General features: G+C 52.8%; 54 protein-coding genes and 1 other RNA gene (1 of these 55 running past the window's edge). 29 read left to right on the top strand and 26 right to left on the bottom strand.

Translation table 11 applies throughout. From position 1 onward, the window contains the following. Both KO503_RS17165 and nudC read right to left on the bottom strand, forming a co-directional pair. On the bottom strand, nucleotides 1-308 hold the 5' portion of the coding sequence (locus KO503_RS17165; protein WP_215992776.1) for an SRPBCC family protein. 166 nt of this gene lie to the left of the window's left edge; the window shows 308 of its 474 coding nt (coding positions 1-308); the start codon lies at nucleotides 306-308; its stop codon lies off the left edge, out of view. A gap of 45 nt (nucleotides 309-353) precedes the next feature. Next, entirely contained in the window at nucleotides 354-1292 is a 939-nt protein-coding gene (nudC, locus tag KO503_RS17160; RefSeq protein ID WP_215992775.1) for an NAD(+) diphosphatase, read from the bottom strand. A gap of 292 nt (nucleotides 1293-1584) precedes the next feature. On the opposite strand from nudC, the gene KO503_RS17155 reads away from it, so the two are divergent. The 6 genes from KO503_RS17155 to recR all read left to right on the top strand — a co-directional run bounded on the left by KO503_RS17155 (nucleotide 1585) and on the right by recR (nucleotide 7801). Beyond that, nucleotides 1585-3495: a bifunctional 2',3'-cyclic-nucleotide 2'-phosphodiesterase/3'-nucleotidase gene (locus KO503_RS17155; RefSeq protein WP_215992774.1), complete on the top strand. Its 1911-nt coding sequence runs from the start codon at nucleotides 1585-1587 to the stop codon at nucleotides 3493-3495. Nucleotides 3496-3573: 78 nt separating this feature from the next. Continuing rightward, nucleotides 3574-3670: signal recognition particle sRNA small type (ffs, locus tag KO503_RS17150), an RNA gene on the top strand. A 163-nt stretch (nucleotides 3671-3833) separates the two neighbouring features. Further along, on the top strand, nucleotides 3834-4880 hold the full coding sequence (gene rsgA, locus KO503_RS17145) for a ribosome small subunit-dependent GTPase A (RefSeq protein WP_215992773.1): 1047 nt from the start codon (nucleotides 3834-3836) through the stop codon (nucleotides 4878-4880). A gap of 96 nt (nucleotides 4881-4976) precedes the next feature. After that, on the top strand, nucleotides 4977-6764 hold the full coding sequence (locus KO503_RS17140; RefSeq protein WP_215992772.1) for a DNA polymerase III subunit gamma/tau: 1788 nt from the start codon (nucleotides 4977-4979) through the stop codon (nucleotides 6762-6764). Nucleotides 6765-6850: 86 nt separating this feature from the next. Beyond that, on the top strand, nucleotides 6851-7195 hold the full coding sequence (locus KO503_RS17135) for a YbaB/EbfC family nucleoid-associated protein (protein WP_215944839.1): 345 nt from the start codon (nucleotides 6851-6853) through the stop codon (nucleotides 7193-7195). A 9-nt stretch (nucleotides 7196-7204) separates the two neighbouring features. Further along, the gene (recR, locus tag KO503_RS17130) at nucleotides 7205-7801 is read left to right on the top strand and encodes a recombination mediator RecR (RefSeq protein WP_215992771.1); all 597 of its coding nucleotides are present in this window, start codon (nucleotides 7205-7207) and stop codon (nucleotides 7799-7801) included. Between the two features lie 491 nt (nucleotides 7802-8292). Here the strand turns inward: recR and KO503_RS17125 are convergent, their stop codons facing one another. Continuing rightward, nucleotides 8293-9027 (bottom strand): DUF1013 domain-containing protein, encoded by a 735-nt coding sequence (locus KO503_RS17125; protein ID WP_215992770.1) that lies wholly within the window; start codon nucleotides 9025-9027, stop codon nucleotides 8293-8295. 148 nt (nucleotides 9028-9175) lie between these two features. Here KO503_RS17125 and KO503_RS17120 point away from each other — a divergent pair, with 148 nt between their 5' ends. Then, a complete protein-coding gene (locus KO503_RS17120) occupies nucleotides 9176-9817 on the top strand; it encodes a ribonuclease T2 family protein (protein ID WP_215992769.1) in 642 nt (213 codons plus the stop codon). Here KO503_RS17120 and KO503_RS17115 read toward each other — a convergent pair. The 3 genes from KO503_RS17115 to KO503_RS17105 all read right to left on the bottom strand — a co-directional run bounded on the left by KO503_RS17115 (nucleotide 9814) and on the right by KO503_RS17105 (nucleotide 12376). Beyond that, nucleotides 9814-10527: an alpha/beta fold hydrolase gene (locus tag KO503_RS17115; RefSeq protein WP_215992768.1), complete on the bottom strand. Its 714-nt coding sequence runs from the start codon at nucleotides 10525-10527 to the stop codon at nucleotides 9814-9816. The genes KO503_RS17120 and KO503_RS17115 overlap by 4 nt on opposite strands. Before the next feature lie 128 nt (nucleotides 10528-10655). Beyond that, nucleotides 10656-11645, bottom strand: a complete 990-nt coding sequence (locus KO503_RS17110; protein ID WP_215992831.1) for an NAD(P)H-quinone oxidoreductase — start codon at nucleotides 11643-11645, stop codon at nucleotides 10656-10658. Between the two features lie 17 nt (nucleotides 11646-11662). Then, a complete protein-coding gene (locus tag KO503_RS17105; protein WP_215992767.1) occupies nucleotides 11663-12376 on the bottom strand; it encodes a COQ9 family protein in 714 nt (237 codons plus the stop codon). A gap of 110 nt (nucleotides 12377-12486) precedes the next feature. Here KO503_RS17105 and rpsU point away from each other — a divergent pair, with 110 nt between their 5' ends. Then, nucleotides 12487-12693, top strand: a complete 207-nt coding sequence (gene rpsU / locus KO503_RS17100; protein ID WP_058263026.1) for a 30S ribosomal protein S21 — start codon at nucleotides 12487-12489, stop codon at nucleotides 12691-12693. A 104-nt stretch (nucleotides 12694-12797) separates the two neighbouring features. Here rpsU and KO503_RS17095 read toward each other — a convergent pair whose 3' ends face one another. The 7 genes from KO503_RS17095 to KO503_RS17065 all read right to left on the bottom strand — a co-directional run bounded on the left by KO503_RS17095 (nucleotide 12798) and on the right by KO503_RS17065 (nucleotide 19809). Beyond that, the gene (locus KO503_RS17095; protein WP_215992766.1) at nucleotides 12798-13598 is read right to left on the bottom strand and encodes an aspartate dehydrogenase; all 801 of its coding nucleotides are present in this window, start codon (nucleotides 13596-13598) and stop codon (nucleotides 12798-12800) included. Nucleotides 13599-13655: 57 nt separating this feature from the next. Further along, the gene (locus KO503_RS17090; protein WP_215992765.1) at nucleotides 13656-14837 is read right to left on the bottom strand and encodes an aminotransferase class V-fold PLP-dependent enzyme; all 1182 of its coding nucleotides are present in this window, start codon (nucleotides 14835-14837) and stop codon (nucleotides 13656-13658) included. 30 nt (nucleotides 14838-14867) lie between these two features. Beyond that, nucleotides 14868-15620, bottom strand: a complete 753-nt coding sequence (locus KO503_RS17085) for an amino acid ABC transporter ATP-binding protein (protein WP_215944602.1) — start codon at nucleotides 15618-15620, stop codon at nucleotides 14868-14870. Beyond that, nucleotides 15617-16738, bottom strand: coding sequence for an amino acid ABC transporter permease (locus KO503_RS17080; protein WP_215992764.1), 1122 nt, complete (start codon nucleotides 16736-16738; stop codon nucleotides 15617-15619). Before KO503_RS17080 ends, KO503_RS17085 begins: the two co-directional genes overlap by 4 nt. 2 nt (nucleotides 16739-16740) lie before the next feature. Next, nucleotides 16741-17964, bottom strand: a complete 1224-nt coding sequence (locus KO503_RS17075) for an amino acid ABC transporter permease (RefSeq protein ID WP_215992763.1) — start codon at nucleotides 17962-17964, stop codon at nucleotides 16741-16743. Nucleotides 17965-17985: 21 nt separating this feature from the next. Next, nucleotides 17986-19038, bottom strand: coding sequence for an amino acid ABC transporter substrate-binding protein (locus KO503_RS17070; protein ID WP_252731159.1), 1053 nt, complete (start codon nucleotides 19036-19038; stop codon nucleotides 17986-17988). 75 nt (nucleotides 19039-19113) lie between these two features. After that, nucleotides 19114-19809 (bottom strand): GntR family transcriptional regulator, encoded by a 696-nt coding sequence (locus KO503_RS17065; RefSeq protein WP_215992762.1) that lies wholly within the window; start codon nucleotides 19807-19809, stop codon nucleotides 19114-19116. A gap of 428 nt (nucleotides 19810-20237) precedes the next feature. Here KO503_RS17065 and KO503_RS17060 point away from each other — a divergent pair, with 428 nt between their 5' ends. Then, nucleotides 20238-21506 carry an MFS transporter gene (locus tag KO503_RS17060; protein WP_215992761.1) on the top strand — a complete coding sequence of 423 codons (1269 nt, stop codon included), beginning with the start codon at nucleotides 20238-20240 and terminating at the stop codon, nucleotides 21504-21506. Nucleotides 21507-21552: 46 nt separating this feature from the next. Here KO503_RS17060 and KO503_RS17055 read toward each other — a convergent pair whose 3' ends face one another. Beyond that, on the bottom strand, nucleotides 21553-22428 hold the full coding sequence (locus tag KO503_RS17055) for a LysR substrate-binding domain-containing protein (RefSeq protein WP_215992760.1): 876 nt from the start codon (nucleotides 22426-22428) through the stop codon (nucleotides 21553-21555). Between the two features lie 178 nt (nucleotides 22429-22606). On the opposite strand from KO503_RS17055, the gene dctP reads away from it, so the two are divergent. The 8 genes from dctP to KO503_RS17015 all read left to right on the top strand — a co-directional run bounded on the left by dctP (nucleotide 22607) and on the right by KO503_RS17015 (nucleotide 29220). After that, nucleotides 22607-23620 carry a TRAP transporter substrate-binding protein DctP gene (gene dctP, locus KO503_RS17050; protein ID WP_215992759.1) on the top strand — a complete coding sequence of 338 codons (1014 nt, stop codon included), beginning with the start codon at nucleotides 22607-22609 and terminating at the stop codon, nucleotides 23618-23620. A 70-nt stretch (nucleotides 23621-23690) separates the two neighbouring features. Further along, on the top strand, nucleotides 23691-24176 hold the full coding sequence (locus KO503_RS17045) for a TRAP transporter small permease subunit (protein WP_215992758.1): 486 nt from the start codon (nucleotides 23691-23693) through the stop codon (nucleotides 24174-24176). Nucleotide 24177: 1 nt separating this feature from the next. Beyond that, nucleotides 24178-25476, top strand: coding sequence for a TRAP transporter large permease (locus KO503_RS17040; protein WP_215992757.1), 1299 nt, complete (start codon nucleotides 24178-24180; stop codon nucleotides 25474-25476). Between the two features lie 7 nt (nucleotides 25477-25483). After that, nucleotides 25484-26110, top strand: a complete 627-nt coding sequence (locus KO503_RS17035) for an isochorismatase family protein (protein ID WP_215992756.1) — start codon at nucleotides 25484-25486, stop codon at nucleotides 26108-26110. A gap of 67 nt (nucleotides 26111-26177) precedes the next feature. Continuing rightward, a complete protein-coding gene (locus tag KO503_RS17030) occupies nucleotides 26178-26702 on the top strand; it encodes a redoxin family protein (RefSeq protein WP_215992755.1) in 525 nt (174 codons plus the stop codon). 56 nt (nucleotides 26703-26758) lie between these two features. Then, nucleotides 26759-27748 (top strand): ABC transporter substrate-binding protein, encoded by a 990-nt coding sequence (locus KO503_RS17025; RefSeq protein ID WP_252731158.1) that lies wholly within the window; start codon nucleotides 26759-26761, stop codon nucleotides 27746-27748. Between the two features lie 177 nt (nucleotides 27749-27925). Beyond that, nucleotides 27926-28555, top strand: a complete 630-nt coding sequence (locus KO503_RS17020; RefSeq protein WP_215992754.1) for a glutathione S-transferase family protein — start codon at nucleotides 27926-27928, stop codon at nucleotides 28553-28555. 44 nt (nucleotides 28556-28599) lie between these two features. After that, nucleotides 28600-29220, top strand: a complete 621-nt coding sequence (locus KO503_RS17015; protein WP_215992753.1) for a glutathione S-transferase family protein — start codon at nucleotides 28600-28602, stop codon at nucleotides 29218-29220. 134 nt (nucleotides 29221-29354) lie between these two features. On the opposite strand, the gene KO503_RS17010 is transcribed toward KO503_RS17015, so the two are convergent. The 12 genes from KO503_RS17010 to KO503_RS16955 all read right to left on the bottom strand — a co-directional run bounded on the left by KO503_RS17010 (nucleotide 29355) and on the right by KO503_RS16955 (nucleotide 38940). Further along, nucleotides 29355-30230 (bottom strand): TonB family protein, encoded by an 876-nt coding sequence (locus KO503_RS17010; protein ID WP_215992752.1) that lies wholly within the window; start codon nucleotides 30228-30230, stop codon nucleotides 29355-29357. Beyond that, nucleotides 30227-30634 carry an ExbD/TolR family protein gene (locus KO503_RS17005; protein ID WP_215992751.1) on the bottom strand — a complete coding sequence of 136 codons (408 nt, stop codon included), beginning with the start codon at nucleotides 30632-30634 and terminating at the stop codon, nucleotides 30227-30229. The genes KO503_RS17010 and KO503_RS17005 overlap by 4 nt, the downstream gene beginning before the upstream one ends. A gap of 2 nt (nucleotides 30635-30636) precedes the next feature. Next, complete coding sequence (locus KO503_RS17000; RefSeq protein ID WP_215992750.1) at nucleotides 30637-31020, bottom strand: biopolymer transporter ExbD; 384 nt, start codon at nucleotides 31018-31020, stop codon at nucleotides 30637-30639. Continuing rightward, nucleotides 31007-31621 (bottom strand): MotA/TolQ/ExbB proton channel family protein, encoded by a 615-nt coding sequence (locus tag KO503_RS16995; RefSeq protein ID WP_215992749.1) that lies wholly within the window; start codon nucleotides 31619-31621, stop codon nucleotides 31007-31009. The genes KO503_RS17000 and KO503_RS16995 overlap by 14 nt, the downstream gene beginning before the upstream one ends. Then, the gene (locus KO503_RS16990; RefSeq protein WP_215992748.1) at nucleotides 31618-32031 is read right to left on the bottom strand and encodes a hypothetical protein; all 414 of its coding nucleotides are present in this window, start codon (nucleotides 32029-32031) and stop codon (nucleotides 31618-31620) included. The genes KO503_RS16995 and KO503_RS16990 overlap by 4 nt, the downstream gene beginning before the upstream one ends. Nucleotides 32032-32041: 10 nt before the next feature. Then, nucleotides 32042-32443: a bleomycin resistance protein gene (locus KO503_RS16985; protein ID WP_215992747.1), complete on the bottom strand. Its 402-nt coding sequence runs from the start codon at nucleotides 32441-32443 to the stop codon at nucleotides 32042-32044. A 22-nt stretch (nucleotides 32444-32465) separates the two neighbouring features. Beyond that, entirely contained in the window at nucleotides 32466-33275 is an 810-nt protein-coding gene (locus KO503_RS16980) for a heme ABC transporter ATP-binding protein (RefSeq protein WP_215992746.1), read from the bottom strand. A 2-nt stretch (nucleotides 33276-33277) separates the two neighbouring features. Further along, the gene (locus tag KO503_RS16975; RefSeq protein WP_215992745.1) at nucleotides 33278-34381 is read right to left on the bottom strand and encodes a FecCD family ABC transporter permease; all 1104 of its coding nucleotides are present in this window, start codon (nucleotides 34379-34381) and stop codon (nucleotides 33278-33280) included. A gap of 4 nt (nucleotides 34382-34385) precedes the next feature. After that, on the bottom strand, nucleotides 34386-35246 hold the full coding sequence (locus tag KO503_RS16970) for a heme/hemin ABC transporter substrate-binding protein (RefSeq protein WP_215992744.1): 861 nt from the start codon (nucleotides 35244-35246) through the stop codon (nucleotides 34386-34388). Then, a complete protein-coding gene (locus tag KO503_RS16965; RefSeq protein ID WP_215992743.1) occupies nucleotides 35243-36298 on the bottom strand; it encodes a hemin-degrading factor in 1056 nt (351 codons plus the stop codon). The genes KO503_RS16970 and KO503_RS16965 overlap by 4 nt, the downstream gene beginning before the upstream one ends. A 94-nt stretch (nucleotides 36299-36392) precedes the next feature. Then, nucleotides 36393-38402, bottom strand: a complete 2010-nt coding sequence (locus KO503_RS16960) for a TonB-dependent receptor domain-containing protein (RefSeq protein ID WP_215992742.1) — start codon at nucleotides 38400-38402, stop codon at nucleotides 36393-36395. A gap of 373 nt (nucleotides 38403-38775) precedes the next feature. Then, entirely contained in the window at nucleotides 38776-38940 is a 165-nt protein-coding gene (locus tag KO503_RS16955) for a hemin uptake protein HemP (RefSeq protein ID WP_215992741.1), read from the bottom strand. A gap of 695 nt (nucleotides 38941-39635) precedes the next feature. Between KO503_RS16955 and KO503_RS16950 the strand changes: the two genes are divergently transcribed. The 12 genes from KO503_RS16950 (at nucleotide 39636) to KO503_RS16895 (ending at nucleotide 57606) form a co-directional block, all read left to right on the top strand. Next, nucleotides 39636-40790, top strand: a complete 1155-nt coding sequence (locus KO503_RS16950; protein ID WP_215992740.1) for an amidohydrolase family protein — start codon at nucleotides 39636-39638, stop codon at nucleotides 40788-40790. Then, nucleotides 40791-42014 carry a cytochrome P450 gene (locus KO503_RS16945; RefSeq protein WP_215992739.1) on the top strand — a complete coding sequence of 408 codons (1224 nt, stop codon included), beginning with the start codon at nucleotides 40791-40793 and terminating at the stop codon, nucleotides 42012-42014. Next, nucleotides 42011-44815, top strand: coding sequence for an AMP-binding protein (locus tag KO503_RS16940; RefSeq protein WP_215992738.1), 2805 nt, complete (start codon nucleotides 42011-42013; stop codon nucleotides 44813-44815). The genes KO503_RS16945 and KO503_RS16940 overlap by 4 nt, the downstream gene beginning before the upstream one ends. A gap of 535 nt (nucleotides 44816-45350) precedes the next feature. Beyond that, on the top strand, nucleotides 45351-46700 hold the full coding sequence (locus KO503_RS16935; RefSeq protein WP_215992737.1) for a sigma-54-dependent transcriptional regulator: 1350 nt from the start codon (nucleotides 45351-45353) through the stop codon (nucleotides 46698-46700). Nucleotides 46701-46703: 3 nt separating this feature from the next. Continuing rightward, nucleotides 46704-48650, top strand: coding sequence for a sensor histidine kinase (locus KO503_RS16930; RefSeq protein WP_215992736.1), 1947 nt, complete (start codon nucleotides 46704-46706; stop codon nucleotides 48648-48650). A 255-nt stretch (nucleotides 48651-48905) separates the two neighbouring features. Next, complete coding sequence (locus KO503_RS16925) at nucleotides 48906-50627, top strand: OFA family MFS transporter (RefSeq protein ID WP_215992735.1); 1722 nt, start codon at nucleotides 48906-48908, stop codon at nucleotides 50625-50627. A gap of 97 nt (nucleotides 50628-50724) precedes the next feature. Then, entirely contained in the window at nucleotides 50725-51612 is an 888-nt protein-coding gene (locus KO503_RS16920; RefSeq protein WP_215992734.1) for a LysR family transcriptional regulator, read from the top strand. 87 nt (nucleotides 51613-51699) lie between these two features. Next, entirely contained in the window at nucleotides 51700-52176 is a 477-nt protein-coding gene (locus tag KO503_RS16915) for a formate dehydrogenase subunit gamma (RefSeq protein ID WP_215992733.1), read from the top strand. Beyond that, entirely contained in the window at nucleotides 52173-53693 is a 1521-nt protein-coding gene (locus KO503_RS16910; RefSeq protein ID WP_215992732.1) for a formate dehydrogenase beta subunit, read from the top strand. The genes KO503_RS16915 and KO503_RS16910 overlap by 4 nt, the downstream gene beginning before the upstream one ends. After that, nucleotides 53690-56584, top strand: a complete 2895-nt coding sequence (gene fdhF / locus KO503_RS16905; protein WP_215992731.1) for a formate dehydrogenase subunit alpha — start codon at nucleotides 53690-53692, stop codon at nucleotides 56582-56584. The genes KO503_RS16910 and fdhF overlap by 4 nt, the downstream gene beginning before the upstream one ends. 4 nt (nucleotides 56585-56588) lie before the next feature. Further along, nucleotides 56589-57410: a formate dehydrogenase accessory sulfurtransferase FdhD gene (gene fdhD, locus KO503_RS16900; protein ID WP_215992730.1), complete on the top strand. Its 822-nt coding sequence runs from the start codon at nucleotides 56589-56591 to the stop codon at nucleotides 57408-57410. Further along, nucleotides 57400-57606 carry a formate dehydrogenase subunit delta gene (locus tag KO503_RS16895; protein WP_215992729.1) on the top strand — a complete coding sequence of 69 codons (207 nt, stop codon included), beginning with the start codon at nucleotides 57400-57402 and terminating at the stop codon, nucleotides 57604-57606. The genes fdhD and KO503_RS16895 overlap by 11 nt, the downstream gene beginning before the upstream one ends. Nucleotides 57607-57671 lie beyond the last annotated feature (65 nt).

Here is a 57671-nt window from a genome sequence, read left to right as displayed (position 1 = left end):
GTGCGCTTGGACGACAAAGGCACCAGTTCGACATTCAAGGTCATATCAAGCCCGCCAGATTTGGCATCGGCAACAAAAGAGTTGGGCGAATCAAATTCGGACACATGCGCATCGACATCGCGCAATTTGCCGCGAAACGGCGCCTGCACAGTCCAAGCCGCACCAACCCCGCGCGGTTGCATGGGATTTTTACGTCGCACATCAATGCCGCGTCGCATGGCCTGCCGTTCGAGCCCATCAAAATCAGTGATTTGATCAAAAACATAATCTGCTGGTGCTTCAATGTCTTGTCGGGTCGAAAATTTCATGCCGGTCCACCTGTCTCGCTCTATTCAAGTGTTATCGGCCCAAATCTATTCATCCGCAAGCCACTTAGTCAGTAGAAAGTGCGCTATAGCGCCTTCTCGGGCTGGCAAAATATCTGGATGGGTGCCCGCCATGACATTTGCGCAGTCTTCTTTGGTCAGCCAAAGCGCATCTTCCAGCTCATTTTCGTCAATTGTAATGTCACGCGACAATGCTGTACCGCGACATCCGATCATTAATGACGCGGGAAAAGGCCAAGGTTGACTGGCCATGTAAGACACATCTCCAACAGGAATACCGGCTTCTTCCATCACTTCGCGGCGTACAGCGGCCTCAATCGGCTCGCCTGGCTCAACAAACCCAGCCAAAAGCGAATACATGCCTTCGGGAAATTGCGGGCTGCGCCCCAAAAGCACAGAGTTGCCATGAGTGATCAGCATGATCACGACAGGATCGGTGCGTGGAAAATGCGGCGTACCGCAAGCGCCGCAGTTGCGTTGCCAGCCGCCAATCGCAATCTCACTTTGCACCCCACAGGCTGCACAAAATTTATGCGATTTATGCCAACCAAGAATCGCCCGCGCAGTCGAAGCAATTTCAGCCTCAAGCGGACTTAAATCCGTCATCACCGTTTTTAGATCCCGAAAGCTGGCGTGGGGCAGGCTGTCGTGGCGCTGCTCAGATATGTCGAACAGTCCCTCCTGTGTCATTGCGCAGTCCATCATCTCTGCCGTGGACACATCAACCGCAAACAAAGGCGCGCCTGAATCATCGAGCCCCAAGAACACTGTGACGCCCGCAAATGTGAGCAAAGGATGCCCTTGCGGCACCATCAAAAGCCCCCCCGCGTCATCGACCAAAGGTTTAAAAGTCCAAAGCGGCAAAAAACGCGCTTTAGGGGATGCTTGCAAGACATCTGCGGTTTTCCGAAGGTCATCTCTGCGGTGCAAAAGCCCAGCTGAAAAGGTCACTGTGTCGATCATCATTATTTTCGCCTTTATGGTTCACCACAGCAATTTGGCTGCATTTCAATACCTTACGGACATCAATAGTTGCGCATAGGTAACACTTGAAACGCAACACAACCAAAAGTTGCATTTCAAACCCACTATTTAACCCAGAAGCATTGGAAGTGTTCAAAACATAGTTAGTATCCAACTCGTTACAAGTTGTCGCGCTCGTCAGTCGCTATAGTCTTAAATCCAAATATGATCGAGAGCGCAAAACCCTAATAGACCATTTCAGGGATTTTTATCCCAACCATTTGCAGGCTTCGCATTGATCGCACTCCACCCCTTTTCTGCTCGCGCCAGCGTTGACCAAGCTCATCTGCGCATTATGGAAACGACGGATTTACATGTCCATGTTTTCCCTTACGACTACTACGCAGATCGCCCCAGCGACAGCGTTGGCTTGGCGCGCACTGCGGCACATATCAATGCGATCCGCGCTGAGGCCAACAACGCGATTTTGGTTGATAATGGAGACCTTTTGCAAGGCAACCCTATGGGCGACTACATCGCTTATGAACGCGGGATGCAAGACGGCGACATGCACCCGATCATCACAGCGATGAACACGCTTGGCTATGATGCGGCGACCTTGGGCAATCACGAATTCAACTACGGGATCGATTTCTTGCTCAAGTCTTTGCAGGGCGCTGATTTTCCTGTGGTCTCGGCAAATGTGATCAAAAAGATGGGCAGCACCGCACGCAAAGACATAACTTTGGTCAAACCCTATGTGATATTGGATCGTTATGTCATCGACGGCTCGGGTCAAAAACACCCTATTAAGGTCGGCCTCATTGGCTTTGTGCCCCCTCAAATCATGACTTGGGACCGCCGCCACCTGGAAGGCAATGTCGTGGTGCGCGATATCGTTGACACCGCCCGCGCCTATATTCCCGAGATGAAAGAAAAGGGCGCGGATCTGATCATCGCGCTCAATCACTCTGGCATCGGATCTGCCAAACACGTTGAGGGCATGGAAAACGCGTCTGTGCCTTTGGCCGAACTGGACGGGATCGACGCCATGGTCACGGGTCATTCGCATCTGGTGTTTCCGTCGCCCGACTTTGACGGGCTTGCGGGCGTGGACGCCAAGAACGGTCTTGTTCACGGCAAACCAACGGTCATGGGCGGATTTTGGGGCTCACACCTTGGCCTGATCGACCTAATGATTGAACGCAGCGGCAATGCATGGCGCGTGATCACCTCGTCCGTCGAAACGCGCCCCATCGCGGCACGCGGGACTGATCGCAAAATCGCATCTTTGGTGGACAGTCACCAAAACGTTCTGCACTCTGTCGCAGCCGTGCATGACGAGACCTTGCAATACATCCGCCGCGCTGTCGGCAAAACGGCCACGTCTTTGCATTCCTATTTCGCATTGGTTGCAGATGATCCAAGCGTGCAGATCGTCGCAAACGCCCAGCTTTGGTATCTCAAGGACATGTTCAAAGGCACCGAACATGACGGATTGCCGATCCTATCAGCCGCCGCGCCGTTCAAAGCGGGTGGACGCGCAGGCCCTGAACATTACACAGATGTCGCCCCTGGAAACTTGGCAATCAAAAACATCGCCGATCTCTATTTTTATCCCAACACCATTCGCGCAGTTCGCATCACTGGCGCAGAACTTAAAGGCTGGCTTGATCGCTCTGCAGGTATGTTTTTGCAAATCAAAGCTGGTCGCAAAGATCAACTGTTGTTGAACCCAGAGTTCCCGCCTTACAATTTCGATGTGATCGATGGCGTGACCTATAAGATCGATCTTACCCAGCCCTCGCGCTTCACTGCCAAGGGCGAACTTCTGAACGCGAATGCCACGCGCATCGTTGATCTTGCCTATCAGGGCAAGCCTGTGACCGACGATATGGAATTCATCGTCGCCACCAACAATTATCGCGCAGGCGGCGGTGGCGCGTTTCCGGGCGCGGACGGGACAACGATTATTTTTGAAGGCCCCGATACAAACCGCGATATCATCGTGCGCTATATTGTCGAGCAAGGCACAGTCGACCCTAAAGCGGACAACAACTGGACCTTCGCCCCCCTGCCCGACACATCGGTGATTTTCGAGACAGGCCCCAAAGCCCGCGACCATTTGACGGACCTGACATCTATACAGGTCACTCCTGCGGGCGATGGGGCCAATGGGTTCTCGCGCTTTCGCATTGCGTTATAAGCACAGAATTTCATAAAGGCGTTACAGATTTTGCACCACCCTCTTGCGAATCCGCCTCATGTCACTTATGTGGGCCTTGAGAGGTTGGCGCGGGCGAGCGCCTCGCCAACCCGGTCAGATCCGGAAGGAAGCAGCCGCAACGAGTCCCGTTTGGGTCGCTGTCCAGCCTCTCACCTCTCCCTCCCAAATTTAAAACCCCAATCAACGAAAGCCGATACGCGCAGATATGCCACGCGTGCGATGCCTTTGAGCACACGCGGTTGTTATCGCTTGCTGTGCCCGCCCCCTTGGGCATTATACGCTCATGTTTAAAGGCTTCTCAGAATGACACTGCTACAATGACCCCGTTTTTCACAGCTCTCGGCTGGTCCGACCATTTCGCCGATCAAGTCAGCGCCAATGAGGCGACCGGCCTATCGCCAGTGCGCTTAACCGAAGTGCGCCGCAATCGTGTGATCGGGCTCAATCCCCAAAACGAACGGATCGATTTGGCCCTGTCTGGCGACAATGTGGCGACCGATATGGCTGTCGGAGATTTCGTACTGAGCGATGGCCAACGCCTTGTCCGCGTCTTGCCCCGAAAATCGGTCATCTCGCGCAAAGCTGCTGGGCACACTTCGCAAGCGCAGTTGATCGCGGCCAATATCGACACACTGTTCATCGTCACATCGTGTAATGCCGACTTTAATGAGGCCCGCCTTGAGCGCTATGTCGCCTTGGCCATTGAGGCAGAAACCAAGCCCGTGATCGTGATGACCAAGGCCGATACGCCTTTGGGCGTCCCGCAATCTTATGTGGACCGCGCTCTTGCCATTTCCAACCGCGTCGACGCGCTGGCTTTGAATTCCAAAGACGCAGATGATGTGGCGAAAATGAATAAATGGTGCGGCGCGGGTCAAACCGTGGCCCTTGTCGGATCGTCTGGCGTGGGCAAATCCACCATCGGACGTACGCTGACGGGGGAAAATCTGCTGACGGCTGACATCCGCGAAGATGATGCCAAAGGGCGACACACCACCACGGCGCGCTCGATGCATTTGATGCACGCGGGCGGCTGGATGATCGACACACCGGGGATGCGCGAACTGGCTTTGCATGACGCTGCCGCGGGTATCAATACTTTGTTTGAAGATATCACCGATTTGGTGACTGAGTGTAAATTTTCCGACTGTAAACACACGACAGAACCAGGCTGCGCCATTCTTGCGGCTGTGGAATCGGGTGATTTAACTCAAGAGCGTGTTGAGCGCTGGAAAAAACTGCGCGATGAAGATGCCGAGAACACAGGCACCATCGCCACGTCCAAAGAACGCGGGCGCAAGTTTAGCAAGCTCAAACGCACGGCCTTTAAGGCCAAGCGCGTGCGGCGCGGCGAAATCGAATAAACAGCTAAGGCCTGACATGCTATACAGATCGCAACTTGGGTTGCGACTTGGCCTCTGCGCGCATACCTTAACCCCAAGAGTTTAAGGGATCACAACATGACCGAGACGGACACAGGCTATCAGGTTCTGGCGCGCAAATACCGCCCCGAAACCTTTGCCGACCTTGTTGGCCAAGATGCCATGGTGCGCACGCTAAAGAATGCCTTTGATGCGGACCGCATCGCGCAGGCTTTTATCATGACCGGCATTCGCGGCACGGGAAAAACCACCACGGCACGTATTATCGCCAAGGGTCTGAACTGTATCGGAGAAGATGGCACTGGCGGCCCAACCACATCCCCTTGTGGGAAATGCAAACCCTGTAGGGGCATCTCTGAGGGGCGGTTTTTCGATGTGCTTGAAATCGATGCTGCATCGTCTACCGGCGTTGACAACATACGCGAGCTAAATTCGATGGCGCGCACGCGGCCCGCCGAAGGGCGCTACAAAATCTTCATCATCGATGAGGTTCACATGCTGTCGACAGCCGCGTTCAACGCGCTGCTGAAAACGCTTGAAGAACCGATGGCCCACACGAAATTTATCATGGCGACCACGGAAATTCGCAAAGTGCCGGTGACGGTTCTGTCGCGCTGCCAACGCTTTGATTTGCGTCGTATTGAACCCGAAGTGATGATCGCCTTGCTGCGCAAAATCGCCACGGCTGAAAACGCGGAAATCACCGACGATGCGCTGGCGCTGATCACCCGCGCCGCAGAAGGCTCGGCCCGTGACGCGCAATCGTTGCTAGACCAAGCCATTTCGCACGGCGCAGGCGAGACAACAGCCGACCAAGTGCGCGCGATGCTTGGCCTTGCAGATCGTGGCCGCGTTTTAGACCTGTTCGATATGATCATGATGGGCGATGCAGCAGCCGCGCTGGAAGAGATCGGCGGGCAATATGCCGATGGCGCTGATCCTTTGGCGGTGATGCGCGATTTGGCTGACATTACCCATTGGGTCTCTGTCATCAAGATCACGCCAAACGCCGCTGATGATCCCACTATCGGACCAGATGAACGCAGTCGCGGGCTGACCATGTCAGAGAAAATCCCCATGCGCGTCTTGTCCCGGATGTGGCAAATGCTGTTGAAATCTTTAGAAGAAATCGCTGCCGCGCCCAATGCGATGATGGCAGCTGAAATGGCTGTGATCCGTTTGACGCATGTCGCTGATCTGCCGATGCCCGACGATCTGGTGCGCAAACTGAACGAACAAAATCCCCCGCCCCGTCCACCTTCTGGTGGTGGCGGCGGGTCACATGCTGGTGGCGAATCGGTTACAGCCTCTAGTCAACCTATGTCTGGCGGCGGGTCTGCTAGTGGGGCAAGTGGGCAAATCACGCATGCGCCGAGCATGTCCGGCGGGGCGGCCACCGCTTTAGCAACAGCACCTGAGGCCTCACTTGCGCGTTACGGCAGCTTTGAGGATGTGATCGAATTGGTTCGCCATCACCGCGATGCCAAGCTTTTGATCGAGATGGAAAACTACATCCGTTTGGCAAAATATGCCCCTGGGCGGATCGAATTTGAGCCCAGCGATGACGCCCCTCAAGATTTGGCTGCGCGCCTGGCCAGCCGCTTGAATGCCTTTACCGGTGTGCGTTGGGCCGTGACAATTTCACGCGCGCCTGAGGGCACCAAAACGATTTACGAGGTTAAGAACGCCAAAGAGCTTGCCCTACGCGCCCAAGCCCGTGCGCATCCGATTGTCGCCAAGGTGTTTGAGTTGTTCCCCAGTGCGAAAATCGCGAAAATCCGCACGCCCGAGGCCATTGCTTTGGAAGCGGCCGTTGAGGCGCTGCCAGAGGTCGAAGACGAATGGGATCCGTTTGAAGAAGACTAGCGTCTCGCATACACATAGGTTGAATTCCCTGCCCTGATCCATAATTGGATCATAACTGGCGCAGGACATAAGATAAGGAAAGCAACATGCTTAAAGGACTTGGCGGGCTTGGCGATATGGCCGGCATGATGAAAAAAGCGCAACAAATGCAACAAGATATGGCTGACATGCAAGAGCAGTTGGAAAATGTCACCGTTGTGGGCGAAAGTGGTGCAGGTCTGGTGAAAGCCACAGCAAACGCCAAAGGCACGTTGACGGCGCTTGATATTGATCCGTCTATTTTTCACCCCGATGAAAAAGAAGTGGTCGAAGATTTGATCTTGGCCGCGATCAAAGATGCGCAAGGCAAAGCCACTGCCAAAGCACAGTCCGAAATGGCGAAACTCACCGAAGGTCTTGGGCTTCCGGCTGATTTCAAAATGCCGTTTTAAGCCGACACAATGGACGCGGGCCGTAAAGACATTGATGCACTGATTGATCTGATGGCCAAGCTGCCGGGTCTCGGCCCGCGTTCGGCACGACGTGCGGTATTGCACCTGATCAAAAAACGTGGACGCCTCATGTCGCCCTTGGCCGATGCGATGAAAGCCGTATCCGAAAACGCCCGAGAATGCGTGAAATGCGGCAATATCGGCACGGGCACGATCTGCGATATTTGTGCTTCTGAAAAACGCGCCACGGGCGAAATTTGCGTTGTAGAAGATGTGGCCGATCTATGGGCGATGGAACGCGCCGCAGTGTTTCGCGGGCGATATCATGTGCTGGGCGGCACCCTGTCGGCACTGGACGCCATTGGCCCAGAAGAATTGCGTATTCCATTGCTGATGAGCCGCGTACGCGATGAGGGCATCACCGAGATCATTCTCGCGCTCAACGCCACCATCGACGGACAAACCACCGCGCATTACATCGCCGACGAGCTGGCGGGAGTCTGTACCGTGACCTCGCTGGCCCAAGGCGTGCCAATTGGCGGCGAGCTGGATTATCTGGACGACGGGACGATCACTGCCGCATTACGGGCGCGCAAAGGATTTTAGGACGTCATCAATCATCAAGATCGGCGTCGTCAGGTGTGGTGTTTAGGTAAACTCGCCCGATCTTCTTGACAACAGGGATGCTTAGAAAAACGACTATACCTGCGGCAATAAGCAGCCTGTTGAAAAGACTGACCGGCATCGGACCACTGTCATCTGCATACAGATAAATAACCACAGTAATCACGACGAACCAAATGCATAACAATTGAAGCTTGCGCAGAATGTACTGCCTAGAAATTGCCGACACGTTCCGCCCTCAATATATACTGGTCATCGTGCAATCACTATTCACAGGTCATCACAATCCGCAAGGTAAATAGGAAATGGCGATGTCCCGCTTGATGGCCACTACAGGCTGATTTTCACTGTCACTGTGCAACTTTTTGCCATCATTGAGCTCAGTAGGCGCCACCTCGCCTCACTGCAACATCGCTTAAAACGCAAAAGGCCCACCAATTTGGCGGGCCTTGCTCATCAATTGATCAAAGCGCTTAGTCTTTGTCGTCGTCATCCGGCAAGTTAAAGAAGCTATCTGCGTCTGGCAGCGGCGCTTCTGCTTCGTCCTCGGAATTTTCACCCAAAGTGAAGGCCTCCAAGCCAGAAATAGCTGTTGGAATGCGTGGTTCTGCATCCATGCCCAAAGTCTGTTCAGTGGACAGCAACTTGCGGCGCTCATCATCAGACATCGCATTGCCTTCGGCAGCGCGTTTGGCGGCGGCTTTTTGCACCGCTGCGTCCAATTCAGTTTGTTTACACAGGCCCAAAGCAACCGGATCGATCGGCTGCATGTTGTTGATGTTCCAGTGCGTCCGCTCGCGGATCGCTTGGATCGTTGGCTTGGTTGTGCCGACGAGTTTGGTGATCTGCGCGTCAGCCAATTCAGGGTGGAATTTCACCAACCACAAGATTGAATTCGGGCGATCCTGGCGCTTTGACAAAGGCGTGTAACGTGGGCCGCGGCGTTTTTCTTCGCCTTCAGAGGCCGGATTGTGCTTCAGCTTGAGACGCGCCATTGGGTCGGCCTCGGCAACTGAGATCTCGTCTTGCGTCAACTGATTGTTTGCAATCGGATCAAAGCCTTTCACGCCCGTCGCCACATCGCCGTCAGCGATGCCTTGGACTTCCAGTTCATGCAGACCACAAAAGGCTGCAATTTGAACAAAGCTCAGCGTTGTGTTGTCGACGAGCCAAACAGCTGTGGCTTTCGCCATAATAGGTTTTGCCATGGATACTCTCCTTGAATACCTTGAATACGATAGGCCCCAGATACAACTTCTCCGTCGCCTGAAAAGGGCTTTCCCGAAAGGGACGGTTCACATTGTGGGGGGAACTTAAGGCCTGTATACTGCGGATCGATGTGAGAGGGAAGAGAAAATGCGTAAAGCAATTGTTACTGGTCTAGCGCTTGCTGGCTTTATGAGCACCACAGCCGCTTTTTCTGAGGGCGAACAGGCTGGCGATTTTGACTATTACGTCTTGGCTTTGTCATGGTCGCCGACGTGGTGCGCGCTGGAAGGCGATGACAGAGAGTCCCCGCAATGCGACCGCCAGCTTGGTTGGGTGATGCACGGGCTTTGGCCGCAATATGAACGCGGCTGGCCGTCTTACTGCAACACATCGATGCGCGATCCAAGCAGGCGTCAAACCGCTGCGATGGAAGACATCATGGGCACAGATGGCGCTGCTTGGTATCAGTGGAAAAAACACGGGCGTTGCGCGGGCCTGCCAGCACAAGAGTATCTGGACACCGCGCGCGAGGCATATGAATCTGTCACCCGCCCCGCTGCGTTTCAGAGCTTAACCAAAGACGTGCTTCTGCCCGCGTCCGTGATTGAGCAAGCCTTTATGCAAGCCAATGCAGGCCTGCATAAAGATGAGATCACAGTGACCTGCAAAGACCAACGCATCCAAGAGGTGCGCATTTGTCTGTCGAAAGACCTAGAGCCTCGGTCATGTGGCCAAGACACCATCCGCGATTGCACCTTGGACAAAGCGCGCTTGGATCACATCGACTAGCTGCTGACGGATTTTTCGACTTTGAGCGGATCGCCCTGATGCGGCAAAAGCACCGCGCCCGCCTTGTTTTTCAACAGTAGTCTCTGTTTACGTGGACGATCATCGATGGAGTATTGAATGACCTCTCCAAGGCAATTCATGCTCTTCAACCGCTGCGGCACATTATGCTTGGTTTTCGGCATAATGTAATGGCGTAGGTTTGCCATTTTGGGAAAGATGTCACGTTGCGGGGCCTCGCAGCTGTGACGCCCATGGATCACCGTATAAGCGGTATCCTTATTAAAATGATCGCCAGCGGATATAATTCTGAACCGCGTAATTTTTTCACGGTACCCCATCCAGCGTGTCTCGTTTGGCACGACCTTGGGATGGATTGAAATCTGCGGAGCAAAGGCCAGAACAGAATCGACATGCGTGATCGCAGGCGCGACCAAAGCGCAAAAGCCCCCCATAGAGTGGCCCATAGCAATCACGCGCGTCACATCACAACTGGCTTTGAAGGCCGCAATCTCATTTGCTATTTGCTCCAAAAGATCAGGAGCATTTAACCAAGTGCGGTTTGGGTCCGCAATGAACAGAGCATTGTGCTGTCCATTACCAGTTGCCTTTGCTGCAAATTCATAGCGCGGACAGGCGTTTGGGTTGTTTCCTATGCCGGAAAAACACAGGACCAGTTTATCACTCGTACCGCGGTGCGACCATGTGGCCAAAGTTTCATTTGCAACACGCGGAACAATTACAAGCCCTTTGAAGGATGCGGATGAAATAGAAATTTCTAAATTCCTTATACATTCAAAATCTTACCTCCCTAACAACAAGTATACCCACCACCTTTTCTTTACAAGTCCTTAACCTTTAAAACAATTTTGCCGATATGTGCGTTGGTTTCCATCAAACGATGTGCTTCGGCGGCGTTTTCAAGTGCGAAGTCGGAATGCATGACAGGGGCCACCTGCCCTGCTTCAATCAAAGGCCAGACGCGACTTAACAGCTCGTCTGCAATCCGCGCTTTGGCAGCCACAGATTGCGGGCGCAGGTTTGATCCCGTCAGCGTCAGTCGCTTTGTCATAACCTGCAAAAGATTAATCTCGGACTTCATACCGTTCAAAAACGCGATGTTAACCAAACGACCATCCAGACCAAGAGCCTTGAGATTTCGCGGGAAATACGAACCACCGACCATGTCCAAGATCAGATCGGCGCCGCCTTCAGCGTTCAGGACCTCAACAAAATCCTCTTCACGGTAGTTGATCGCCCGCTCGGCCCCAAGGTTCACGCAGGCCGCGCATTTCTCGGCCGATCCTGCCGTCGCAAAGACCCGCGCACCAAAAGCCCGTGCCAGTTGGATCGCCGTTGTGCCGATCCCTGACGAGCCGCCATGCACCAAAAACTTTTCGCCGGACTGCAAACCACCGCGCATGAATACATTGCTCCAGACGGTAAAAAACGTCTCTGGCAAACAAGCGGCTTCGCGAAAACTTAACCCATTAGGGACAGGCAAGGCGTGCACCGCAGGCGTTGCGACATATTCGGCATAGCCGCCACCGGGCAGCAAGGCACAGACTTGATCGCCGACATGCCACTCGGTCACGTCCACACCGACCGCCACAACCTCACCCGCGCCTTCAAGGCCCGGCAAATCCGAAGCCTCGGCAGGTGGATTATACAGGCCAGCGCGCTGCAGTGCATCAGGCCGGTTCACCCCCGCATAGGCGACTTTAATGACGATTTCATTCGCTTTGGGCGTCGGTACGGGACGTTCGCAAAGCTGTAGAACCTCGGGCGCACCGGCCTCGGTGATTTCAACCGCGCGCATCGTGGTTGGCATTGCGGAAGGCAAAGACATTATTGATCTCCTGCTTGTGTGCTGGGTGTTTGAGTGCCGGGAATATCATCGCGGCGCGCCCCTGCAGGCGCTTTGATCGTACCTAAAATGGCATTGGGCAGAGCGAACAAGGCCGAGAGCGCCTTGTTGTCACGCACACCTGCTTTGGCTTTCTCGAACGACATCACATCATCAATACGGCGATCCAAAAATGCCTTGGTGTCTGCAAAACCTTCGCTGTCATCGCCGAGCCAAAACAAAATGGTCGAGGTGAACACCGCTGATAGGGTCGCGCGTTTTGTGTACCAATTCACATCCTTGGACGTATCGCCCAAAGTGTTCCAAATCGTGTCCGTGGTTTCCCAAACCAGACGCACACCTTCGGGTGCGTAATGCGGCAAGGAAAACAGCGACATCCCGCGCCGCACAACCTCGCGGTCGACGGCCTCAATGCGTACCCAAACCGCATGGGCGATTTTATCGCGAAACCGCATGTCGCTTAGGTCTGCCGCTTGCAGCGCTTGAACCATCGCGCGATCACCGCCCTTGTGATAGGCTGCGGCCAAATCAACCGAACCACGCGGCGCCGCGACACGGGCCATTTGCGCAGGAACCCCCGAATCATTCACTGCCGCTTGGAAGGTCTCAGGCCCCCAGCCATCGAAAACCACATGCGGAATAGCAGCTTCCACCAGTTTTTCACGGGTTGAATCGGGATAAGCGGACGTTTGCATGGGATCTCTCCTTTTGGGCTTACTCACATGGTAGACAAGCTAGCGCGGCTTTGCTATAGGGCGAACTCCTGCAATTCATGCAAATCTAACTAGGAAGGTGGTGACACCACATGCAGGTTAGCGTTCGCGACAACAATGTCGATCAAGCTCTCCGTGCCCTGAAGAAAAAACTTCAGCGCGAAGGCGTTTTCCGTGAAATGAAGCTTAAGCAACATTTCGAGAAACCCTCCGTCAAAAAAGCACGCGAGAAAGCCGAAGCCGTCCGCCGTGCTCGCAAGTTGGCTCGTAAAAAAGCTCAACGCGAAGGCATGCTCTAGGTCTTTTGATCTGACAGCGAATGGCCTTTTCGAAGGCATATAAAAATAGAGCCCCCGATGTTTGCGCATCGGGGGTTTTCTTGTTCTGCAATCAGGCTGATGCCTTACGTTGAAAACGGATGGGCCCGAAGCTTGAGTGCACGATACGCACTTTGCGAGGTCAAAGCCGACGTACGCGGGTTGTTTGGCAAAGTGCCAGAGCTGGTTTCAAAATCAAAAGCCACATTATCACCAACCGCTTGGACGCGGTGGGTGTTGCGTGTGACAGCGGGGTCCGCAATCAAACGCACTGTTGTGGCATCAAATCCAAGTCCCGCCAGCGCAACTGTAGCCACGACATTGGCGTTCTTTGGAAACGCCTGCGCGGCTTCGCGTGCTGTACCGGAAAAAATCTCACAAGGCTCAGTCAAAGCATCGAGATCACAGACAGCATCCGCAGGCGTGCCTTTCCAACTGATCGGCGCTTTGCGACCCGTGTAGCAAACAGACGTCAATCCGTCGGCTCCAACGGCCGAAATCGCATCAATCCCGCCGATGGCCCCAGGCACGACGATCACTTTCGCCTTTGACTGTGCCGAGGCGGCGTTGAGCTGTGCGACAAGCCCTTCGTCAGACAGGGCGCCAGCAGACAGGATGCCCAGATCAAATCCACGCGCCAAAACAGCGGCGCCATAGTCTTTGAGCGCGCCGTGGCCTGCGCATTCCAACACAAAGTCGATGTCATCATCCAAGGCATCTACCGAGGTGATAATCTCGGTCTGCGGATCGATCTTTGCCTGAGCAGCCTCACGGGCTGAGGCACGCACCAATATTTGTTTAACCCTCAAATGCGGATCCGACTGTACTTTGGCAAACAGGTCTTGGGCGATAGCACCGAACCCGATGAGGGCAACTGGAACAGTCATTTGATCTTCCTTTTTAAAGACGGGCTTTACGCGGGTAACGGGCCGAATTGAGTGAGTTTAGGGTCGATATTGTGCAACAACATCAAGCGTTTTCGAAATGTCATCACTGTTGTTAAACGCATGGACCGCCATACGAATTTGCCCGCGCCTGATGGCATGGGTGATCTTGTGGTCCTTCAGCTTTGCGGACAGCCCCATGATATCGGGACAGGTGGAAGTGTCATGCCCGCCCGCATCAAGCGTTCCGATGGTGATAATATGCGACAGTTTGTCAGGATCGTTCGATGTCGTGACCCGTGATCCAAACATCGTGTCTTGCAAACCGCAGCGCAGATCAGAGGCCAAACCTAAGACACGGGTCTGGGTGGCGGCAGGACCAAGATCAAGCAGCAATCCCAAAGACGCAGCCACAGCATAAGCCCCCGCAAGGTTATAGCTGCCAACTTCATAACGTCGCGCATTGGGCTGTAGCTGATAAGCGAAACTTCCCATGCTCGAATGATCTTCGGAGTCTTGATACACCGCAGGGCGTGACAAATACGCAGGCGTCAGACGATCAAGCCACTGATCGGAAACATACAAAAAACCGATACCGTAAGACCCTAGCAGCCCTTTAGAGGCAGAGGTCGCGAAGCCGTCGATCGGCTCTTGGGAAAAGTCGTGTTGCAAAACGCCTGCCGTTTGAACACCGTCCACAAGGAAAAACACATCGCGCTTGCGACAGGCCGCCCCCAGACGATCAAGATCACTGCGATAGCCCGGTGCGAAAGACACAGAAGGGCACGTCATAATGATGGTGTTATCATCCATCGCGGCAATCATAGCCTCTGTATCAAGTTGCCCGTCCGGCATGGCTGGCACAAGACGCAGCTCTAACCCGCGTTTTTGTTGGCGCAGCCAAGGATAAATGTTGTTGGGATGCTCAACATCGGCGCTCAAGACCATGTTTTTTCCCTGCACATCCTCAAAGGACCATGCGATACAATTGACGCCGTCTGACACATTACGCGTCACCGCGATGTTTTTCGGATCGGCGTTGACCAGTTGCGCAAATTTGCCCCTTGCGTCCTCGACGGCCGCCTCATGACCTAGCCGCCCGACGGACGCCAACGCGAGACGATCCAGATAGACGTCTATCGCGCCGCGCACGGTGTCATGCAGAATCATTTTATCAGCAATAGACAAATACGTCTGATCGGCCAGTGCGGGAAACCCTGCGCGGAATGTGTCAAAATTCATGGTGTTCTTATTCATATTCTTAGGCTGACCTCAGTGGGACAAAATTTGTTTTAGAAACTGTTGCGTGCGCGGATTTTGCGCATTGGTGAAGAACTCGGTAGGTGGTGCCGCTTCGACAACTTCGCCGTCCGCCATAAAGACAACCAAATCGGCCACCTGTTTGGCAAATCCCATTTCATGGGTGACGCAAATCATAGTCATACCGTCATCGGCCAATTCGCCCATAACATCCAAAACTTCGCTGATCATTTCAGGGTCCAGCGCCGATGTCGGCTCGTCAAACAACATCACCTCTGGCTTCATCATCAGTGAGCGCGCGATGGCCACACGTTGTTGTTGCCCACCCGACAGCTGACCGGGATATTTATTGGCCTGCTCAGGAATACGCACGCGTTCCAAAAGTTCCATCGCCAAATTCTCGGCGTCTTGTCTGGGCACGCTGTTCACAAGATTGGGCGCAAGCACCAGATTGTCCAACACAGTAAGATGCGGAAACAGGTTAAAGTTCTGAAACACCATCCCCACATGGCGGCGCACTTCATCGATGTTTTTAACGTTCTGCGTCAGCTCGACACCGTTGACGATAATATCGCCTTCTTGGTGTTCCTCAAGACGGTTGATGCAGCGGATCAACGTGGATTTACCCGACCCAGAAGGCCCGCAAATCACCACTTTTTCGCCACGCCCGACCTGCATGTTGATATCGCGCAGCACGTGAAAATCGCCATACCATTTGTTCACATTGCGCAGCTCGATGGTCGCGCTGTCAGATGCGTTTGTCATCTTACATTTCCTTTATTCAGATCACGCTCAAGGGACACGCTGTATTTCGACATACTGAAACAGACGACGAAGTAGAGAGCGATCACAAAGAGGTAGGCCTCTGTGCCGTAGCTGACCCATATGGGGTCTTCTAATGCGGATTTCGTGGCGCCAAGAATGTCAAACAGACCAATGATGGCGATGAAAGTGGTGTTTTTAAACGCGCGAATGATGTCGTTCATCAAAGCCGGCAAAACGATGCGTAGTGTCTGAGGCAAAATAATCCGCGTGGTCTTTTGCCAATAGGGCAAGCCCAACGCCTCTGCCGCCTCGTATTGGCCCCGCGGGATCGCTTGCAATCCGCCACGAAAGATGTCCGCCGCATAGGCCGCGAAAAACATCAACATCCCGATCAGCGCGCGCACGAATTTATCGGGCGTCATCGATTCTGGCACAAACAGCGGAAAGATCAAAGCCGCCATAAACAGCACTGTGACCAAAGGCACGCCGCGCACCATTTCGACAAAGCCGATGCACAGCGCCTTGATGATCGGCAAGTTGGATTGGCGCCCCAGTGCCAGCAAAATCGCGACAGGCAGCCCACCAATCACAGTGCCAAAAAAGATCAATAAGGTCAGCGGCAGCCCGCCCCACAAATGGGTCGGCGTCGATACAAGGCCAAACACACCGCCAAGTTGCAGCACGAAAATAGCCACCCATGCGCCTCCCCATGCGATAAGCAACCATTTGGTCCAAAACACACGAAAGCCGCTGACAATCGACATGCCACCTAAGATCAGCACCACCAACGCCCCGCGCCAATGTTGCTCATAGGGATAGGTACCAAACAGCATAAGACGGTATTTTTCTTGCACCACAGCCCAACACGCACCGGTAGTGGCCTTACACGCATCAGCGCCATTGGTAGACGTCCAAGCGGCATCCCAAATGGCCCAGCGGAAAAGATCTGGCACGGTCGCAATCAACAACGCGCAACACAGCACCGTAAAGATCGTGTTGTAAATGCCATCAAACAGGTTTTGGCGCGCCCAATGGATCAGCCCTGGCGCCGCCACGGGGGCTGGCCGTGCCGCACTCGCACCGGTTTGCGCATTTGAAATCAAGTGATGTGATGTCATATCTAGCGTTCCTTCAACTGAACGGATCGATTGTACCAATTCATGATCACCGCGATGGTGGTCGTCAGGCTGAGATAGATTGCCATCATGATGATAATTGCCTCGACCGTGTTGCCGCTGGCCGTCAAAATTGTGTTGTTCAGGTTGAACAGTTCAGGGTAGCCGATCATCACACCCAACGAGCTGTTTTTCAGCAGACTGACATATTGCGCAGTTGTCGGTGGCACGATGACACGCATCGCTTGCGGCAACACAACGCGCCATAAAACATCTGCTTTTTTGATCCCCATGGCAGTGGCGGCTTCGATCTGGCCTTGGTTCACCGAGGCAATACCTGCACGCACGATTTCCGCGATAAAGGCTGCGATGTATAGCGACAGCCCTAAGAACAGCGCCAAGAACTCGGGCGACAATTGCAATCCACCGCGAATGTTAAAGCCACGTAAGGCTGGGACTTCGATCTGGCTGGGCGATCCGAAAACCGTCCAAATCACAACAGGTACGATCACCATAATCGCAATAGATACAGGCAAGCCGTTGGCTTTGTTGCCAGTTTGGCGCAAGCGCTTTTCAAGATGATGACGCCAAAAAACAACGCCCACTGCGGCCAGCACCAAACCGATCACAGCAAACCCAAATCCTGATCCCTCACCGGGACCGGGAAGGGCCAGCCCTCGGTTGCTCAAAAAGGCGATGTCACCAAAGTTAAATGCTTGCTTTGGTCCAGGCAGCTGTACTGCCAACATGTACCAAAACACGATCTGCAACAATTGCGGCGTATTGCGAAACACCTCAACATAGGTTGAGGCAAAGCGGTTCAGCATGACATTGCGCGACAAACGCGCAACCCCAAGCAAAACACCGATAATACTGGCCAGAATGATCGCTGCAAAAGACACTTTCAACGTGTTCAAAATGCCGACCCCATAAGCGCGCAAAAAGCTATCAGAGGCTGAAAACGGTATGAGAGATTCCCCAATCGCAAAGCCAGCGCTGTCCATTAAGAACCCGAAACCGGTTTTGATCCCTTGATCTGACAAGGCCCGTTGGGCATTGCCAATAATGTAAACAAAAAAGCCGATGACCACAGCAATAACAATCGCCTGAGCCGCGAAGTTGCGGAACCGCTGGTCATTCCAAAATCCGTTCAAGGACAGGCCTTGCGTCTTGGGCGGTTTGCGTCGCGGCAGGCTTTCATCTGTGGTTTTTGCATGAGAATAGGTCATCGGCATCCTGACAATTACAGCTTATTTAAAGGGCGGAGCGTAGAGCAGGCCACCATCGACCCATTGCGCATTCAGTCCACGCGCAAGTTTCAACGGAGACTCTTGTCCCAAGTTGCGCTCAAACATTTCGCCGTAATTCCCAACTTGGGACACCACGTTGTAAACCCAGTCATTTTGTAGACCCAAGAGTTCACCCAAATCTCCGTCGGCACCAAGGAAAAGCGCATATTTGACATTGCCCTCATCACGCAATTCAGTGACGTTTTCAGATGTGACGCCCAATTCTTCGGCTTCCATCATCGCATAGGCAGTCCATGCCACGATGTCTTTCCACTGCGGATCATCTTGGCGCACAACAGGCCCCATTGGATCTTTGCCGACGATTTCATCTAAGATCACCCAATCAGCAGGGTTTTCAGCAACAGTGGCGCGTTTCGCAGCCAAACCAGATGTGGATTGAATGTTCACGTCACAGCGACCATTGAAAAACGCAGAGTCCAATTCGCTTGAGCTTTGAATGACAACAGGCGTGTATTCCAAGCCGCGCCCTGTAAAGACTTCTTCAGCCACCAATTCAGACGTAGACCCAGGCAACAAGCAAACAGTCGCGCCGTCCAGTTCTTCAATGGCGTTCACACCAGAAGCGGCACTGACCATAAAGCCCTGACCATCGTAAAACGTAGGGGCCACGAAATCGAGCGCCAGTTTGCTATCGCGGCTCAACGTCCATGTTGCGTTGCGCAAAAGCACGTCGATCTCGCCTGTTTGCAACGCGGTAAAGCGTGTTTGGCTGCTGGTTTTTACCATCTGGATTTTGGAGGCATCCCCCAAAACAGAGGCCGCAATGGCGCGACACATGTCAACGTCCAAGCCTTGCCATTCGCCTTTGCTGTCCAGCGCAGAAAACCCTGCACGACCGCCGTTTGATCCACACATCACGACGTCCGCCGCGATCACACTTTCCAGTGTGGTTTCTGCTGATGCAGTGGTTGCAACAGCCTGAGCCGCCACAAACGCCAACGCAGCACCTGTCGCCTGTCCGGCGTAACGAGATAGCTTTTTAGTCATATCCATTTGTCTTCCTTTCGAATGAGTGGGGAGATTTAGGTAGTTCATGCGCCCCCTTAGGCGCTGGGGAATGAAGGGGCGTTACGTCATGCCTTTGGTGTTCAATGGCGGCAGACTATATCCATCCAAGCGATCAAATATTCGCATGCGGGTCTCGAACCCTCTCGCCATGTGTTCCACAAGACGCGACTGCGCCAACATGCTATCTCGGTCCGTGATCGCCTTTAGAATTTCGATGTGCTCATCCAAGGCCTTGAGAACCCAATCGGGTTCGTAATACCGTGGCAAAGTCAGCGCTGTCGCCAAGCGCAGGCGCACAGGTTGATAGATTTGCAGCAATTTTTCATTGCGGGCGGATCGAAAGATTTCGGTGTGAAACTCTGCGCCGTATTCGTCGATTTCTTTCAGGTCATAATTGGCTGTATTATCGCGCATATCCTCGAACCGCTCAGCGTAAGCTGCAAGTTCTGGCAGCGGGCCGTGCTTGGCCGCAAGGTGCGCTGCCATACTTTCCAGCGCATAGCGGACCTCATAGATTTCGCGCATTTCGGTCAGCGTCAGTTCTCGAATAAAGGTGCCGCGCGCGGGCTCCGCAGACAAAATGCCATCATTGATCAGATCGCGCAGCGCTTCACGGACCTTCGTGCGACCAACCGAAAAACGCTCAGCAATGCCGCGCTCTGATATCTGGTCTTTCACATCAATATCGCCATTTAAAATGGCATCTAGGATCAGCTTGTGAACCGATTCTTTGGGGGAAGGAGGTGCTTGTGTCATACTGGTATGGTGTCGGCATACCAGTGGTCGATCAACTGAATTTTACCTTCAAACCCACTTCACTGATCGCCCAGAGGACATTTGCACACAAAATAAGCGACCAGCCTCATACATTCGCAACTGAGCAACGTGAAATTGATGCCATACGGATTTAAGACCCAATTGGGGGCAAACGGCCCAGAAATGTCGACGATATAGGTGCATGTCAGCCACTGCTCAGCGCGAGACAGACTGCGCCCTTGCGAAAGTCACTCATTCATTTCAGCCTGACAGCGACGCTACAACACCCAAATCAAACATGAGGGGCAGCCCCTGTGACGAAACATGGAAAGACATCTTTCCTGACAAAAGAATCTACACTAGTACGAGTTCATGTTCTGCGTATATTTAAAATTAGGGACTTAGGCACATGAGAAAGACGATCTCACATGAGCCGCTTCACGCGACCTAATCGAGGTAAAACAGTGCCGACCCCAACACGAGCCACGATTTCTGACCTAACAGAAACGAAGACTGCCAACCGACACCTTTGGTTTACTCTAACACGTGTTACAATCGTGCAGATCGCGGCCACGGCCTGCGTGTTGGCGTTGACGGCATTGGCCCCCGATGTGGCCGCCGACTTGGGTGTTGGCGCCTATTGGATCGGCTACCAAGTAAGCTTTATTTATTTCGCGGGTCTCTTTGCATCGCTTAGTGCGGGCAGTCTTTTGGCCGCGCGCAGCGGCGAAGAAATCATCGCGCTTGAATTGGTCCTATTGATCGTGGGCCTTGTGCTTTTGGCGACGGCGATGCCTGTTTTAATGATCATCGCTTCAATACTATTCGGCGTCGCCTACGGCATTAACAATCCGGCGTCCTCTGTCATCTTGCAGAAAATCACACCCTCCGCTCGGCGCAGCCTTATCTTTTCGCTCAAACAAACAGGCGTTCCTTTGGGCGCGGTCATGGCCAACGTGTTTTTGCCATTACTGGCCCTGTGGGTTGCAGGATGGCAAATGGCCATCCTCGTTTTAGCAATCTTTCCGCTGGGCATTCTTGTGATCTCTATCCCACATGTGCGGCGCGATCCAAAGCCTGCCAAACAGGTCAAACGCGGTGTGCTGGCGACGGCTCTATCAGAGCAACGCGGCGTTATGGCCAACCCAGCCTTGCGCACCTTAGCAGCGCTTGGTGGGCTTTTCTCAGCGATGCAATTGACGGTCACGGCCTTTGCGGTCGTGTCCTTGGTCGAAATGGGGTGGAGTATTCCTGCGGCCGGACTGCTTGGGGCCGCGTTGCAGATTGCGGGCGCGATGGGGCGTGTCGGTTGGGGCAGTGCCGCAGACAGATTTGGACCGTTTTGTATCCTGTCCTTTCTTGGTTTTACGGGCGGCGGCCTATCGTTGATATTGTACTTTCAAACGGCCTTACCTGTGCCAGCACTGATCATCGTCTTTATGGGCCTAGGGGCCTGCGCCTCAGGATGGAATGGCGTATTTCTGGCGGCCATTGCAAAATCGGTCGCCCCCGAGCGTGTTGGCGCCGCCACGGGTGCCATCCTGTCTTATACATTCATTGGCGTGATGATCGGGCCGTCACTGTTTGCGGCGTCATATTATTATCTCGGAAGTTATCCGCTTTGCTTTGCGTTGTTTGCGCTTCCAGGGATCTGTGGTGGCCTCTTGGGGGCAAGGCGTCACTTGTCCTCAAACTGAAATGAGGCACAGAGATAACGACTTTGCACGTTGAATGCGCGCGAGGTTAAAGCTGTGCAATAGGTCCAGGTCGCCCCATTTGCGCAATCCAGTATTCGCTTAGCTTTTGGATTGCAGGACTGTGATCCTCGCCTTGAGTGTAAAGCTGAAGATTGATCGATGGCAGGTCCGGCAAGTTGGTGATTTTTGAAAGATTAAGCTTTTTGGATTGAAGCACATCTGCCGTGCGCACAGCCACGCCCAAACCAGCCTCTGCAGCCGCCGACACGCAAGACATGCTGGCACTTGCCAGCTTCACGTCCCACGCCACGCCAGCGTCCCCCAGCGATTTAAGCGCCGCTTTGCGAAACTGGCAGGGGCCATCCATCAAAACCAATTGAAGCGGGGTGATATCTGCAATGGTCGTATCAGCCTTGCCCAACCAGATCATTTCGGATTCTCTGAGCAGCGTTGCCTTGGAATCTGTGGTGTGGCGAAAGGCGATAACTTGATCAAGTGCTGAATTTTCGAGCAGTTCGATTAAATTTTCACTCCTCTCTACGATGACGTTGATTCTGATGTTCTTGAATTGCTGCGAAAATGAGGACAGCGCCTTAGGGAAAAAGTCGTCTGCAAAGTCTTGCACAATCCCAAGCCGCACCGCCCCTTTCAGGTCACGGGAATTCGCCAATCTGATGGCCGCGTCATTCTGTGCCAAGATTGCCCGAGCGTGTTCAAAGAACTCTTGCCCCGATGCCGTAACCACCCGATTTCTACCGTCTTTTTGGAATAATTGAATGCCAAGCTGGCTTTGCAAACGATCCATTTGAAGGCTGATTGCAGCGGCTGTACGCCCGACATGCAATGCAGCTTTGGAGAAACTTCCTTGCTCAATAATGGACACGAAAGAGCGGATACAATCCATGTTCAGGTTCTTATTCATTAAATATTCCTAATCTATTTGGATAGAATATACAGCTTGTTTTATGTTTATCAATATGACCCGATAGTCATCACAACAGACAACGCGGCGACAAAAATCGCCACACCAACCATAAAAACAAACAAAAACAAAACACTACAGGACCCTTGGCGGTCTATCCAACAGAAGAGAGAACAAGATGACACTTCATAAAAAGATTTCGATGTCTCTAATTGCGTCAGTATTCGCATTAGGTGCAAATTTGGGAGGCGCTTTTGCACAAACGCCAATTGAATTGACGTTGTCGACATATCTGCCGCCGACCTATGAGTATACTTGGCACCCCATCGAAGATTTTGTGGCAGAAGTCGAAAGCAAAAGCGAAGGCCGCGTCAAAATCAATGTATTCCACTCGGGACAGTTGTTTGACGGCTACCAAGAACTGGGCGCTGTGTCGCGCGGCGATGCGGATATCGTCAACCTAACGGGGACTTACGCAAGTGGAACAGTGCCCGCGATGAGCATTTTCACATTGCCGTTCTTGTTCTCGGACGTTGGACACTTGGAACGTGCCCTTGATAATGGCCTCTTGGACCTTGGCATCACAGATGATTTGCGTGCGCAGCATAATACGGTTGTCTTGGGCGTTGGTCCGTTTGACCCTTATCAGTTTTACTCGAAAAAATCACCAATCGTTACGGTTGATGACATCAAGAAAAAGGTTTGGGCCACAACTGGCGCGATGGATGCGCGCTCGATCCAACTGATGGGCGGCTCTCCAACGGGTATGTCATCGTCTGAGCTGTATCTTTCGTTTGATCGCGGTGTGATCGATGGCACACCACGTCCGCTTTTGACAGGCGTAGGCAGAAGCCTTGATGAAGTTGTGGGTTACTTGTCGCTGGCTACCTTTGGTGTTGATACCTCTGTGCTGGCCTTTAACGGAGACAAGTGGGATTCACTGCCTGCCGACATTCAAGAGATCATCACCACTGCGGCGCAAACACGTGACAAATCACAGTTCGCGCTTGTGGATGCCTTCATGGGCGAAGCTTTGACCGACTTTGAAGCCAAAGGCATGGAGATCAACCAGATCAGCCCAGAAGAAATTGAAAACATGAAAGCGGCAACCTCAACAGTTGTCGAGGAATGGCTCGCGAAAGTACCGAACGGTCAAGAGTATCTTGATCTTGTCGAGGCGACACGCGAGTAACCCCGCTCAAACATTCGGCGATCCGCCAATCACCAAAGCCTGACACTGGCCAAATAAAGAAAAACAGAAAATGATAAACCATTGGATTCGCTCTCTAAACCTCTTGTATTTGAGGATCGCCGAATGTGCTCTATTTCTCTTGATGATCATCATTTGTTACGCTGTGGTCGCACGGTATGTTTTCAACGCGGCAAGTGTTCACGCCGTTGAAATAAGTGCTTACCTTCTTGCAGTTACGATTTGGTTTGCGGCTGGCTGGGCCCATATCGAAAACCAACATGTCAGTCTTGAACATTTCAAGGATGGCAAATACGGGGTGATGACTTTGATCTCAGCTGTCGTGAGCGAAATTTCGATTATGATCTTTTGCACGGCCCTTATCTATGCAGGCACAGTCTCGGTTCTGACAGCGCTTGAACGTGGATATAAGTCAGCCACCTTGTTGGCATTTCCGCAGTGGATTTTGCTCGCACTTATTCCCATCGGCGCATTTGGTTTGGGGGCGGTGTCCGTCTCACGTTGCTGGGCTATATACACCGAAAATAAGGAGGGCTGACATGGATCCTGTCTTCATTTTCACCATTGTTATCGCCGTTTTCTTTGGGCTTATTGCCCTATGCACCCCAATTTTTGCAGCGCTTGGCGTCTCTAGTATTGTTGGCTTTTTGCTGCATGGTGGCCTGTCTTCGCTGGAAACCATCCCCGACATTTTGCACCGCGGGTTGGTCAGCTATTCGCTGCTGGCCGTGCCATTGTTCATTATGATGGGTGAGGTTATGGCCCGCACCAGCATCGGGGCCAGACTGTTTAATATGTTCGCCTGTTGGCTTGCGCGTTTGCCTGGTGGCCTTGGGGTCGCCAGCGTTGCCAGCTCTGCGGTGTTTGGCGCGATGAGTGGCGTCAGCGTTGCAGGTGCGGCAACGATTGGTCGCTTTGCCATTCCGCAGATGTTGCAACGCGGTTATAGCCCCTCGCTTGCTGGCGGCACCGTCGCCGCAGCTGGTGCGCTGGCATTGTTAATCCCGCCCAGCATCGGCTTTGTCTTATTCGGTGAAGTGGCTGGACAATCAGTGGGCAAACTCTTCGTCGCAGCCGTGCTGCCTGCGGTGTTGCTCACCTCGATGATGATGGCCTATGTCGTGCTGGTTGCGGTGTTCCGCAAAGATATGGCTCCCTCTGAGGAGCGTACCATCAGTCGTGCAGAACGTTGGCGCTCCTTGCGTGACATCTGGCCTGCGGTGATGATCGTTTTGCTGGTGCTCGGGACGATTTACTTTGGCATTGCCACCCCCACAGAAGCCGCAGGCATCGGTGCGATTGGCGCGTTCTTCGTCGCGGCACTGTACAAAGAACTTAGCTTTGAACTTGTGCGTAAGGTGCTAAGATCCACAGTTTTGACCAGCGTAATGATCTTGCTCATTCTCGCAGGCGCACTGATGTTTGGCCATATCATGACCCGACTTATGATCCCGCAAAAGATCGTTATGTTCGTGGTCAGCGTCGATCAACCCAAATGGGTCATCCTGTCCTTTGTGCTGTTGTTTCTTCTTTTGGTCGGCATGGTCCTTGATATCGTGTCAATCATCGTCATCACGACACCCATTCTGATGCCTGTTATCACAGCCATGGGCATTGATCCGATCTGGTTTGGCGTCATTCTTATTCTGACCTGTGAAATGGCGGTGATCACCCCGCCAGTCGGGTTGAACCTTTACGTCATTGACGGAATTGCACCTGATTTGACCATCGGTCAGATCATACGCGGCGCGCTGCCCTTTGTCGGGATTGAGCTGCTGTGCATTTTGATCTTGATCGCCTTCCCCGAAATCGCCCTTTTCCTTCCTAGCTTGCGGTAAATAAAACATGAAAGATCCAGACAACATTCAAAGCGGCTTTGACCGCTCACTTCAAGCGGGCCAAACTCCGGCCTTGCTGGTCATCGACTTTCAGCGCGGCTTTACTGAACCCGCACTCAGCCCGCTTGCAAGCGACTGTGACAAAGAAGTGCTCAGCACGGCACGTTTTATCGAGGCCTTTCGCGGGCACGGACCAATCATTTTTACGGTCAATGGCTATGCCCCGAACCTGTCCGACATGGGGCGGTGGGGCGAAAAATGCAGTTCACTCGAAACGCTCGTGCGGGGCACGCCCACATGCGAATTGGACCCCCGTCTTGGGTACTCAGAAAACGAAGACATCGTTCTATACAAAAATCAGGCGTCGGCGTTTTTCGGAACGTCCTTGTCGGCCCTGCTGGCGCAAGCCAAATGTGACACACTGTTTGTCGCCGGTTGCACAACAAGCGGGTGTGTCCGTGCCAGTGCAGTCGATGCAATGGCTCACGGATACCCGCCGTTTGTCATCCGCGATTGCGTTGCAGATCGCACGGCTGCCCAGCACGAAAGCAACTTGATCGACATCCACAGCAAATATGGCGAGGTCATCACTTTATCTGAGGCCACGTCGGTTATTTCGGCGCTTGGCGCGTAACGACCTCACATCCAATTGGCCGCCCAACTGCAATGGCCGAGCCTATATATTAAGGAATACTAAAACCATGGCACGTACCCAACCTGATCAACAAGTCCCAGACTTAAAACTGCAAATCGTCGGAGGAGAGACCTTCGATCTTGCTGTAGAGACCCCTGAGAACTTTGTGATGGTCGTTTTTTATCGCGGCTTGCACTGCCCGATGTGTAAGAAATTTCTGACCACCTTGAACACCCTCACGAAAGACTATGCAGACATTGGCGTCAGCATCATAGCCGCCTCGATGAACGATGAAACCATCGCAACCCAAACCCGTGAGGACTGGTCCCTTGATCAACTGCGCATCGGGTATGGATTAACGGAAGAGGTCGCCCAAGATTGGGATCTGTATATCTCGTCCTCCATCAGAGAAGGCGAAGCTGACGTGTTCTCAGAGCCCGGATTCTTCCTCGTGCGCCCTGATGGAAGGCTCTTTTTGGCAAATATCACCAACATGCCTTGGGGGCGTCCTGACCTGCATGAAATTTTGCAAAAAATCCCTTTCGCACTTGAGCGCAATTATCCCGCTCGCGGCATGAAGACACCCGCCTAAACCTGACCGGATAGGGTCCAGCTACCCCCCCAGAACTTGAAATCGAGGATAGGAATATGGGTCAACTAAAACTTTCAATCGCGTTGGGCAATTATGACAGGGTTCAGCCCCTTGTGCGGGGCTCCGTGCTCATCGACGGCGTCGATCCTGTCTATTTGACGTTGCCGCCCGAAGAAATGATGTTTCGCGCGTTTACCCACCACGAATTTGACGTGTCCGAACTGTCATTGTCTGGCTATGCCACAAGCCTGACCAAAGAAAACCCGCCTTATATTGGCATTCCCGTGTTTTTGTCGCGCGCATTTCGGCACGCTTCATTCTATGTGCGCGCGGGCAGCGGTATTGAAAAACCGCAGGATTTGAAAGGCCGCAAAATTGGCATTTCAGAGTTCCAATCCACAGCGAATGTCTGGGCGCGAGCGATATTGCAAGACGAGTACGGCGTGGAAACATCCGATATCAATTGGGTGCGCGGCAATTTAAACGAGGTTGGCCCAACGCGCGATAAATCGGTGGTGCCGCAGGGCGTCAATGCTGTTCATGCGGACGTAAATCGGTCTTTGGACAGTCTGTTGTTAAGTGGCGACATCGATGGGTTTATTGGCCCTAGACCCCCCGCAAGCTTTGTTGATGGACATGCAGGCGTGAAAAGGCTTTTCCCGGATTCAGTTGCTTTGGCGCAGGAATATTACCGCGAAACGGGCATCTTCCCGATCATGCATATCGTGGGGCTACGCACCAGTCTCGCTAAAGCTCACCCATGGCTACCGGCCACATTGTTCAACGCCTTTAATGCGGCTAAAGATACCGCTATCCAAGACCTTTGTGACACGCAAACGCCCAAGGCGTCCTTACCATTTTTAGACGAACAATTGCGCGCCACACAGGATTTGCTGGGATCAGATTTTTGGTCTTATGGCCTCAAAGGCAACCACGACACCCTTGATACTTTTTTGCGTCACCACAACCGACAAGGATTGTCCCCCCGTAAACTTAGCGTAGAGGAATTATTCCACGCTTCTACATTGAACCTTTTCGGCCGTTAGCGCAAAAAACTGGGCAAAGGGCGCACTCATTTATGACGTCCAAAAGCTCCTGAGGGGCTCATTTTTTACGCAAGGCCTGCTAAAGCAGCTCTGGTAAAATTTGGGAGTTCCGATGCGCTTTTGTCACTCCGGTTTTCTGAAGCATCGGACAAATAAACGAATTTAAGGACCTATCGAATGATCGATTTTTACACTTGGCCCACCCCCAACTGCCGCAAGGTTTCGATCCTGTTGGAGGAGCTCGCAGTGCCCTATGAGGTACATCCTATCGACATCAACAACGGCGCGCAGAACACGCCGGAGTTTCTAGCGATCAATCCCAACAACAAGGTGCCAGCGATCGTAGACCGCGACACCGGTCTTGCCCTGTTCGAATCCGGCGCGATCCTTTTATATCTTGCCGAAAAGCACGGAAAATTCCTACCCACGGATCCGCAAGCCAAAGCAGAAGTGACGCAATGGTTGATGTGGCAAATGGCTGGGCTTGGGCCAATGGCTGGACAAACCCATCATTTCGTCAAGAACAACCCTGGCAAAGCGCCCTACGCAGAAGACCGGTTCAAGACCGAAGTCGCACGGCTTTACACTGTGCTCGATCAGCAGCTCGCCGAACAAGATTACATCTGCGGTGACTATTCCATTGCTGATATGGCCAGCTGGCCGTGGGTCTCGCGTTATGAATGGCACCGCATTGATTTGGCCGATTATCCGAATGTTCGCGCTTGGTACCAGCGTATTTTGGGGCGTGAAGCGGTTCAAAAAGGCTACCATGTTCCTGTTTTCACAACAGAGATTCCCGCAGGCTAAACTTCAAACCTCATTATATCTGTTATGAAAGACTGGGTAAGACTATGATTAAAGTTCTTGGGCGTGACAATTCGGTCAACGTACAAAAGGTCATGTGGTGCGCCGCCGAACTTGGTCTTGATGTGGCGCGCGATGATGTTGGTGGGCCGTTTGGCGGCAACCATACCGATGCATTTCGCGCCATGAACCCCAACGGCACCATTCCGGTTTTGATCGACGGTGAATTGATACTATGGGAATCCAACGCCATTGTGCGGTATCTGTGTGATCAATACGTAACTGGCCCGTGGGCATTGCCATCAGCGCAACAGACGGCATTGGCTGGGCAGTGGATGGATTGGTATCTGACGACGATGCACCTGCCGATGACGGCCTTGTTTTGGCAGCTTGTTCGCACCGAAGCCCAAGCGCGCGATGAGGCAAAAGTCGATGCCGCCATCAATGAGGCAACAAAGTTTTGGTCAATCTTGGATCAGCACCTCGCCACCCGAAATTTCATTTTGGGAGAAACGCTGAGTATGGCAGACATTCCATTGGGAAGCTCAGCATATCGTTGGCATACAATGGAATTTGAGCGGCCAGATTTGCCAAATGTAAAAGCCTGGTGGGACAGATTGGTCGAGCGCAGTACGTATCGAGAAAACGTGATGATCCCGCTGACATGATTGGCCGCGTTTTAACATAGAACGGATACCACGCGCATCATGGCAGGTGCCTTCGCAACGTACAGCATCAAATAGAGTGACGCATCTAAAAGCTTCGGAGTTCTATCAAGACGCCGCACAGAGCAAAGTGAATCTCACGCCACACTCTCAAATCGCACCACGACATTCAGGGATTTTCCATTGGGTGGAGGCGCAAACGGTCCTGCACGTTTGACCTGTGCCATGGCAACCTTATCAATACCAGCATGCCCTGAAGACGTAACGATCACCACTTTTGCAATGACACCTGAAGCGGAAATGGTGATGCCAACCATGGCCTTGCCGCGCGCACCGGCAGAGCGCTTGGGAACACGCGCGATCTTGCGCAGCACAGTGCTTTTGTAGGATCGCACGGCCCCATCACCGGCTGTTTTTGCCGTTGATTTTGTCGCGTTTTTTGACGTTTCTGCTTTTGTACCTTGCGCTGCGCCTGTGGCTTGTCCTTTGCGTGCACTGACTGGCGCATTTCCTGCTTTGGCTTGTCGTGGTTCCGTTTTTTTCTGCGCGCGAGGTGCGGGGTTCTGTTTCGCAGGTCTCGGCGTGGGTCGTGTGGCTGACGGTTTTGATACATCGGTTTGCGCAGTCACAGATTGCCCCGTGATCTTGCGCGGCTCTGCGGCGGGCGCTGGTTTGTGGTCCACGTGCGATGCGTCATGAGGCGTCGCCTTTGCGGCCATCATCGGAGTGCGGCTAGGCTGAAGTGACACCCGAGACGCACTTGCAGTCACGACTGTTGGAGTGGCCGCAGCCACGACCGCATCGGGTGTGACAGGTTCTGTGATGGGCGCCGAGGTCGCTTTGGCACCAGCACTGGCTTTGACCAAATCCTCGAACCCCAACCCAAGCGCCACCGCACCTGAAACCTCTGCGCCCTCAAGCACGGGCGATGGTGCGCTTTGCCCCCAGCCTGCGCCGAATACGTGCAGTGTGATTGACAGCCCAAGCGCAGCAGGGAACCAGTAGGGTCTCATGGCAAACTCTTTTCGGTCAGAATCATAACCTTTTGTGTCTGTGACATGGTATGGGCCGCGCGAGCGATTTTTAACAATTCAAGCGCAGGCGCATCGCGATCAGGCATAATGCGCAACTGCCCTGCATCGTCGACATCTTTTTGCATGTCACGTATCGCGTCCAATCCTTCGTCTATCGTCACTGTTGATCCGAGCCACGTCAGCCTGCCGTCTTTGTGCAAAACCAACGCGTCACTCGGCGGGATCACATTTGGATCGTCCATCTGAACCAACGACAGGTCCGCATCCAAAGGGCGGGCAACCTGCGCGGCCACAAGGAAAAATATCAGCATCAAAAATACGATGTTGATCAAAGGTAAAGTTGGCTCACTACCGCTACCTCGGCGTTTTACGACAAAGCTCATGATCACTCCAAAACGGCAAATTTTACATCGGGTAAAGTGTTAAAAACTTGCAAAGTGTCGACCAATCCCTGCGCCTGCGCGTCTTGGCCAATCGATAGAAGTAAACGCACATCCCCATTGCGCCGCAAAGGGTCGATAGCGGTAGGCAAGGCGTCCAACGTCGTTGTCTGACCATTGATTTTCAGCCCATCTGCCGTGAGACGGGCAAAAACAAGAGCGGTATCATTGAAGTCCGTGCGGGCTGACCCGCCTGCCACCGTCAATTCAATGTCCCCGAACTTCGAAAACGTCGAGGACAGCATGAAAAACAGTAAAAGCAGAAAAATGACATCAATAAGAGAGGTCAAAGACAGCCGCCCGCGCCGTTTGGTACTACGCTGGGGCATATTCACCTCGCGCTGGGATTGCCCCCACAGCGCCTTGCGCAAAGACCTGAGGGGATAGAATTTCTTCCAGCGCATCCCGAACCACAAGCTCGAAACGTTCCAAGCGGCCATCAAACCACGACAGCGCCATAGACGCAGGCATGGCCACGATCAGCCCTGCGGCGGTGGTCACCAAGGCCACCCAAATCCCGCCTGCCAAAACAGCGGGGTCTGCTGTGCCGCCCGCCTCTTGGAGCGTGCGAAAGGCGTCGATCATGCCCAAAACCGTGCCAAACAGACCCAGCAACGGGGCGACCTGCGAGATCACATCTAACAGGCGCAAACCTGAGCCTGCCCGCTGAAAATCCCGTTCCAACCTCGCGGCGGCGCGTGCGCGCAGAGCCTCTTCTGTGACTCCATTTGCTTTTGCCTCGGCGATCTGTGTCAGAATGGATCGTGCAAAACCACGGCTCACACGTGGCCCAATACCTTCCACAGCAAACACACTGAATTTCCATAAAATACAGGCCAAGGCGATCACGGAAAACCCCAGTAAGATCGCCACAACCGCCCCCCCCAAAGCGATGATTTCAAACAGACGGTCTTGAGCAAGCGTAATCATTGCTGAACCTCCATGGTATCAACACGCGACGAAAACGTCGGCAGAACGGTGCAAGCGGCCCCATCCGTCGTGGTACAAATGGACACCTCGTTGAACAGCACCATTTTTATGTCGTCGCATTGGGTCTGTGGCATATCAAATTGACGCACACGCACCCCCTGAGACGGCACCGCACCAAAATCAAACAAGGTAAAGGTCTGCACCGCACCGTCTTGATCAAACAGCACCGTTTGGGTTTGCAGCTCGGACAGGCCTTGATCGGCTGTCACCGTAAAGGTCAGGCGGCACGCCTTGTCAGTTTGTGCGATGCTGTTCAAATCGACCACAGCAGGCTGTGCGGCAAAAGCAGGAGCGGATGACAGAACAAGCGCAAGTAAGGTCGCGTGTATAATATTTGAGGTCTGGGTCATGAAAACTCCATCATGAAAGAGAAGTGGGCACAGGCCCTTCGGTGGCGGAGCGGCCAAAGACAAGCAAAATGCCAGACGGGTCCGACACATAAAATTCAAACATGTTCCATGGGGTTTGAACAAACCCGCGAAACCCCGCTACCTTGCGCGCTGCGAATTCGTCATGCAGCGCATCAATGCCTGCACCACGAATGTAGCAGCGCGCTTCGGTGTCCAATGGCCCCCTGCCGTTGGCGGCATAAGATTGCGCATGGTCAGGTAGGCAAAAATGCAGCTCGATCTGATCTCGGCGCATAATGAGATACTCTGGCATAACGCGTTCCGGCGTAAATCCGAGTTGGTCCGTATAAAAGGCCGACGTCTTATTCAGGTCACTTGATCTCAGGACTGGAATAACGGTTAAATCTGTCATCGGATGTTCCCCATATAACGGCTCATTCTGCAAAACCTGCAGCACAAGATGCCGCTTGAGGCAGTATCCATGGCCCCCCCAAGGGTGGCGGGGTATTGGTACGTACGGCGCAGCCATAACACGTCGACAAGTTCTCATTCGTCAGAACATGTTGCGGCGTGCCTGTGCTTTGCACTTTGCCTTCGTTGAGCAAGACCACTTTGTGGGCAAACATGGATGTTAAATTGAGATCATGCATGACAGCAATCACCCCACCACCTGCTTGCGCAAAGTCACGTGCGATTTCCATCACCACCAATTGGTGTCCGATATCGAGCGCAGACACAGGTTCATCAAGTAAAAGCCAGCGCGGAGAACCATCCAACACAGGGTCCCAAATTTGCACAAGAACACGCGCCAACTGGACACGCTGACGTTCTCCGCCAGACAAATCTTGTACAAACCGCCCTTCAAACCCACGCAGACCAACACGCGCCAAAGCTTTGTGCGGCAGCGCCTCCATGGCAGTTAGGCTATCGGTGCCACGACCACTGGTCAGACCAAGGCGCACCAATTCCAGCACAGTGAATGGAAAGGCGACTGATCCTGACTGTGGCAGCACCGCCCTGCGCGTGGCGCGTTCAACAGGCGACATATCCGACAGCAAATGCCCATCCAAAAGCGCATCACCTGTCGATGGAACTTCGCCTGTGATGGCTTTCAACAGCGTGGTTTTACCAGAGCCATTGGGCCCAACGATTGCAGTTAATTCACCTGGACGCGCTTCGAAATCAACGCCTTGCAGCACTTGCCGCTGGCCAAATGTGACCGTGATATTTTTGGCTTTTAGCATTGTTAAACGTCCAACATTGCGCGGTTTTTCAGCAAGATCCACAAAAAGAAAGGCCCGCCAACTGTGGCCGTCACGATACCAACAGGCAGTTCTGCGGGCGCGACAACAACACGGCTCAGCATGTCCGCAATCAAAAGAAACACAGCCCCCAAGAGCGCCGCGTTTGGCAAAAGCAAACGGTGCACAGGCCCTTGAAAGAGACGCAAAAGATGCGGCACAACAATGCCCACAAACCCTATGCCCCCCGTGATGGCGACCGATGCACCAACCGAAGCTGCCACACTTAAGATGGAGATGCGTTTCATCCGCTGAACATCAATGCCCATATGTTCCGCAACCGGTTCGCCCAGCGCCAAGGCATCAAGGGCGCGGGCTAAAAACGGCGTTGCCACCAGCGCCAAAATGATAATCGGGCCTGCTGTCATGAATTTAAACCAAGACGCACCAGCAACCGATCCCATGCCCCAAAAGGTCAGATCACGCAGTTGATCATCGTCGGCGCGGTAGACCAAAAAACCAGTGGCCGCGCCCGTAAGCGCGCCAAGCGCGATGCCTGCAAGCAACATCGTAATCACGGATGTCCGCCCGCCACGGGTCGCAATGCGATACAGAATTAATGTAGACGCCCAACCACCAAAGAATGCCGCCAAGGGGATGAGGTAAGGCCCAACAAGACCGAGCAATGCCACAGGCAAAAATCCACCCAAAACGATGGCGACAACTGCGCCGAATCCCGCGCCAGCGCTGATGCCGACCAAGCCGGGATCAGCCAGTGGATTGCGAAATAGACCTTGCATCACGGCACCAGACACAGCCAGTGCGGCACCGACCACAGTGGCGGTCAGCATTCTGGGCATGCGGATATCCCAAACGATAGACATGTCGCGCGCGCTTGCGGAACCAACCCCAAATTTCGCGCCAATTGCGCCTAAGACATCCGTATCAGACGCAGCACCCCAGCCCAAACTGAGCAGCATCATCAACAGCAAAAGGACCGATAAGCCAGCCTGTAGGGCAAATGATTTTGCCGTGCGATCCCCCTGCTGTGCGGGCGCGCGCAGAGTGATCAAGGTGCGTTTAACCGCGGGAAGAGATACGAATGCCATCGGATTACTGCGCCTTTGCTGTCGTCACAACCGCAAGATCCGCATTGAGCGTTCTTGCGAATTGAGCGGTGCGAGGGCCAAAACCAAGAGCCGCTGGGTCGATGGTGATGAAAGCATCATTCAACGCAGCAGGACTATGCGCCAAGGACGGGAGTGCAAAGATGTCCTCTTTACGGCCTGCATGATCTTCGCGTCCTGTCATCATCAAAACGACATCTGGTGCGGCCTCGATCAAGGCTTCATCGCTCATGATTTTGTAACCTTCAAACGCCTCGCCCATGACGTTCTCACCGCCCGCAAGCGTGATCATGCCATGCGCGCCCGTGCCGCGCCCAGCAACATTCAACCGTCCACCTTGATTGGATAGAATAAACAATACACGCGGGGCTGTTTCTTGTTGCGCGACCTCTGCTTCAAGCGCGATGAATGCCCCTTCGATCTGTTTGTATAACTGTGCCGCAGAATCTTGCTTGCCAAGGGCTTCGCCGATAATTTCGACCGAAGTCAAAACGCTTTCTTTTGTGAAAGCATCGTGAACCTCGACCAGCGGCACGTTGGCGGCGCGCAATTGATCTAAAGTCTCAGGCGGACCTGCTGTGTCCCGTGTGACAATAAGATCAGGGCTGACCGACAGCACGCCTTCTGCTGACAATTGGCGCATATATCCAACGTCAGGCAGGGATTCTACCGCGCTTGGGAAATGCGATGTGGTATCGCGAGCCACGATGCGGCCCCCTGCCCCAAGGGCGTAAATCACTTCAGTAACGGGGCCGCCGATGGAAACGATAGATCTGGCATCAGGATAACTTTCGGCCAGTGCCATTATTGGAAAGGCGACAACCATCGCTGCAAGGAAATACTTCATGCCAAGGCCTCTTCTTCTGTGTTCAATGAGGCCAAAATATTAGCCCAACGCGCTGCATCCCCCTCTTCGGTCTTTTGACCAAAGCATTGAAAAATCAGGTTTCCAGCAGCATCGAAGGCCTCGAATGACAACGCAGGGCCACGTTTGGTCGGTTTTTCAACGACATAAGCCTCGGCGACATGATCATCGCGCAGGTGCAGATTGAATTTCGGATCAAGCACATTAAGCCACGGCCCCATTGGCTTGATGGTATCAAGCGTGCCCCAATGGATTTGAATATTACCGAGATTGCCAACAAACAAGATCACCTTTTGACGCGCCTCAGAGACAGCATTCAAAAAGGCAGCAGAGCTGTCCTTGGCCACTGGGCGTACCCATTTTTCACCTGACACAAGGCGGTATGCCCCAAGGCGGTTCATGCCAAGATTGCGTGTGATGCGATTAAATTGATGCGTGTCGGTCATCGTCGCCCATGCTTCAAGCAAGGCATCGCGTTTATCCGCACTGCCTTGCGCGCCTTCAACGGGCTTGCGCGGCGCAACCTCTAAGCTGTCGCTGGTGTCATCGAGTTTCAGAGCTGCAACAAGCGGTGCCCAGGCGTCGTGGTTTGACGTCTCACGCATGTAAATTTTTTGCAGCGCATCACCTGAGGCATCAAAGAACTGCAAAGATTTGCGCAGGCCTTTTTCGGTTTGTGTCTCAACAGCGAAACCAAAACTCCAGTGTTTGGGGAAAATACGAGTGTCGATATCGGAGCCCAGCACCATAGAGGCGTGTTGACCAGAGGAGTATTTCTCAAATGTACCAACCCGTTCATGCACGCAAGACTCGTTGCGCGTGAGCGCCATGACTTCGCCCAAAGATGTGATCATTGGCATCACCTCATCGGGGAGATGAGCGATACGGGTCACACTTTGACCGTCATGCTGACCAACAAAAGCAGCAACCAATTGGGCTTCGGAAATACCCAAGCTTTGCGCGAGATCACGATCTCGCATCGTGGCATCGGATTTGGCTTGGCGAATATCAATGGCGGAAAGAGGCGTTGTCATAGCAATGTCCTGTTGGCTTGAATTGCGTGGAAACACAAAAGGGGGGAAAGGGCGATGCTGCGCACGAGGGTACGCCGCATCGCCAGCACCAAGATTAGAATGTCTTGGTGATCGAAAGCGTCAGATTGCGGCCAGGCGCAGATCGACTGCTGAGATAGGGTTGGTAATCAAGGTCGAAGACGTTATCGAGCGATGCGCGGAACTCCACACCCTGCGTCAAACCGCTGTCTGGAATATAGGCCGCCGTCAGACCTGCAACTGTGTAACTGTCACTGGCAGCAGTGGCCCCTGAGGTGCTGGTCGTGCGATCATTCGACCACCCGTGCAACACTTCAACAGCCAAATCCAACTGGTCATTCAGGAAATGTTTGCCAAGCGTGAGCTGCGCTGTGTCACTTGGCGTATTGTTGAAATACTCTCCCGTGACCCATTCGCCGCGAATACGAGAAGCATTGAAATCCATATAGAACGCCGCAGTGGCGTATGAGGCTTCAAATTCGACACCCTGCAACTCGATATCTTCGTATGAACCTGTTGAATCAGAATAGGTCGTGTTGTCCCAAATTTGTGTTTTGAAGCCCGTCAATTTGGCTTTCACACTGTCACCAGATTTGAACACATCGACAGCATCATAAGAGACACCAAATTCAACCGTTGTCGCTTTTTCAGACGTCTCGATAAAGGCGTTGGACAGGTCATCAATAATCGGCATGTTTTCGTTATACGCAAGCGTACCAAACACGGCGAAGTTTTCACCAAGCCTGTAACGCGAAGACAAAGCACCTACGGTCAAGTCTTTTTCATATGACGTGCCATCGGCGATTGTGTCATTGCCTTCAGAAGTGATTTTCTGTTTCTCAAAGCGCAATTGAGGCGTCAGCGTGAGGTTGCCCATAACGATTTCATCTGACGCGTAGACTGCAATAAATTCATCTGTTCCACCCGGTGACGAACCCGCATTGGAACCGGTGTGACTGATGGAAGAACGCGTACGCTTACCTACTTCGGCACCGACTAGTACGGTATGATCCGCGCTTCCTGTCGCGAAAATTGCTTCGTTTTCAAAACTTAAAGACAATCGTTCGGTTCTGTTGTCTGCATTGTAGATTGTCGAAGATGTCGTATCTGAAATATTCGAAATCAATTCGTCAGAATATGTGAGTTTAGCGGTCAAGTTCACAAGATCATTGTCGAGCGGATTATATTGCACCTGCGCATAGGCTGTGGTGTCTTCAATATCCGCATCCACACGCGCGTCAAACAAGGAGCCAATATAATCATAGCTCACATCTTCTAAACGATTGTTGGTTTTCGACACGGATGCAGTAAAGCTTAATGCCTCGGAGGCGCTGTATTTGAGCTTGAGCATCGCTGACGGCATTTCATAAGCCGTATCAACTTGTGTCGTGCCCGCCCCGTCAGTGTAATCGTCATTGGACCGGTACCCGTAGAATCCAAGCACTTCGAATTTGTCATCTGGGGCCCAAGCCACGATTGAGCTGGTCAGAAATCCATCGCCATTGCTTTCATAAGCCAGTTTTTGGCGGACTGAAAATGTGTCGTCATCTTCTAAAAAGTCAGACGCATCTTTGGTGACAGCTTCGACAGTACCGCCAATCGCCCCTCCCGAGAAACGGAAGCTTTCGCCAGGCCCACGTATCACTTTGACTGTTTTGAACAACTCTGGCTCCATCGTCAAAATACTGCCTTGGCGATAGATCTCTTCTTGGCCTTTTGCGACACCATCGATCACAACAGCCACTTTGGTGTTCGATCCGTATGTGCCTGCGTCCGCGCCAAGGCCGCGAATGTTGATAGATGACCCCTGAGGCGTAGCAGAGTTTGAAAGCGTCACCCCCGGAATTGTGCCGAGCAGTTCAGCTAAGGTCGAGGCCTGACGCGCATCGAGTTCTTCTTGTGAAATAACGGTTTCGGATGTTGCCGTTTCGGTCTGAATGCCCCTGCGGCTTTCCCCCAATGTCACTGCGCCGATGTAGTCGCCAAAATCTGTGGTATCGATGTCTTGGGCGAAAGTTGCCCCCGCCAATGCCGGCGCAACAGCGACGGCTGTCATAAGCGCACGCAAGCTTGTTTGAGTTCTCATGGTTGTCCCCTTGGTTATTCCTTTAGCTGGCTACCAAGGGAGGGAGCTTGCGTCATTTGTGGACCAACTACCTTAACCTTATTATTTTTGTCAAGAATTAATCATTCACATCTTCACCCCGCTTGCAGTCGCAGGTCTTGGACATCATTTAACAGTAAAAAAATTCCGTGCGTTGCGGAGATGTGCTTGAAATCCACATCTAATACCGTCGCAACGAATACTGGCGGCCAACCTAACAGTTGACCGCCATGTATCACGAACCTTGCCTTTGGCATCCCTTAATCTGGGCCAAAAATGTGACCCGAACCATACCGTTTTCGCAAGAAAGGCCGCTTTTCCATTTGACGTTTGGCACTTGCTGTCGGGGTGCATTCTATTTGGTGAGAATGAGCTTGCCCGCCCGCGTTATTCGTAAAAAATAGGATTGATCGCCGAGGACAATACACGCAGGCTGTCCATCAGGCATTAGATCCTGCGCGTCATATGTTTTGGGGCGGGATATCTCTTTAGAGCTTATCGGAATTGCAACATTAGTCATATTGAACGCTCCTCGGTTCCAAACTTGAACAAAACACGATCAGCAATTTCCCTAAGAATACCGCCATTATGCAACAAGGTTTGGGTCTTGTTCAGCGGGTATGCTTTTTGTTGGCTTTCAATGAGGCTTGTCCGTGTGCGGCAGACCATTACATTTCTCCTGCTATGTTGTGGTCTGGGCTCTCCATTTGGGTTGGCTAGGACCTAATCGCGCACCAACCTGACTAAATTTGTCGGAAATGTCAATGTATTGATGTCGTCAAAATCGTGACAAAGGTCAGCTCAGTTATTTAAGTGCAGAAAGCATAATCAAAATATCTATAAAAATCATTCGCACGCAAAAAAATATGCGGCCTATGTTGCAGCTATCAGGTGGCTCCGCACGCCTTGGCTTCCGCTCTCAATACAATTCAGCATGCTGAAGCAAACGTTTCACACAGCATTCTATCGAAAGCGCCTCAGGCAATGCCTTTCGACACTAGGAGTTCGGATTGGTTTCTAAAACGATTTTCAACACGCAGACCTCGCCGCATAAAAAGCGGGATCGAAAGCGCTGACCTGAATTTTTATTGCCTCCTTCAGGCGTCAATTTTAAGCGGCATCGTCACATAACGGTTAAATTTTGCCCGTATCCGAACGCTTAAGACTTTACCTGAGCGTTAAAATTAACACATTTTTTTAAAAAATCAGGTGATTTTGGCAATTATAGTGGGGTCACAGACGCCACCCCTCTTAAAAAATTGCTCCTTAAATGATGCAGTGAGGCAAAAAGGGACAGACGGTCAGATGAGAGACACTCGATTTTATAAAGATCTTGCGGCACGCGTTGATGCATTAGGCGGCTATCACAATGCGCATTTGCATTTAGATCGCGCTTTTACTGATGATTTCAATCCAGAAACGCATCAAGCGGCCAACAAAGCGCATCTGACTTTACCTGAAAAACATGGCCTAATTTCTGAGATCCATAACAGCGAATTTTACACCGAAGACGGCCTTAAAAGCCGGCTGCAACATTCCATGAAATCGATGATCCGTTGTCAAACACAACGCGCCGACAGCGTTATTGACGTCAGTGATGATGGCCTTGGACTGCGCGGCATCAAGACTGCGCGTAAGGTCGCGCAGTCTTTTAAAGGACAAATAGATTTTCGGATCGGAGCTTATTCTCCATTGGGTTTTGAAAGCGATAAAATGTCAGCGTTCAGATTAATGGAGCAGGCCGCTGAAATTGCTGATTTTATTGGTTGCCTACCCGAACGCGATGACACAGCAGACTATCCGAACCATATTGGTTATGAAGAAAATTGCAGGCGTATGATCGATCTGGCCGCGCGCCACGACACATTTTTACACGTTCATACCGATCAAAAAAATCTGGCGCTGGAAAATGCCACCGAAAGGCTGCTGGACGTTTTGGAACAGCATAATCCGCTTACTAAAACTTCGGGCGAACCACGCGTTTGGGCTGTTCATATGATCTCACCTTCTGCCTATGACGAACCTCGCTGGGAAAGTTTGGTTGAACGATTAAAAACCGCACATGTTGGGGTGATATGCTGTCCGTCCGCAGCTATTGGCATGCGACAAATTCGCAGCGTATATGCGCCTACACACAATTCTATCGCACGGGTGCTCGAACTTTGCGCAGCAGGGGTTCATGTTCGATTGGGCAGTGACAATTGCGCCGACATGTTGTCGCCATCCACCACGACAGATCTTACGGATGAAGTGTTTGTCTTGTCAGCAGCGGTACGGTTTTATGACGTCGACATTCTGGCCAGCTTGGCCTGTGGGGTTGCGCTCACCAAAGAGCAGCGCCAGCGTATTAAAAATCACTTGGAGGCCTAAATGTTTGGACAGTGGGTCCGCCGGAAATTAGGAAAAAACGCTGAGAACTCAATTTTACCGCTAGATCTCACTGCTCCAGAAATGATTGAAGATTTCGCAAGTTTGGCGACGACTGAACTGGCACAGATGTCCGTTTGCCCGCTGACAAATGGTGGGCAGTTGATGTTAGATCCTCAGGATTTGAAGGCCGCATTTTCGCAAAAAAACTATTCCAACCAACCCTCCCGCTTTTCTGCGCTGGCGCCACATAACAGTTCTAAATATGTGGCAGCTCAAGTCGCGGCTAATATTCCGCCATTCTTGGATGCTCCAAGACATACAGTCGTGCGAAAATGGCTTTCCAAGGCGATTTTCGCTAATCTAACAGACTTTCGTTCCAAGATCCCCCAAGCAGCGCAGCTATATGTTTCTGATCTGCCCAGAGATGAACCTTTATTATTGGTTGAGACCGTAGCACGCGGGTTTGCGATCCAGACCATTTGTGACTTTGTTGGGGTCGAACTGGAACAAGCCGATTTAAAGCGCTACACAGCAGCAATGTTTAAGCTCTTCGCGCCGATCCATGATGCCGAAGAATTTGCGCGCACCAATCACGCCCTTGCTGCTTCGCGGGAAGCCTTGCGGGCTCAGCTTGTTCAAGCATCAGATCAGAAAACCAGTTTGTTTTCCACGATGAACCAGTTTGCTGACTTGTTAGAAGGTCTTTCGCTGACCGAGGACGAAAAGCAGCTCATGTTCTGCGACAATGCGCTTTTGGTTCTCGCGGACGGAGTCGAAAACGTTGAAGCGGCGATTGGAGAGGTTCTTTTGAAGTGGGCTGAAGCCCCTGAAAATGAGCGTACAGAAATTACCGAAAGCTTTGTGCGTGATGCCATCCACTCCGCAACACCCGGCCAAACAATTGCCCGCATTGCAACGAACGACATGCATCTCGCAGGGGTAAAATGCCCTGCGGGTTCTCCTGTCTTTTTATCTTTGGCCAGCGCGAATGCACGCAGTACCGATGCGATAGATTTCAGCTTTGGCCTCGGCAGGCATCGATGCATTGGTGAAGGGCTGGCCATCTCGGTCATCCTCGCATGCTGCCAAGAAATCGCCAAACATACAAAACGTATAGATACATCCAACCTGCGTTTTGAGCCCGTTTTTGGACACCGATGGATGCGCGACACCACAATTGAACTGGCCAATGCGCAAGGATCGAAAGAAAGCGTAAAACAATGACCGTGTTTGACTTACCTGTCGGCGCAAAGACTGCGCTTTCCGGCCCCGATGCTTCACTTAGCTTTGACGCACTGTCACGTGTCAAAGCTCAGGTTCAGTCAGACTTGGTGGAACGGTTCGCAAGGCCTCCTAAGCGTATTCTTGGGTGTCTAGAGGACTCCGTTGGATCGATAATTGCAATGCTGGCCTGTCCAGAAATCTGTGATTACATGCCCATTAATCCAAAACTTACGGATCATGAAATTCTGAATCTTGCCAAAAACGGTCAAGCAGATTCAGTGATTTTGGCATCGGATAAGTTTGATCATTTCGCACCACAATTGCAACGCATCGGCCTTGACGTTCTTCGATGGGAACCATGCTTCAACGCGGCATTGACCTCAGCTGAAGCTGAAACGTTAAAGCCTAGATCTATCCTTCAGCCGAATGCGCCGGGCCGCTTGATTCTGCATACATCTGGTACGACAGGCGCCCCAAAACGCGTGCCGATCCGCGTGTCTTCCATGATGCACTCGGCCAAACAGATCGCAACATTTCACGAATTACAAGCTGATGACATTGCACTGAATACCCTGCCGACTTTTCATATAGGCGCTGTCGTGGATGTCTTGCTTGCGCCCTTTGAAAAGAAAGGATCGGTCTTTCTAACAACCGATCGTACCGCAGCAGGGCTTCACAAAACGATCTGCGACATCCGTCCGACATGGGTGCAACTGGTGCCAACAATTTTGTTGCACCTGATAGAAACACTTCCGCCTGACATGCTGCGCGATATCGGCACATCGCTGCGTTTTGTGCGCAACATTTCCGCCCCTGTTCCTCCAAGCCTTAAAACGCGGGCCGAAGAATTGCTTGGATGTCCAATCATCGAAATGTATGGGATGACAGAAGCTGCGGGCCAAATCGCGACAAACGGTCGATCTGCACAGGATCGTCGCCAAGGCACTGTAGGACGGCTGTTTTCAACGCCAGTGAAGCTTCTAGACGCCACCGGCAGTGAAGTGTCCTATGGGCGCAGTGGAGAGATTTGTATTTCGGGCCCGACTGTGTTTGAGGGCTATGAAGGCGTACCCCGTTCAGAAGTGTTTTTTGACACTTGGTTTCGCACTGGCGACATGGGGGTCTTTGATGACGATGGCTTCCTATCCATCAACGGCCGCCTGAAGGAAATGATCAACATCGGTGGCGAGAAGGTCGCTCCGCTTGAAATCGAAACTGCTGCCCTAACTCACCCAAATGTCACAGAAGCCGCAGCTTACGCGCTTACCCACCCTTCACTTGGTGAGGTCAGCGGTTTAACGGTTGCCGTCCGACACCCTATCGAGCTTTCAGATCTGCAAACATTGCTCGCATCCGAGCTGGCAGACTTCAAACTGCCACGCAAGATTCTGCAAGTGAAAGAACTGCCGCGACTGCCAAATGCGAAAGTTGACCGCCTAAGGATCGCACGCGAGGCTCAAAACGAGAGTGTTCGTACGGATGAAGGGTCAGAAAGCCAATCCCCTCAAGACCGTAAACTTGCGGCTCTTTGGGCCCAGCACCTAAATTCGCGTATGCCCAATTCCGAGGATGACTTTTTCAATATGGGCGGGGACAGCCTTTCTGCGATTACTTTTTTGCTTGAGCTATCCAAAATTTTGGGCCGCGACATTACGCCGAACCAATTGTTCGAGACACCAACTTTTGGTGCTTTGTGTCTGGCCGTTTCTAACCCCAATGCTGGAACCGCCGTCACACGTCCACGTGCTGTGAAGTTCGTTGCAGAACAGATGTCAGGATGGCCAGGGCAAATCGTGCTTAAGGATGGGTTGTTCCGAGGGATAGGAACAGTTCAGAACGGTACAAACCTCTTTTGGAGTTGCCAAAGTTCCGATGAACTCGACCACGTGCGCGAGTCTTTCGGTGCCAAACGGCCGTTATACGTTGTGCGCTCGTTATTTCGCATGACTGGTAAATCACGCTTCACCCGCAAAAAAAGGTCAGAAAACGATTTTCACGCACTCGCCTCTCAATTGGTTAACGAAATCCAATTGATTCAACCCCAAGGTCCAATCGCTTTGGGTGGCTTTTGTGGTGGAGCTCAGGTCATGCAGCACGTCGCACGGGCGCTACAACTCGCGGGACGTGACATCAAACTGTTTATAAGTTTAGACTTTTGGCCGACTGAACCCCTGCGCTTTCCTGTGGTCCACGGCATGAGCCAAAGTCAACGTCACTCTGCAAGAGCCACACTTCGCGATATTGAGTCTCCTCGGAATGCTTTGCATCCTATGGGGTGTGAAATTCATCACATCGAAACATCGCACACATGGGATATCGATAAGTTTCGGGCTCAAAGCAAACGCATTTGCCAACATTTGGATAGTACTGAGGCCTGTCTTACACGCCCTGATTTATCATCGGGCACTTGGGGGTTTGAAGATAGGGCACGAGGGGTCAAAGCCAAGTTTCAATCGGTAGAGTTGCCTCGGTTTCCCATTGCCGGCACGCGCGTTCCCTTCAAGGTCCGCGTGCAAAACACGTCGGATAAAATATGGGATCGCTATGACCTCAGCGGACTGTGCGTCGAAATAGCACTTTTCAACTTGGACGGATGCATTCGCGATGCCATCGCGGGCTTCAGCAAACTTGACGTAGATGTCGCTCCCGGTGATAGCTGTGTTATTGAAGGTACGCTGCGGCTTCCCAACAAAATTTTACCGTTTATCTGCGTTGGTAGAATGGTCAGTCATGGGATCGCGCCTTCCACCCCAGTCGCACAAAACCAATTTTGGAAAATCATACTTACAAAATCCAATTAACCCGCAAGACACATACGCTTGCTCGATTTAAGATAAAGAGCCTTGCTATTTTGGGTCGACCACAAGGGTTGCAAGAACTCGATTTTACAAGAGTAAACGAAGTAAGGATTAAACGATAAGAGACATACGCGACCAAAGGTTAGACCAATATTGCGATATCATAGGTCACATCGCGGCACTGGCGCAGGTGGCTGGACTTTACGACGCATAGCCTGCAAGTCCTCCGTCAGACGTAACCCATTGGCGAAAAAAATGCCCAACACCATCATCAAGACATAACCGCGGCTTTAGCGCGCACAAAAGAACTTTCGGTGCAAAATAAGGTGTGGAAAGCGCAATTTCGGACACAAGATAGCATCGCCCCTCCCTCTTACGGCAGTCATTTCTCAAAGGCGGGCACGACAGCAAATGAGACGCTGACCAACGAGACCGCTTTTTTCAATTGGACTACGCCCCATGGCAGCACAAAGAGGCAGTTGTTTCTGGCAACATTTAAGACATAGTAAATAGCGATGACAGTGTTGGGAGGCACCATATGCAAATTGAGGTTAAAGATAATGAGCAACTAAAGTCCGCCCGCATTCTGATCGTAGATGACGAGCCGGGCATGCGGCACTTTCTTGTCAAAACGCTTAGACCCATTTGCGCACAGGTTGATGAGGCACCCGACGCACAAACCGCGGAAAAACTGTTATCCCTAAAGCAATATGATGTGATGGTGCTCGATAACATCATGCCGGGACAAAAAGGGCTTGAGTGGCTACACACCCAGCGAGACAAAGGTGGCATCACTGATATCATCATGATCACCGCCTACGCCGATCTTCAGACCGCAATTGATGCGATGAGAGCGGGTGTATCAGATTTTCTCGTAAAGCCGTTCCGATCGAACCAAATCATGAATGCTCTGCGTCGCAGTCTGGATTTTGCCAAGCTTAAGCGCGAAAACTTCCTACTAAAACGCGAACTTGAAACGGCTTCTGCTGGAAATCGCCGCAGAGAATTAATCGGGAAGTCAGCGATTATTTCCGATGTTCGTAAAACGTTGGAACGTGTCGCACCGTTGTCGACACCCATCCTGATTACAGGCGCATGCGGTTCAGGCAAAGAAGTCGCCGCCCGCCACATCCACAATCATTCAGGCCGCACCAATGCGCCTTTTTTGTCGATTCAATGCGGCGCAATTCCGTCTGATATGATCGAATATGAGCTGTTTGGCCATGCAGCAGGGGCCTTTCCGGGAGCGCAAACAGAGCGTGAGGGACTGCTGGCCTCAGCCTCTGGTGGGACAGTTTTCCTTGATGATGTGAGCGAGCTGAGCGCAAACGCCCAGACCGCGCTGCTGCGTGTATTGGAGAACGGAATCATTAGGCCAATCGGAACCTCGCGTGATGTGCAGCTGAACCTGCGCTTTGTGATCTCCACAACCAAACCGCTGTCGCAAGCGGTGGCGGACGGAGTGTTTCGCGAGGACCTTTTGTTTCGCATGAATGTTGTCGAAATCCCGATGCCACCCTTAAAAGAGCGCGGTACAGATCTATTGGACTTGGCGGATCTGTTTCAAAATGAAATCTCTGCAGCACTGAATTTACCGCAATTGGAAATGTCCTCTACCGTCCGTTCAGCCATGCTGCGTTACGAATGGCCTGGCAATATCCGCGAGTTGCACAACTTTGTGGAAAGAGCATTGATTTTCGGGAGATACCCCATAGAAAGCTTGGAAACCACCGCGCTAGAATGCAAGATCACATCACTGGAAGAGACAGAAAGACGCGCGATTTTAGGTGCCCTTGATGCACTGAATGGAAACAGGTCAGAGGCCGCGCGACAGCTTGGCATTTCCCGCAAGACCATTGATCGCAAGTGCACGGCTTGGGGGCTGTAAACAATGCCATCTGGTTCTAATTTCTTGCGTTCTGTTCGCGTGCGACTGCTGGTTATTGCGCTTTTGCCGATGCTCGTATTGTTGCCTTTGCTTTTGGGCGGCACGCTGTGGCGATTGGAAGGCAAAGTTGACGACCTGCTTGTGAACAAAGTGAACGGTGATCTGATTATCGCGGATCAGTATCTGGCAAGGCTGCTTGAAATGTCGGGCGAGCGCATCGATGCCATCGCGCGGTCGGTCGACCTAAATGACAGCCTGAATTCAGACAATCAAATCGCATTTTTAGAACAGGAACGGCTGCGGCTTGGCCTTGATTTTCTACGCATCGCGCCGGATACGCCTGCGGAAAGACGCCAGCCCGTGATCGCCGCCGCATTAGATGGGCACTGGCATAGCGCGGTTGATATTTTGGAAAGCAGCGCACTGGATGCGCTGTCACCCGGACTTGCCACGCAGGCAGAAATACCGCTGATGCCAACCCGCGCCGCCGCACCGACAGATCGGACCAAAGAAACCCGAGGCATGATCATTCATTCGGCGGCACCACTGGAACGACCGGACGGAACACGGGCCGCACTTGTCGGCGGCGTGTTATTGAATCGCAACCTTGAATTCATCGACACGATTAACGCGCTTGTGTACCGCGAACAAAGCCTGCCAGAGGGCAGCCAAGGCACCGCCACTCTATTTCTTGATGATGTGCGTATTTCCACCAATGTACGTCTGTTTGAAAACCAGCGCGCCCTTGGCACAAGGGTTTCGGCAGAGGTGCGCACACTTGTCTTGAGCAACGGCCAAACTTGGCTGGACCGCGCGTTCGTCGTCGATGATTGGTACATTTCCGCATACGAACCGATTGTTGATAGCTTTGGAAACCGTGTTGGTATGCTCTATGTCGGGTTTCTTGAAACACCTTTTCGCCAAGCCAAAACGGCTTCTATTGTAACGCTTGTAAGTGCTTTTATCCTGATCACCTTTCTGTCAGTTCCGCTTTTCCTGCGATGGGCTTCTCATATTTTCCGTCCTTTGGAGGGCATGACCAAAACCATCGCACGTGTTGAAGCGGGGGATATGACAGCGCGCAACAATCCGCCAAATAAGGGCGGCGAAATCGCGCAAGTCGCTGGCCATTTAGATGACCTTTTGGACCAACTGCAAGAACGTGATCGCGAATTGCGTGACTGGGCTAAGAGCTTAGAGACCAAGGTCGAAGACCGCACCCGCGATCTGCGCAAAGCCAATCATCGGCTGGAACGCACCACAGAGCGGCTGATTATGTCGGAAAAACTGGCCGCAGTTGGCGAAATCACGGCTTCTGTTGCCCATGAAATCAACAACCCTGTTGCTGTTATTCAAGGTAACCTTGACCTTGCACGCAGCACATTGGGTGACAAAGCGGATGAAGTAGATGAGGAATTTCGCCTGATCGACGATCAAGTGTACCGCATCGGCGTGATCGTTTCCAAATTACTGCAGTTTGCTCGCCCAGAGGAATATTCGGGGTCAGCAAACCTGATTATGCCTTCCGAAGTTGTACGGGATTGCATTGTCCTGACTCAGCACCAAATCGCCAGCGCAGGGATAACGTGCAATTTGTCGACCGATAGCGTCGCCAAGGTGCGAATGTCACGCACGGAGCTACAGCAGGTTGTTGTTAATCTGATTTTGAATGCGGTGCATGCTATGTCTGGCGGTGGTCTTTTAAGCGTAGCAACCTGTGACTGTGAAGGCGGTTTTATGTTTTCGGTGACAGACACCGGAACTGGGATTTCACCTGACGTACGCCCGCGCATCTTTGATCCGTTCTATACCACCAAGCAGGCACAAGGCACCGGCTTAGGCCTGTCCATTAGTCAGCGGCTCGTGAGTCGTGTTGGTGGGCACATTGCCGTCGAATCGACTGTCGGAAAAGGAAGCACCTTCAAGGTTTTCCTGCCCGTTGAAAAATAACTTCAAATCGCTCGATTTGGACAAAATGTCCCAAAAGGGACCGCATCGCTGGCGAAGCACAGGACAGAACCTCCCACAAAGGCCCAACCAAGCCCATTTAGAAAGACATAAAATCCACATAAGTCATTGATAAATATTACAAATAAGTTGACAGCCTTTCACCCAACCTGTCTTTCTTTACTCTGCATGCCAATGTATGCCGCTGCGTAAACTTAGGAGGAGTTTGCTGTCAGTGCGATCTAGGGAGGGAAATCCATGAAAAATGCAGCAAGCGGTCCGCTAGCTTTTTTGCACAAAAGTCACATCGTCGCCGAACCCGGCTATAATCGTTGGCGTGTCCCGCCAGCATCCATCGCCATCCATCTGTGTATCGGATCGGTATATGCATGGTCCGTATTTAATCTGGCGTTAACACGCGAATTGGGTGTTGTCTCGGCTGGTGCAGATGATTGGAGCCTCAGTTCGGTCGTCTGGATCTTTTCCGTGGCCATCGTATTTTTAGGCCTTTCAGCGGCCTTTGCTGGTAAATGGCTCGAAGAGGTCGGCCCCCGTATGGTTGGTGTCGTCGCCGCATTCCTATGGGGTGGCGGCTTTATCCTCGGCTCGGTAGGAATCTCAACCCATCAGCTTTGGTTGGTCTATCTGGGATACGGCGTCTTGGGCGGCTGCGGTCTCGGCCTTGGATATGTATCACCTGTATCCACGCTTTTGCGTTGGTTCCCTGATCGACGCGGTATGGCGACAGGCATGGCGATCATGGGCTTTGGCGGCGGCGCGATGATTGCAGCCCCGATCAAGGGCTGGTTGCTTGGGCTCTATGCAAAGGCACCTGAGTTTCTCGGGGCGCAAGATGCAGTGACAACCGTCGTCGACAAGGGGCGGATTTTTGCCGAAACAACAGCGGGTCAGGTCGAAGTTGTGATCGCTTCAGCAGCTCAGGCCGCAGACTTTGGCGGACAGGCTGGCATCTACGTTATCGGCACAGGCGAGACTGGCGCATCACAAACGTTTCTGACACTCGGCATTGTCTATTTCATCGTGATGATTCTTGCGGCCTTCCAATATCGCGTGCCCGCACCAGACTGGAAGCCTGAGGGATGGGAACCCAAAACCGTGACCTCTAAAATGGTCTCGCAAAATAGCGTGCATATTGATCAAGCCCTCAAGACACCGCAATTCTGGCAGCTTTGGTTAATGCTTTGCCTGAATGTGACCGCTGGCATCGGTGTTATCGGCGTTGCCAAAACCATGATGTCTGAGATTTTTGGCTCGGTCATGCCACTCGTCGCGACTGCCGCCTTTGCATCCACCTATGTCTTGATGATCTCGGTCTTTAACATGGTTGGCCGTTTCTTTTGGGCCTCGACTTCGGACTATATCGGACGCAAAGCGACCTACATGTGCTTCTTCGTTCTGGGCACGCTGTTGTACCTATCGATCCCCTTCTTTGCCTCTGCTGTCGCGACCACGCCTTCCGTAATTTATCTGGTTGGGTTCTACGTGGCGACGATGATCATTTTCTCGATGTATGGCGGCGGCTTTGCCTCCATTCCAGCCTATCTCGCGGATATGTTCGGCACGATGCATGTGGGTGGCATTCATGGCCGTTTGCTGACGGCATGGTCGCTTGCGGGTGTGTTGGGACCATTGGTGATCACATCACTGCGGCAGATGTCAGTGACAGCCGCGATTACAGAGCTTTCGGACAAAGTTGATCCGGCAGCCTTTGCCGAGAAATTTGGTGCGCCACTGACGCAGCTTGATCAGTTGGTCGCAGCCAAAACTGTGACGATTGCCAGATTGATGGAAATCGCACCCAACGGTACCATTGACCCCACGCCATCGCTATACAATACAACTATGTACTGCATGGCGGCGCTTTTGGTCGTGGCATTCTTTGCAAACCTGTGGATGCGGCCGGTGAAAGAACATCACCATCATGACGAGCCGGAATTGCAGGCCGTCCCTGGGGAATAGAGAACGCCAAGCGGGGGCGATGCTTTGTGCCCCCGCTTTATATCTCTCATTCGGAGCCTCTGTCTGAAGGTTCAAAAAACCATAGGAAACCCCAATCATGTTAGACAAGCTCGAAATGTTCGTCGCACTGGCGCGCGAGGGCCACTTTAGTCGCGCCGCCGAGAGCTTGAATATTGCACAACCCACCCTGTCTGGCGGCATCAAACAACTTGAAGAACACCTTGGCGTGCAACTGGTGCATCGTGGCTCGCGCTACGGCGGGCTGACACCCGAGGGGCAGTCTGCCCTGACATGGGCCAAACGGATCTTGAGAGATACAAAACAACTGCGCGATGAAATGCGTATGGGCAACAAAGGTCTATCTGGCGAGGTGCGCATTGCGGTGATCCCGACAGCGCAAACATGGGCAGCGCGATTGTGTTCTGCGTTTTCTGCCAAACACCCCAATGTCAGGTTCACGCTTTTATCCCGCACATCACGCGAAATTCTTCAAATGTTGGATGATTTTGAAATCGACGCAGGCATCTCGTATCTAGATAATGAACCCTTGGGCAAGGTCGATACGGCCCCGCTGTACGAAGAAAGCTATACTGTTGTTTGTGCACGATCCTCGCCCTTTGCCCAAAACGCGTCTGTGAAATGGTCAGACCTGAGCGATGCTCCTTTGGCCTTATTAACGCCCGACATGCAAAACCGGCGGATCATCGACCAGCTTTTCGCCCAGAACGATGCCACCCAGCGTACATGCATTGAATCCAATTCAACGATCGCCTTGGTGGCAAATGTAGCGTCAGGGCAGTGCGTGACCATCTTACCAAAGGATATCGCCGAATTTCTATCTATCGGCAAAAACCTAGCGCTTGTTCACCTTGAAGGCACTGTACCGAAACATTCAGTTGGATTGGTTTTACCACACAGAGAGCCACGGACACCGGTTCTTGCGGCCCTGCTGAACGAAGCCAAAAACCTGACAAAAACCGATTGATCGAAATATCCAATCACCCCACGGAATAGCATTATTGATCTGCAAAGCTCTAAATGTTTCAAAGAATTAAGAATTGGAGGAGTCAGTATGCCATCGCCCGAAGCCACGATTGATAGCGTCGAAATCGACCGCATCATCAGCAGCCACATAGACTTAGAGGGGCCATTGCTGCCTATCCTGCACGCCTTGCAAGACGCGTTTGGCTTTTTGCCGTCTCAGGCACATGCCCCGATTGCAGAGGCGCTGAACATCTCACGCGCCGAATTGCATGGTGTGATCAGTTTTTACCATGATTTTCATAACGCCCCCAAGGGACGCCATGTCCTGAAAATCTGCCGCGCAGAAGCGTGCCAATCGGTGGGCGGCACAGCTTTGGCGGAAAACACGCTGGCCAAACTCGGACTGGATTGGCACGGCACCACTGCGGATGGTGCTGTCACAGTCGAACCCGTCTATTGCCTCGGGCTATGCGCCTGTGCGCCTGCGGTCATGATTGGTGACAAGGTGATTGGCCGCGTTGACGCAACGCGCATGGACACCATCATTTCAGAGGCAAGCGCATGAAAATAACTGTACCTATGGACAGCGCCGCCAAAGCCGTTGGCGCAGACGAGGTCGTACAAGCCTTGCTTGCGGCCGCCAAAGATAAAGGTATTGAGGTCGAGATCACACGCACGGGAACGCGCGGCATGATTTGGCTCGAACCTTTGGTCGAAGTCGAAATTGACGGCCTGCGTCACGGTTTTGGCCCTGCCACGCCCGAAGATGCCGCAGCCATTTTGGACGGCAATAGCGACAAGGCACTCGGCCCTGTCGAGGCGCTCGATTGGATGAAACGTCAGACGCGGCTGACTTTTGCGCGTGTCGGAGTGATAGACCCGCTGTCGCTGGATGACTATAAAGCCCACGGTGGGCTGGCCGGATTGAAACGCGCAGTATCCATGACAGGCCAAGAGATCACCGATGAGGTCAAGGCCTCAGGTCTGCGTGGACGTGGCGGTGCGGGGTTTCCCACGGGGATCAAATGGCAGACTGTCCATGATGCCGAAGAGCCACAAAAATACATCGTTTGCAACGCCGACGAAGGCGATAGTGGCACCTTTGCCGACCGCATGATCATGGAAGGCGACCCCTTTACCTTAATCGAAGGCATGACCATCGCGGGGCTTGGTGTTGGCGCGACCAAAGGCTACGTGTATCTGCGGTCCGAATATCCAGATGCTATCAACGTGATGCGCAAAGCCGTGGACATCGCCCACAAGGCTGGCGTGCTTGGAGCAGATGTGCTTGGCTCTGGTCGCGCCTTTGATATGGAAATCCGCATGGGTGCTGGCGCCTATGTCTGCGGCGAAGAAACGTCGTTGCTCAATTCACTCGAAGGCAAACGCGGTGTTGTGCGTGCAAAGCCCCCCCTGCCCGCCTTAGAGGGGTTTCTAGGCCGACCCACAGTTGTGAACAACGTGATCAGTCTGGCCACCGTCCCTGTTATTTTTGAAAAGGGTGCGCAGTATTATGCAGACTTCGGTTTGGGGCGTTCGCGCGGCACTGTAACCTTACAGATCGCGGGCAACGTGGCGCGCGGTGGCCTGTTTGAAACCGCCTTTGGCATTGGCCTTGATGAGGTTGTGAATGATCTGGGCGGCGGCACCCTATCAGGGCGTCCTGTGAAAGCGGTGCAAATTGGCGGACCTTTGGGAAGCTATCTGCCCGTGTCAAAATTCGATGCGAAACTCGGGTATGAGGAACTCGACAGCCAAGGTGGTTTGCTTGGTCACGCGGGTATGGTCGTGTTTGACGACACAGCTAATATGCTGGGCATGGCGCGATTTGCGATGGAGTTTTGTGCTGTTGAAAGCTGCGGGAAATGCACGCCGTGTCGTATCGGCGCTGTGCGCGGCGTCGAAACCATTGACCGAATTGCCCAAGGCGATATGGACGCTTTGCCACTGCTGGCGGATCTATGTGAAACCATGAAGGACGGTTCCTTATGCGCGCTAGGCGGCTTCACCCCCTTGCCTGTCATGTCTGCCGTGACTCATTTCCCTGACGAGTTTTCTAATGCCAAGGAGGCTGCCGAATGAAAGATTTCATCATTCCCGACGATACAGACATGGGCACCCCCGCCAAAGAAGGCGCGCCAGTCTCGCTGATTATCGACGGCTTTGACGTGACTGTGCCCGAAGGCACCAGCGTCATGCGTGCGGCAGCAGAGGCGGGCATCAAAGTGCCTAAACTCTGCGCCTCTGACAATCTTGAAGCCTTTGGATCGTGCCGCCTATGCGCCGTTGAAATCGAAGGACGACGCGGTGTTCCAGCCTCTTGCACCACACCCGTTGCCGAAGGCATGGTCGTCAACACCCAGTCCGAAAAAGTCCGCAAAATCCGCAAAGGCGTGATGGAGCTGTATATCTCGGATCACCCGCTGGATTGTCTGACGTGTTCGGCCAATGGCGATTGCGAATTGCAAGATATGGCTGGCGCAGTCGGCCTGCGAGATGTGCGCTTCAAAGCCCCAGAGAACACAGTCTTGGCGAACCATTTTGCCACGCGCAACACCTCTGGCGAAGCCAATCCTGAATGGATCGCCAAGGACGATAGCAACCCCTATTTCACCTATGATCCGTCGAAATGTATCGTCTGCAACCGCTGTGTGCGCGCCTGTGAAGAGGTCCAAGGCACCTTCGCGCTGACAATATCAGGACGTGGGTTTGACAGCCGCGTTTCTGCGGGCGCGGCGGACGATAACTTTCTGACATCTGATTGTGTGTCTTGCGGGGCCTGCGTTCAGGCGTGCCCAACGGCAACGCTGCAAGAAAAATCCATTATTGAGATGGGCACGCCCGAAAAATCCGTTGTAACGACCTGCGCCTATTGCGGCGTTGGCTGTTCGTTTAAGGCGGAGATGCAGGGCGATCAATTGGTGCGCATGGTCCCTTACAAACACGGCAAGGCAAACCGCGGCCATTCTTGCGTCAAGGGCCGTTTTGCATACGGCTATGCCAGCCACAAAGACCGCATTCTAAACCCGATGATCCGCGACAACATCGAAGATCCATGGCGCGAGGTCTCATGGGACGAGGCGCTAAGCTTCGCTGCCAAGCGGATGCGCGGCCTTCAAGACACTTACGGCAAGAAATCCATCGGCGTTATCACGTCAAGCCGTTGCACAAATGAAGAAACCTTTTTGGTGCAAAAGCTCACGCGTGCTGTGTTTGGCAATAACAACACCGATACCTGTGCGCGTGTCTGCCATTCGCCCACGGGCTACGGGCTTGGTCAAACCTTTGGCACCTCTGCGGGCACGCAGGATTTCGATTCTGTAGAGCACACTGACGTGGTTGTCGTCATCGGCGCCAACCCCACCGACGGGCACCCTGTTTTTGCCAGCCGCTTGAAAAAACGCTTGCGAGCTGGGGCAAAGCTGATTGTCATTGATCCGCGCAGGATCGATCTGGTGAAATCCGCGCATATCAAAGCCGCCCACCACCTACCATTACGCCCCGGGACTAACGTGGCTGTCGTCACGGCGCTCGCCCATGTGATCGTCACCGAAGGCTTGATGGATGAGGCGTTTATCCGTGAGCGCTGTGATTGGGATGAATTCCAAACCTATGCTGAATTTGTCAGCGATCCACGCCACAGTCCCGAAGCGAACGAAATGCTGACAGGCGTGCCCGCATCCGAGCTGCGCGCCGCTGCGCGCACGTTTGCGACAGGTGGCAATGGTGCGATTTATTACGGGCTTGGCGTCACAGAACATTCGCAAGGCTCGACAACAGTCATGGCAATTGCCAACCTTGCTATGCTCACAGGTAACATTGGCCGTAAAGGCGTCGGCGTAAACCCATTGCGGGGCCAAAACAACGTGCAAGGTTCTTGTGATATGGGATCATTCCCACACGAGTTGCCGGGGTATCGCCATGTCAAAGACCCCGAGGTGCGCGACCTGTTTAAAGAAGCTTGGGGCGTCGACATCGACCCAGAACCAGGCCTGCGCATTCCCAATATGCTGGATGCGGCCGTTCACGGAACGTTTAAGGGATTGTATTGCCAAGGCGAAGACATCTTGCAATCTGACCCAGACACAAAACATGTCGCCGCTGGTTTGGCCGCAATGGAATGCGTGATTGTGCATGACCTGTTCCTCAATGAAACAGCAAATTACGCGCATGTCTTTTTGCCCGGTTCGACGTTCTTGGAAAAAGACGGCACATTTACCAACGCCGAACGCCGTATCAACCGCGTGCGCAAAGTCATGGCGCCGCGCAATGGCTATGCGGATTGGGAAGTAACTCAGCTTTTGGCCAATGCCATGGGCGCGGGCTGGACCTACACACATCCTGCTGAAATCATGGAAGAAATCTCGGCAACAACGCCCAGTTTTGCGGGGGTTGATTATGCGCTTTTGGAAGAAAAAGGCAGCGTGCAGTGGCCCTGTAACGAAGCCCACCCCGAAGGCACGCCGCTTATGCATGTTGACGGGTTTGTGCGCGGCAAAGGGCGTTTCATCGTCACAGAATATGTGGCCACCGATGAGAAAACCGGCCCACGCTTTCCGCTTTTGCTGACCACAGGCCGCATCTTGTCGCAATACAATGTCGGAGCGCAAACACGCCGCACCGATAACGTGGTCTGGCATGAGGAAGATCTGCTTGAAATCCATCCGCATGATGCCGAAAATCGTGGGTTGAATGACGGGGATTGGGTCCGCCTTGCTTCGCGTTCAGGCGAAACGACATTGCGCGCAACTGTGACGGATCGTGTCAGCCCCGGTGTGGTGTATACTACGTTCCACCACCCTGATACGCAGGCTAATGTCATCACTACCGATTACTCGGATTGGGCAACCAATTGCCCTGAGTATAAGGTGACAGCGGTGCAGATCAGCCCCTCAAACGGGCCGACTGACTGGCAAGAAGACTATGCAGCACAAGCGACAAAAGCACGCCGCATTGTCACCGCAGCGGAATAGGCCAATGCGGATTGCTCCGACAGTCAGCACTTCGGGCTGGTCACACCAAAAGGACGGCGCGCTGGAAATTCATCGGACCTTGCCCGAAGAAACGCCAGTCGCCATCGTTTTCAATGGCTCCACTCAAGCTGTAATGATGGCAACGCCCTGCGATATTGAAGACTTCGCTTATGGTTTTTCGCTGACTGAGGGGGCGATCACCGATATAGGCCAGATCGAAAACATCGAAGTTGTGCCACACAACCAAGGTATAGAAGTCCAGATGTGGTTGGCAGAAGACCGCGCAGAGATGCTTGCCGCCAGACGGCGCAGCATGGCAGGCCCTGTGGGATGTGGCCTGTGTGGCATTGACAGCATCGAACAGGCGATGCGCGCATTGCCACAACTTAACCAAGATGATTTTCGCATCACCAGCGCCGAAGTGGCCTGCGCCACCGATGACCTGCGATCACATCAAAGCTTGCATGACCAAACGCATGCCACCCATGCCGCGGGGTTCCTTGTTCCCGCTCAAGGCATCGTTTTGGCACGCGAAGACGTGGGCAGGCACAATGCGCTCGACAAACTTCTGGGGGCGTTACTGCGCTCTGGCATCGACCCCACATCTGGCGCGGTCGTGATGACCTCTCGCCTGTCGGTTGATCTGGTGCAAAAATGCGCCCTTGCTGGCGTCCCTACCCTGATTGCGGTTTCTGCACCTACAGCACAAGCTGTCCGCGTGGCGCAAAACGTACGAATAACCCTTGCGGCATTCGCGCGCCAAGGCGGTTTCGACATATATTCACACCCCAACCGTATCGTAGAGGATACCCCCGATGGCACCTGATAAAATGATCAGAATGGGCAACCAAATCGCCGAGTTCTTCAGAACGCAACCTGGTATTGATCCCGCAGCGAAAACACTCGAACATATCATTGATTTTTGGGAACCGCGCATGCGTCAACAATTGTGTGACTATGTTGCAGAAGGTGGCTCTGGCTTAGACGCAGAAGTGATCAAAGCGGCACAAATGATGGCATAGCTTGGTTCGTCGATCCTAGACCATGAGGACGCCATCTGGCCCTATCGCGATGAGGGACTGTCCCT

The sequence above is a fragment of the Pacificibacter marinus genome (assembly GCF_018860505.1).
Taxonomy (GTDB): domain Bacteria; phylum Pseudomonadota; class Alphaproteobacteria; order Rhodobacterales; family Rhodobacteraceae; genus Celeribacter; species Celeribacter marinus_B.
The sequence above is the reverse complement of the archived record's forward strand: the minus strand, read 5'-3'. Positions and strand labels throughout refer to the sequence as shown.

Coding starts and splice junctions, on each gene's coding strand:
- nudC (WP_215992775.1), bottom strand. CDS start 1,292: ATGATGATCGACACAGTGACCTTTTCAGCTGGGCTTTTGCACCGCAGA.
- rsgA (WP_215992773.1), top strand. CDS start 3,834: ATGACCCCGTTTTTCACAGCTCTCGGCTGGTCCGACCATTTCGCCGAT.
- KO503_RS17140 (WP_215992772.1), top strand. CDS start 4,977: ATGACCGAGACGGACACAGGCTATCAGGTTCTGGCGCGCAAATACCGC.
- KO503_RS17135 (WP_215944839.1), top strand. CDS start 6,851: ATGCTTAAAGGACTTGGCGGGCTTGGCGATATGGCCGGCATGATGAAA.
- recR (WP_215992771.1), top strand. CDS start 7,205: ATGGACGCGGGCCGTAAAGACATTGATGCACTGATTGATCTGATGGCC.
- KO503_RS17125 (WP_215992770.1), bottom strand. CDS start 9,027: ATGGCAAAACCTATTATGGCGAAAGCCACAGCTGTTTGGCTCGTCGAC.
- KO503_RS17120 (WP_215992769.1), top strand. CDS start 9,176: ATGCGTAAAGCAATTGTTACTGGTCTAGCGCTTGCTGGCTTTATGAGC.
- KO503_RS17110 (WP_215992831.1), bottom strand. CDS start 11,645: ATGCCAACCACGATGCGCGCGGTTGAAATCACCGAGGCCGGTGCGCCC.
- KO503_RS17105 (WP_215992767.1), bottom strand. CDS start 12,376: ATGCAAACGTCCGCTTATCCCGATTCAACCCGTGAAAAACTGGTGGAA.
- rpsU (WP_058263026.1), top strand. CDS start 12,487: ATGCAGGTTAGCGTTCGCGACAACAATGTCGATCAAGCTCTCCGTGCC.
- KO503_RS17095 (WP_215992766.1), bottom strand. CDS start 13,598: ATGACTGTTCCAGTTGCCCTCATCGGGTTCGGTGCTATCGCCCAAGAC.
- KO503_RS17090 (WP_215992765.1), bottom strand. CDS start 14,837: ATGAATTTTGACACATTCCGCGCAGGGTTTCCCGCACTGGCCGATCAG.
- KO503_RS17085 (WP_215944602.1), bottom strand. CDS start 15,620: ATGACAAACGCATCTGACAGCGCGACCATCGAGCTGCGCAATGTGAAC.
- KO503_RS17080 (WP_215992764.1), bottom strand. CDS start 16,738: ATGACATCACATCACTTGATTTCAAATGCGCAAACCGGTGCGAGTGCG.
- KO503_RS17075 (WP_215992763.1), bottom strand. CDS start 17,964: ATGACCTATTCTCATGCAAAAACCACAGATGAAAGCCTGCCGCGACGC.
- KO503_RS17070 (WP_252731159.1), bottom strand. CDS start 19,038: ATGGATATGACTAAAAAGCTATCTCGTTACGCCGGACAGGCGACAGGT.
- KO503_RS17065 (WP_215992762.1), bottom strand. CDS start 19,809: ATGACACAAGCACCTCCTTCCCCCAAAGAATCGGTTCACAAGCTGATC.
- KO503_RS17060 (WP_215992761.1), top strand. CDS start 20,238: ATGAGCCGCTTCACGCGACCTAATCGAGGTAAAACAGTGCCGACCCCA.
- KO503_RS17055 (WP_215992760.1), bottom strand. CDS start 22,428: ATGAATAAGAACCTGAACATGGATTGTATCCGCTCTTTCGTGTCCATT.
- dctP (WP_215992759.1), top strand. CDS start 22,607: ATGACACTTCATAAAAAGATTTCGATGTCTCTAATTGCGTCAGTATTC.
- KO503_RS17045 (WP_215992758.1), top strand. CDS start 23,691: ATGATAAACCATTGGATTCGCTCTCTAAACCTCTTGTATTTGAGGATC.
- KO503_RS17040 (WP_215992757.1), top strand. CDS start 24,178: ATGGATCCTGTCTTCATTTTCACCATTGTTATCGCCGTTTTCTTTGGG.
- KO503_RS17035 (WP_215992756.1), top strand. CDS start 25,484: ATGAAAGATCCAGACAACATTCAAAGCGGCTTTGACCGCTCACTTCAA.
- KO503_RS17030 (WP_215992755.1), top strand. CDS start 26,178: ATGGCACGTACCCAACCTGATCAACAAGTCCCAGACTTAAAACTGCAA.
- KO503_RS17025 (WP_252731158.1), top strand. CDS start 26,759: ATGGGTCAACTAAAACTTTCAATCGCGTTGGGCAATTATGACAGGGTT.
- KO503_RS17020 (WP_215992754.1), top strand. CDS start 27,926: ATGATCGATTTTTACACTTGGCCCACCCCCAACTGCCGCAAGGTTTCG.
- KO503_RS17015 (WP_215992753.1), top strand. CDS start 28,600: ATGATTAAAGTTCTTGGGCGTGACAATTCGGTCAACGTACAAAAGGTC.
- KO503_RS17010 (WP_215992752.1), bottom strand. CDS start 30,230: ATGAGACCCTACTGGTTCCCTGCTGCGCTTGGGCTGTCAATCACACTG.
- KO503_RS17005 (WP_215992751.1), bottom strand. CDS start 30,634: ATGAGCTTTGTCGTAAAACGCCGAGGTAGCGGTAGTGAGCCAACTTTA.
- KO503_RS17000 (WP_215992750.1), bottom strand. CDS start 31,020: ATGCCCCAGCGTAGTACCAAACGGCGCGGGCGGCTGTCTTTGACCTCT.
- KO503_RS16995 (WP_215992749.1), bottom strand. CDS start 31,621: ATGATTACGCTTGCTCAAGACCGTCTGTTTGAAATCATCGCTTTGGGG.
- KO503_RS16990 (WP_215992748.1), bottom strand. CDS start 32,031: ATGACCCAGACCTCAAATATTATACACGCGACCTTACTTGCGCTTGTT.
- KO503_RS16985 (WP_215992747.1), bottom strand. CDS start 32,443: ATGACAGATTTAACCGTTATTCCAGTCCTGAGATCAAGTGACCTGAAT.
- KO503_RS16980 (WP_215992746.1), bottom strand. CDS start 33,275: ATGCTAAAAGCCAAAAATATCACGGTCACATTTGGCCAGCGGCAAGTG.
- KO503_RS16975 (WP_215992745.1), bottom strand. CDS start 34,381: ATGGCATTCGTATCTCTTCCCGCGGTTAAACGCACCTTGATCACTCTG.
- KO503_RS16970 (WP_215992744.1), bottom strand. CDS start 35,246: ATGAAGTATTTCCTTGCAGCGATGGTTGTCGCCTTTCCAATAATGGCA.
- KO503_RS16965 (WP_215992743.1), bottom strand. CDS start 36,298: ATGACAACGCCTCTTTCCGCCATTGATATTCGCCAAGCCAAATCCGAT.
- KO503_RS16960 (WP_215992742.1), bottom strand. CDS start 38,402: ATGAGAACTCAAACAAGCTTGCGTGCGCTTATGACAGCCGTCGCTGTT.
- KO503_RS16955 (WP_215992741.1), bottom strand. CDS start 38,940: ATGACTAATGTTGCAATTCCGATAAGCTCTAAAGAGATATCCCGCCCC.
- KO503_RS16945 (WP_215992739.1), top strand. CDS start 40,791: ATGTTTGGACAGTGGGTCCGCCGGAAATTAGGAAAAAACGCTGAGAAC.
- KO503_RS16940 (WP_215992738.1), top strand. CDS start 42,011: ATGACCGTGTTTGACTTACCTGTCGGCGCAAAGACTGCGCTTTCCGGC.
- KO503_RS16935 (WP_215992737.1), top strand. CDS start 45,351: ATGCAAATTGAGGTTAAAGATAATGAGCAACTAAAGTCCGCCCGCATT.
- KO503_RS16930 (WP_215992736.1), top strand. CDS start 46,704: ATGCCATCTGGTTCTAATTTCTTGCGTTCTGTTCGCGTGCGACTGCTG.
- KO503_RS16925 (WP_215992735.1), top strand. CDS start 48,906: ATGAAAAATGCAGCAAGCGGTCCGCTAGCTTTTTTGCACAAAAGTCAC.
- KO503_RS16920 (WP_215992734.1), top strand. CDS start 50,725: ATGTTAGACAAGCTCGAAATGTTCGTCGCACTGGCGCGCGAGGGCCAC.
- KO503_RS16915 (WP_215992733.1), top strand. CDS start 51,700: ATGCCATCGCCCGAAGCCACGATTGATAGCGTCGAAATCGACCGCATC.
- KO503_RS16910 (WP_215992732.1), top strand. CDS start 52,173: ATGAAAATAACTGTACCTATGGACAGCGCCGCCAAAGCCGTTGGCGCA.
- fdhF (WP_215992731.1), top strand. CDS start 53,690: ATGAAAGATTTCATCATTCCCGACGATACAGACATGGGCACCCCCGCC.
- fdhD (WP_215992730.1), top strand. CDS start 56,589: ATGCGGATTGCTCCGACAGTCAGCACTTCGGGCTGGTCACACCAAAAG.
- KO503_RS16895 (WP_215992729.1), top strand. CDS start 57,400: ATGGCACCTGATAAAATGATCAGAATGGGCAACCAAATCGCCGAGTTC.